We start from the raw sequence: 57,671 nt of genomic DNA on the forward strand, positions 1-57,671 counted from the left end.
GAAGCTTGTGATGCTAGATACCTTCAAGAAGTAGTTTTAAGAAAAAATATTGCTGGTGGGATTATACATACAGAGGTAATTACAGCTTTAGATAATTATGAGTATTTTAATTATTCATATAGATTTAAAAGCAGTAGGAAATAATTGTAAAAATTAATTGATATGTAATAATTAAGGTAATCAAAATCAATTTTAAATATGATAGAATATAAGTGGTAGTAAAAGTTTATTAGCTTTTAATATTACAAATATAGAAAAAGATGAGGGATAGATTAATAATGAATATTGCGTTTTTCCTAACTCCAAAAATTGAAGTGGTTCATGAAAAAGAAAGTGCAACTATGAGAAGAGTTTTAGAAAGAATGGAACATCATAGTTATACAGCAATTCCACTAATAAATGATGAAGGGATTTATGTAGGAACATTAACAGAAGGGGATTTACTTTGGAAATTAAAAAATACTAAGGGATTAACTTTTGAAAATACAAATGAAGTTAAAGTTAAAAGTATTGAAAAAAAGGTAAATCACAAAAGTGTTACTATAAACTCTGATATGGACAGTTTAATATCACTTGCGACATCTCAAAACTTTGTTCCAGTAGTGGATGATGATGGGGTCTTTATAGGGATAATTAAGCGAAGTGATATAATTGAATATTGTTATTCGAAATTAAGTGAAAAAAAACATACTAGTTTAAAATAAAAAAAGCTCCAAGACGTAAGTTTTGGGGCTTTTTTTGAGTGTATTTATTTAAAACATTTAGCTATTGTTTCTGTAATTAATCTTTTATTTCTTAGTTGTATTTCGATGCCTAGAGGCTTATAAAATGACAGTAGTTTTTTGTTATTACTCTCAAAGATTATATTCTGATTTAATTTCTTTTTGCGAAGTTCAAGTTCATAAAATCTATTTAAAGAATCTATTAGCTTTAGGGAGTTGCCAAATAGCTCTTTTTTATTATCTTTAAGATATATCTCTAGGCTTGAAATACTTTTCTCTATTATTATGTCCATGTTTAAAGTATTCCATTCAATAAATTTTCTATCCATATTCTTTGTTAGTGATTTTGAATTTTCGCTTGTGAAAGTAATCTTTGGGTATTCTCTTGAAAGTTCTGACCAAAGAGAGTTATCTTTTCCTTTATCAAAAACTACAAAATAACCATAGTCAAGTTCTGTTCTTATAAGCCTTCCAAAACATTGTTTAAAACTTGTAACAACTCTAGGATTATTTATAGAACTAAAGCTTCTACCATTTCTCATAAGTTTAGAGTAGAGTGGGTCACTTGGGTTTATGATAGGTAGTTTATCCATTAATACGCAGCTAAGTGCATCTCCAGGAATATCAATCCCCTCAAAAAATCCTCTAGAACCCAAAAGTACAGCTCTTTGACTTGTATCTTGAAGTTTTTCTATATCTCTTTTCCCTTGATAAATCTTTATATTATTAGTTGATAGGAATAAGCTTATTTTTTCTTTAAAGTTTTCAAGTCTTCTTTTACTTGTGAAAAGTATAAGTAGATTCCCAGGAACTTTTTGTAGTATATCAAGTGTTGTTTTCACCATGAATTTATTAAAATCTTCATCATAATATCTAGGTGTATCTGATGGAGAGGCTACAACAGTTCGTCTTGGTAAATCAAAGCTGTTATCAACATCCTTAACTTCATTTATAAGTCTATTTTCTACTTTATCTATTGCAAGTGATCTTTTAAATTCATCATATCTACCTTTGTTTTTTAGAGTAGCAGATAGAAAAGCACAACTATGAGTATTATTTAAAAACTTTTCAAAGAAGATAAGTGGTGAATTAAGGTCTTTAATATAAGCTTCAAAGCCTTTTCTATTTTTTGAACAGTAATATCCATAACAATTTGATTTTTCATGGTCTGCTGTATAAATTTCTATAAAGTCTATACATTCTTTAACCCTATCTATTTTTTTTATTAAAACTTCAGCTCTATTTTTAACTTTAGAATCTTCAAGGTTATTTCCTGATATAAAGTTTTTAAGGTCTTTATAAATATCTAAAAGGTCTTCTTTTAAAACTAATAATTCATGTTTAACATCATTAAAGTTTGGATACTCTTGATTAAAAGTTACATCAAGGTCATATTCAAGTGATAATGATTTAAGTGAAACATACGGAATTCGCTCCATTGTATTAAAAGCAGTTTTCATTTTATCACGAAGTTTTTCTCTAAAGTTACTTGAACGATTTTGAGTATGCTTCCAAACATAATTTATATAACCCTTTTTCTTCTCAAAGTCTAAAATTTCAAGTAAAAGTCTTTTAACTCCTCTTGAATTTATAGCACCTGCATAAGCATCAAATATGGAATCACTAAGATTATGTGCTTCATCTATAATTACATTTTTAATTTCATCATCATAACTCCATTTTAAAAGAAGAGAGTGGTTAAGAACTACAATTGAACTATCTTTTAGTTTTTCTACTGTATTTTTATAGAAACACTTCTTATGACAGTTTTTAATATCACAACCATCACTATCAGAACTACAAAAATGTATGAAGTTATCAAGTTTAAATTGTTCTCTGACAAAGTAGTTTATTTCCTCAAAGTCACCATATTGACCAGATTTACTGTATCTATCAAGATATATTAGTGCGAGTTTTTCTGTTGTAGATTTATTTTGGTCATAGATAGTATCCTTTAGAATATCTTCAAGAACTTCTTGGCAGATATAATTTCCTTTACCTTTGATATTTACAAAATCAACTTTATTCTCAAGGTCAAAACTCTTTAAAAGAAAAGGTATATCTTTTTGGGTTAATTGTCTTTGAAGTTCTTTAGTATTTGTAGATATAAATATCTTTTGTCCTGTTTTATATGCTTTAACTATAGATGGGAGCAGATAAGCTATGCTTTTTCCAGTCCCAGTAGGAGCTTCAATTATTGAGATACTACCAGTATCTAAAGTTTTTCTAACATTTTGCATTACATCATACTGCGCCTGTCTAAATTTATATGTAGGGTTTATAGCTTTAAAAGCTTTTATATCTTTTAGTGAATCCTCACAATTCCTTTTAAGTTTTATAGGAGTTATATCTTTTTCTTCAATATCTATAACTTCAACTTCAGGCTTAATTTTCATAAGCTCCTCATTAAGATGATACTTTTCAAGATAAGGAGTAAAAGCCCAATCCCCAATAAGCTGAGTATATTGTGCTGTAAAATCACCTATATTATTTCGCTCAAGAATTTTATTTATTATCTCAATAGTATAAGCTACATTCTCACTAGCCCTATTAATAAAATCTTTTCTAAGAATATTTTTAGCAAATGACTTTAGCGTATATTCTCTATGATAAGGCTCTATAAGTGCTATAAGTTCTACTGAATCTAGAAACTTATTTTTTATAATCATATTACTTTTAAAGAAGGCTACTTCTAAGAATTCTTTTTTGAAGTTAGCGTTATGAGTTATTATAGGAAGATTAGCAATAAAAAGTTTTACTTCATCTAAAACAATATCAAGTTCCTGTGCTTTAGCAAGGTCAATAGCTTCAATACCAGGTAGATTTTCCATAACAGTTTTACTAACTCTAGTTTTATTTTTAATTAGTCTTTGGAAGTATGAAACTTTCTCTTTAGAAAACTTAACACAAGCTAGTTCTAAAATTTCTCCATCTTTTGAACTAAGACTGCTAGTTTTTATATCCATATAAACTACATTATCAAAGTATGAGTTCATAAATTTCTACCTCCCTTTAAAAAATTTGCTAACTAATATTATACCCTAAATTTAAATTTTATAGAACATAAGTTCTTATGAGCATTTGAAAATGAGTAAAATAAATAATATAATTAGAAAAAATGTATTTTAGAGAAAGTAGGAGAAATTATGATAGCAATTATAACACCTGCAAAAGGTATGGATGAAACAAATATAAATTTAAATATAGAAGTGGCAAGACCAAGATTTTTAGATAAGTCAAAGGAAGTTATGGATACTCTAAAAGAATATGAGATTCCAGCACTTACAAATTTAATGAAGATAAATGATAAGCTTGCAGAACTTAATTTTAGAAGAAATCAAGATTGGGAAGTTTATGATGGGAAAAATGAGAAGCCAGCAGTTTTAAGTTTTTCAGGAGAAGTTTATAGAGGTATAGATGCAATAAACTTTACTGATGATGAGCTGAGGTTTTGTGATAAGAAGCTTAGAATTTTATCTGGTATGTATGGTTCACTTAGACCACTTGATGGGATGATACCTTATAGATTAGAGATGGGAACTAAGCTTTCAGTTAATGGAAGTAAGGACCTTTATGATTTTTGGAGTGAAATTTTAACAGATAGTATATTAGAAGAAGTTCATAGTAGTGGGGAAGAAGTTATAGTAAATCTTGCTTCTAATGAGTATGCAAAAGTTTTAAAACTTAAAAAGAGAGTTAAGGTAGTTAATATAGTATTTAAGGAAAGAAAGGGATTAAAGTATAGAACGGTAGTAGTTCATACTAAAAAGGCTAGAGGAATGATGGTCAATTTCATGGTTAAGAATAGAATTGAAGAAGTAGAAGGCTTAAAAGCTTTTGATTATGATAGATATGAGTTTGCACAAGAGTTATCTGATGATGAAAACTTTGTGTTCACAAGAGATGCATTGTAAAAATTAATAAAGTAATAAATTTATTTGAACTATATATCTAATTGTATAATATTACCTTATCATATTATTAACACTTGATGTTAAGGGGGACAATATGGCAAAGGTGAAATTAAAAAAAGGTTTATGGAAAAAAGTTCGAAATGTACTTTTAGGAGTGCTTGGGACAGTAGTAGTTATATATGTAGGAACAGTATGCTATTATAGATTTTCTATGATAAAAGATATAAGAGTTGAAGATGGAAAAGTTGTATATAAGGATTCATATGTATCAAGAGATGAACATATTAAAAAGGAAGTAGAGCTTACACATTTTGATGATGTAAAAGAAGTAAAGGATGTTAAGTTTGAGTTTAATGGAAAAGTTTTAGAGGAAGCAGGTGTTGTAATAGAACAATACCAAAGATATTATTTTTCTTTAGATAAGTTTTTAGATAGTATGGGCATAGAATATTCAAGTGCAGATAATGTTTATGAAATAGAGGGTGTAAGACTTGATTTGGTTAATAAAAACTTCTTAAAGGATGGAACTCTTAATATATTAAGAGGGGATTTAATAGATATGCTTGGAGAAACATACATATCATTAAATGACCTAGAACAAATTTTATCACTTGGAGATAGTTGGGACCATGAGAAAAAGGTAGTTAGCCTGTTTAAGTTAGAAAAGAAAGTAACACCAATAGTTGATAGAAATAAATTATCAGGTAAAGGTGCAATGATTAGACTAGAAGATGTAAGAGCAGGGGATGAATATGTAACTAATCATGGAGTTCAAAGTACAAAGGCAACTGCAGATTATCTTTATGAGAATGGGGTGGTGTTTAATGTAGCTTGGATTCCAAGATTTAAAGACCCTGCAAATAAAATAGATAATGATTTGATGGTAATAAAGAGTATGGCAAATATTCAGTTTGTAAATATGTTAGACTATATGATTTATAGAGGCGGAGTGATTGGACTTCATGGGTATACTCATCAAGCAGGACTTTATAAGTCGGGTATTGGTAGTGATTTAAGTACAGAGTTTAATACAAGTGAAGAGGAAACAAGGAAACTTGTAGAGTCAGCATTTGAAACTGCAAAGTATCTAAAAATTCCAGTTTCATTCTTTGAGAGTGGACATTATCATGCAACTAAAAAGCAGCAGACTATTATAGAAGAATATATAGATGCTTGTTTTGAACCTTACAAAATATATTGGAACTTCCAGACTGTGGTAAGTAAAAGAAATGATTCGACTATATATGTACCAGCACCACTTCTTTATACAGAAGCAAAAGATGGTAGTGATATGGCACAGAAGATAGAAAAGAATATAAATAGAAAAAATATACTAACAGCATTTTATCTTCACCCAATTAAAGAGATGGAGTTCTTTAAGTTTAATAAGGGTGAAAATGGAGTTGTGAAAACTGAGCATCTAGAGAATTCACCACTTCAAAATATAGTGAAAGCTTTAAATGAATCAGGTCATGCAACAATAACAATAAATGATTTGAAGTAGAAGTATTGAGTTATTTAGAATAGTTATGTAAAATAAGTGTAATAGGAGTTTATAGCATATTAAAATTTTAGTTATAAATTTATGATAGTATGTTATAGGCTATTAGATAAAAATATTATGTTGTATGTTACAAGGAGATGTAAACTATGAGCAATGAAAATATGTCAATGGATGAAATAATGAATGACTTTGAATTAAAGAGCTTTAGAAAAGGTGAAATAATTAAAGGGAAAGTTGTTAGTGTTAACAATGATGCAGTCATAGTTAATATAGGACATTTTGCAGACGGAGTAGTTTCAAAAAGTGAAATATCAAGTGATGTTGATTTTGATATGAGTACTATAAATGCAGATGATGAAATCTATGTTATGGTAATTAGCACAGATGATGGGGATGGAAATGTTGCATTATCAAAAAGAAAAGCTGATGCTATAAAAGCATGGGATAAGTTAGAGGATATATTCAAAGAAAATAAAACTTTTGAAATTAAAATTAAAGAAGCTGTAAAAGGTGGATTACTTGCTTATATTGATGGGATAAGAGTATTTATGCCAGCATCACAGTGTGCTGCTAGAAGAATAGAGAATATAGAAACTTTAGTTGGAACAACTCTAGAAGTTAAATTAATAGAGTTTAACAAAGAAGATAGAAAAGTTGTTGTTTCAAGAAGAGTTATAGAAGAAGTTGCAAAGAAAGCTGAAGAAGCAAAAATTTTAAGAACAATACAAGCAGGTGAAAATAGAACGGGTAAAGTAACAAAAATCCTTAAATTTGGAGCATTTGTTAATATTGGTGGAGTTGAAGGCTTAATACACATAAATGACCTTGCTTGGACTAGAGTTAGAGAAGTGGAAGATATATTAACAGTAGGGGATACTGTTGAAGTTTATGTTAAAGAAGTAGATTTAGCTAGGGAGAGACTTTCACTTTCATTAAAAGATTTATGTGAAAATCCATGGACTAAATTTGCTAAAGAGAATAAAATTGGTGAAACAGTAGATGCTAAAATAGTTAGATTTATTCAAGTAGGAGCGATTGCACAGGTTAATGGTGGAGTTGAAGGGCTTGTTCATATCTCACAAATATCAGAAGATAGAATTAATTCAGCTAGTGATGTATTAAAAATGGGTCAAGAAGTTAAAGTTAAAATACTTGCTATTGATATAGAAAAAGAAAAATTGTCACTTAGCATAAAAGAAGCAGTTGATAGATCAGTAGAATACGAACAGTATAATGATGCTGAAGAAGACTTTGGTGGACTTTCAGATTTATTCAAAGATTTTAAATTCTAGGAATAGAATACTGATATAAATATTAAAAAGAGGAGTTAAAATGTAATTTGATTATGTTTTAACTTCTTTTTCTATAAATAAGAAGAAAGTTTAATCTTTAAAAGAATTAGTTCTAAGAAGAAAAGTTTGGTATAATATAAATAAGAAATAAATTTTTTGTAGAATTTCAATGAAATAAAGAATTCTATAAAATAAAGATAGTAGAAAGATATCAGTTGATATTTAAAATATAAAATGAATTTAGGAGTGAATGAAATGAGAGTATTAGAAGAATTACAACCATATGATGTTTTTAAATATTTTGAGGAGATTACACAAATCCCAAGAGGTTCAGGTAATGAGCAGGCAATAAGTGATTATCTTGTTAAGTTTGCTAATGAATTAAATCTTGAAGTTATCCAAGATGAAGCAAATAACATTGTTATAAGAAAAGAAGCATCTAAAGGATATGAAAATGCTAAAGGTGTTATAATTCAAGGACACATGGACATGGTTTGTGAAAAAAATAAAGGAACAGAGCATGACTTTGAAAAAGATCCATTAAAATTAAGAATAGTTGAAGATAATATCTACGCTACAGACACAACTCTTGGAGCTGATAATGGAATCGCTGTTGCTTATGGAATGGCAGTTCTTGCAGGGAATTATGAGCACCCAGCTTTAGAACTTTTAGTTACAACAGATGAAGAAGTTGGAATGAGTGGTGCAATTGCACTTGATGGAAAAAATATTAAGGGACAAATACTTCTTAATGCAGATTCAGAAGTTGAGGGAGAATTACTTGTAAGTTGTGCTGGTGGTGCAAGAAATACATTAGTAATTGATATAGATTGGACACAAACACCTGAAGAGAAAGTTGCTTATGAACTTAGAGTTAAGGGATTAAGAGGTGGACACTCAGGAATGGAAATTAACAAAGCTAGAGGAAATGCTAATAAATTAATGGGTAGACTATTAAATGAAATTTATAAAGTTGTTGATTTTGACATGGCTTTAATAAGTGGTGGTTCAAAAAATAATGCTATACCAAGAGAAGCAGATACTTTAGTTGTTATAGATGAAAAAGATATAGCAATAATGAGTGAAATAGTAGAAAAAGTTGAAAATGAAATAAAAGCAGAACTTAGAGTTCAAGACCCTAATGTTATTGTTGAGATGGTAAAAGAAGAGGCTATGCCACTTGAAATATTCTCAAAAGAAACTAAGAGAAAAGTTATCATGGGACTTCAATTAATGCCTAACGGAGTAGAAGTTATGAGCATGGACATGGATGGACTTGTTCAGACTTCAACAAATCTTGGAGTAGTTACTACAACTAATGAGACAGTATCATTTGATAGTGCTACAAGAAGTTCAGTTAATAGCCAAAAATGGGCATTCCTTGATAAAATTCAAAATGTTGCAGATGTAATTGGAGCAAAACTTGAAGTTTCATCAAGCTATCCATCATGGGAGTATAACCCAGAATCAGAAGTAAGAGAGATTGCTAAAAAGGTTTATAAAGATATGACAGGAGAAGATGCTAAACTTGTAGCTATTCACGCTGGAGTTGAATGTGGACTTTTAAGTGAAAAAGTTGAAGCTGGACTTGATATGATTTCATTTGGTCCTAACATGGCAGATGTTCACACACCAGACGAGCATGTTAGCATAAGTTCAATAAAAAATGTTTGGGAATTCTTAATAGAATTACTTAAAGCTTTAAAATAATAAATATAAAAATCCTCTGTAAGTTTATGCAGAGGATTTTTTTTATTTACTTTACATAATTTTTTGAAATATTTATGATTTTTAGGAATAAATTCAGCATCATTTAAATAAGTATGTTTATATAGAGATATTTTAAGGTGGTGAATTTATGAAGTATACAAGATATGATATGAAACCAAAGAAAAAGAATGATGACTGGAAAACTACAATTATGATGATACTTGCAGTGGTTGTCTTAGCATTACTTATCGGAAGTTTAATATTTTTCCAAATGTTCCCTGTTAATGAAAAAACAAAACTAAAAGATAAGACAACTCAAACAGAAGAGAAAAAACCAACAGAAGATCCAAGTGAAGAGATTGAAGTTCCACCAGTAGTTGCAGAGGAAAAAGAAGAAGATGAAAAAGAGCAAACAGAAAGTGCAAGTACAACAGAAGCTACTACATACACAGTTGTCCAATGTGGATATTTTTCTAAGAAAGAAAGTGCTGATGCAGTAAAAGAAAAAATTGGAGAAAGTGCAAAAATTTTAACTGAGGGTGATAAGTTTAGAGTTGTATGTTATATCGGTAGTGAAGCAGAGGCTAAGAAGTTATTAGATGAATTTACTAAAAAAGAAATTGAGAACACAAAAGTAAGATTCAATCTTCCAGGAGAAACAGTAACAGATAAAGCTATAATAGAAATGGTAAATGGAATTCTTGATATAACAGTAAAGTTAAATGAGGCAGATGTAGCAAGTGTTAAAAGTGACAAATTTAAAACTTGGGCAAGTACATTAACAGAAGTTACAGATGATGCAAAGCTTAGTAATTTTATAGCAATGAAAAAAATGATAAATGAACTTCCAGTTGAAATTACTAGTAAAGAAATTGAAAAGATATATCAGACAATATACAATGTTGTAAGTAGTTATAAATAAAGGGTTAAAATTTTGATAATTCCCCAAAAATTGTTATAGCAATTACCTTTAAATAACATCAACTTGTAATTGAATTTTAATAAATATTTACAGTAGATAGATTATAATTATTGAGAAAACAAAGAACTCTGAAACTTTCAGGGTTCTTTAATTTTGGGTGTGAATCATGTATAATATTTTTGTAAACTTCTATGGTAAAAATAAGTATTAAAATTCTTAGTAAAGAACTTTTTATGCTTGTGCATAAAAATAATAAATGTTAAACTATATAGGATGATAAAGAAAATAGGATTTTAGGTTGATTTTTGTTAGAAAAAGTACTATTTTATATTCAAAGATAGGAGCGGATTTTTAATATGTCTATAATTTTAGCTTCAAAATCTCCAAGAAGAAAAGAGCTTTTGTCAAAGATTGTAAAAGATTTCGAGGTAATAGCATCTGAATTTGATGAATCACTTATCAAATTTACTGGAGATGTAGAATCATATGTGAAAGAATTAGCAATATGTAAGGCGAAAGAAGTGGCACAAAATATTAAAAAGCAAGCTATTGTTATCTCAGCGGATACGATTGTTGTGCTAGAAAATAAAATATTAGGAAAGCCTAAAAATAGAAAAGAAGCTGAATGTATGTTAAGTTCTTTAAGTGGTAATAATCATAGAGTATGCACAGGTTTATGTGTTCTTGATACGACTACTAATAAAATAATACAAAAAGCTGTTTTCACAAAAGTGAAGTTTTCAAAGCTTACTAATAAAGAAATTCAAGAGTACATAGATACAGGAAGTCCAATGGATAAAGCAGGTGCTTATGGAATACAAGATTTCGCTGCAGTATTTGTAGAGGAAATAGAGGGATGTTATTACAATGTAATGGGATTACCTTTAAACGTATTGTATAATATACTCAAAACATTGGATTTTTAATGGTGTAAATATCTAAAAAAGGAAGTTTTTATTTGAAACAAAATTTGAAGATATATGATATGCCAAAAGATGAAAGACCGAGAGAGAAGCTTTTAAATAGAGGAGTTAAAGCATTATCTGATGCTGAATTATTAGCTCTACTATTAAGAACAGGTACAAAAGATGAAAGTGCTTTAAAACTTTCAGAAAGACTATTAGCAGATGTAAATGGTGTAGGTGGGATTTTTAATACACCTATTGAAGTTCTTATGAAAATTAAGGGAATCAAAGAGGCAAAAGCCTCTCAATTAATTGCAGCTTGTGAGCTTTATGATAGAGCCGCTAATGAAAAAAGAGATAGTTTGCAGATTAAATCAGCAAAAGATGTAGTAGATTTGATTGGACATAATTTTTTTAAAGACAACCAAGAGGTTGTTAGATTGTTATGTTTGAATACTAAGAATAATATTATATCAACTAAGGAAGTTTTTAAAGGTAGTTTAAATAGTTCAATAGTACATCCTAGAGAGATTTTTAAAGAAGCAATTAATTTTAGTGCGGCTTCAATAATTTTATGTCATAATCATCCATCAGGCGATCCGACACCTAGTATTGAAGACATAAATATAACAAAAAGAATTAAGTCTTGTGGTGAAATCATAGGGATTGAACTTTTAGATCATGTTATATTAGGAAGAAACAAATTTATAAGTTTAAAAGAAAAAGGAATTATATAATCGAAAGGGGAATAAACATGGGTTTATTTGGATTTGGAATGACTAAAGACTTAGGAATTGACCTAGGAACAGCTAATACTTTAGTTTTTGCTAAAGGAAAAGGTATAGTTTTAAGAGAACCATCAGTTGTTGCTATAAATAATGTAACAAAAAAGGCATTAGCAGTAGGTGCTGAGGCTAAACAAATGATAGGTAGAACACCAGGAAATATAGTAGCTATAAGACCATTAAAAGATGGAGTAATAGCTGACTTTGATGTAACACAAACTTTACTTAAAAACTTTATAGATAAAGTAACAAATAAAGGTGCTTTCACAAGCCCAAGAATAATAGTATGTTTCCCATCAGGGGTTACAGAAGTAGAAAAAAGAGCTATCGAAGAAGCTACAAAGCAAGCAGGAGCTAGAGAAGTAATTCTTATGGAAGAACCTATGGCAGCTGCTATTGGAGCTGGACTTCCAGTTGATGAACCTACAGGAAGCATGATAGTTGATATTGGAGGGGGAACTACTGAGGTTGCAGTTGTTTCGCTTGGCGGAATTGTTACAAGCAAGTCATTAAGAGTTGCTGGAGATGAGTTAGATCAAGCAATCATTAACTATGTAAAAAAAGAGTACAACTTAATGATTGGTGAAAGAACATCAGAGCAAGTTAAGATGCAACTTGGATCAGCTTTCAAAGTTGAAGGTGAAGAAGATGAAGTTATGGAAATCAAAGGTAGAGATTTACTATCTGGTCTTCCAAAAATAGTTGAAATTAATGAAGGTCAAATTAGAGATGCTTTAAAAGAGCCAGTTGCTTTAATAGTAGAGTCAATAAAAACAACATTAGAAAAAACACCACCAGAACTTGCTGCAGATATCATGGATAAAGGAATCATGCTAGCAGGTGGAGGGGCTTCATTAAGAGGGTTAGACCTTTTAATAAACCACGAAACACATATGCCTGTTCACATAGCTGAATCACCATTAGATTGTGTTGCTTTAGGAGCAGGAAAAGCATTAGAAAAGTTCGATCTAATTGCTAAGCAACAAAGAGGCTAAATTTTAGATGAAGTTTTTTAAAAGTAAACTGGCAGTAACGGTTATAGTTCTGTCAGTTACATTTTTAGGTGTAATTATTTATACAGCTAAAACAAATTCAGATTTTATATCTGGGGCACTAGGTGCAGGATTTAACCCTGTCCAAAAAGCAATATACACAGCAGGTGAGAAAATAAAAGGTGGAATAGATTTCTTTGCTAGCTTCTCAGAAGTTAAAGAAGAAAATGATGGTTTAAAGAAGCAAGTAATAGAATTACAAAACCAATTAGTTGGTTATAATACTTATAAAACACAGAATGAACAATTAAAGAAAGAACTTAGTTTTAAAGATCAACATTCAGAATATAATTATGTTGGTGCAAGTATAATTGGTCAATCAGGAGGAAGCTTCTATGAAGGATATATTATTGATAGAGGAGCAGATTCAGGGTTGAAAAAAGATATGATAGTCATTGCAGGTAATGAATTAGTTGGTATTGTAATAGAGGTTCATAGTAATTGGGCTAAAGTTCAAACAATATCAAGCTCAAATACAGCGGTTGCAGCTACAGTGGAGGAAACTAATGAAGTTTCTGGTATTGTTAGAGGTTACAGAGATATTGGTAGCAGAGAACCACTTGCAAAAATTTATAACTTACCAATGAGTTCAGCAATTAAAGCTGGAGATACAATATTAACTTCAGGGCTTGGAGGAGTTTATCCTCAAGGCATTAGAATAGGGGCGGTTACTGCTGTTGAAACTGATAATGTTAAAGTTTCAAAAAGTGCTGTAATTAAACCATTTGCTGATTTTAATACTCTAACACAAGTAGTTATAGTTGTTCCTAAAGATGCATCTAGAGGTGACATAAAATATTAATTCAAAGGGGATAGAGATATGAAAAAAATTATACTTATCCTTATTTGTATACTTTTATTTGTGTTAGATAATAGCGTAATGCCATTTCTTGGAATTGGAGGCGTTTATCCAAGCTTACTATTTGTTTTTGTTATATTAGTTTCAACAATAAATGGTTACTGGGATGCTATTATACTAGGAAGTATTTCGGGTATACTACAGGATATTTACTTCACTCATATATTTGGAATAAATGCACTTATCAATTTAGCACTATGTCTAATAGCTGCATATATAGGTGATACTATAATTAAAAATAGAATAATAATACCGGTAGCAACTGTTGCAGGGCTAACAGCAGTTAAGTTTATTATAATTTTAATTATAGGGAAAGCATTAGCTTTAAGTGTACCAATAGAAAATATATTTATAATGGTTATTTATAATGTAGTGATGGCAGTTGTTATGTATAGTTGGGTATCTAGAATATCAAACAAAAATCTAATGAAGAAAACTTGGAAATTTGGTAAACACAGGTGATTAAATGAAAAGAGTAAACAATAAGAAGAAAAAACCTGTAAATAGATTTAAAGTGTTAACATTAATAGCTCTAATAGTATTTGGAGCTATTTTAGCACGTCTTGTATATTTACAGATTTTTGATTATGACAATTTAAGGGCTAAGGCAAATATAAGATCTACTAGATTTATGCCAGAACAGGCACCTAGAGGAAAAATATATAGTCAAGATGGCGATTTACTTGCCACAAATAAAGAAGCATATATGCTGACATTTACAAAAACATCTGAGGGAATGATAGAATTTTATAATACTATAAATTCTGTATTATCAATACTTAAAGAAAATAATGCTTATGATAAGATTGATGATAATTTTAATTTAAAGATAAATCCACAAGGAAAATTATATTTTGATTTTCCGGTTAGTGAAACAGATAAAAAATTGTGGAATGGTCAAAAGTTAAGATTTATGTATGATAGAAGTCTTGAAGGTGCTGTTGAAAATAAGTTATACCCTAAAAATAATGGTAAATTTACAGATGAACAGATGGCGGAAGTTGGTAAAGTTTTAGCAGCTTATACACCAGATGAAACATTTGATATTTTAGCAAAAGAATATGGACTATACAATATGCTCAATATAGGAAAGACTTTGACACATACAGAGCAGGTAGCTTTTGATAAAAAATATAAGGCTATGAGTCCTAGTAATATAATGAAAGAACTATTAAAAACTTATAGTTTAACAGAAGTTAGAGAATTTATGCTTGTAAAAGATGATATGAAGTTACAAAGTTATTCAGGTTTTAAACCAATTAAAATAGCTTCAAATATAGGCGAAAAAACAGCATATATATTTTATCAAAAATTAAGTTCTTTGCCAGGTATTGAGGTAGAGAAAAAACCGGTTAGATATTACCCATATGGGACACTAGCATCACATGTATTAGGTTACATGGGGGCAATACCAGCAAATCAGGCAAATAAGTATGACCAAAAAGGTTATGATGTTTCAGCAGATTTAGTTGGGGTTTCAGGAATAGAATCTTCTTTTGAAAATATTCTAAGAGGTAGAACTGGTGGAGATATGGTTAAAGTTAATTCAGCAGGTCAAAAAGTCGGAAGTTTATATCAATTAGAAGCTTATCCAGGAAACAATGTACATTTAACTATAGATGCTGATATTCAATATGCAGCTACTAAAATGTTACAAACTCAAATGGATTATATACAAAAAAATGAACCTTATGGAAAGAATGCTAGAATGGGAGCCGTAGTAGCAGTTGATGTTAAAACTGGAGGAATACTTGCATTAGCAAGTTTACCAAACTACAATCCTAATGATTTTGCATCTGGTAAGGTAAGTATGGATGTAGTGAAAAAATACTTTAATCTTGATGTAGCTAAAATAGGGCAAGAGTTTATAAAAATGATGGGTCTAAACAAAACTTTAGATGAAATGTTCCCAGAGAATTCAAGTGGGGGCAGATCAGATAAATATGATGTTCTTCCAAAACCATTATTTAACTATGCAACTATGGGGCTTGTACCACCAGGATCAACATTTAAACCAGTAACAGCCACGGCTGCTTTAGAAACTGGAGTTACAAATGCAAGTTATACAGTAACAGATTCACCAACATTATATTATCATGCTGAACCTAATATATTTGGTAACAATCTTCCAAAAGATAATAATGATCATGGAGTTGTTGATATAGTTAAAGCAATACAAGTTTCTTGTAATAACTATTTCTATAATATGGCAGCTAAATTATACTATCATTTTGGAAAAACTACAGAAGCTTTAGATGTAATTGGTGATTATGCAGCTAAATATGGCCTTGGTACTATGCCAGGGACAGATGAGAAAAAAGGAACTGGAATAGAAATACCTGAAAACTTTGGAAATGCTTATAATTTTGAAGATTTTAAAAGTAGTTCAATATTCTATTCAAAGTGGACTTTAGTTGACTCACTTAAAGCAGGTCATTTTGATGCTGTTAATATTAAATTTGCACCAATAGATATTGGAGTAGAAAAAACTGATACAAAAGAAGCATCAGATGCTAAAGCAGGAGTTAAGAAAGTTATAACAGATCAATTAGATAAAGTAGGGAAATCAGATGTTCAAAGTGCAAAAGCACAAGATGAATTTGAAAAAGCTTTAGAAATTTCAATTAAAAAATTATACACTGTATCACCAACGGTTAAAAGTTCAATTGATAATTGGCTTAAAAATGAACCGAAAGTCACAGTGGATGAGAATATAAATGCCACAGCAAGAGCTATAGATGCTTGGGTTGCATATACAATGTATACTACAATCACAACACCAGCACAGCTTGGGTATGCTGCTATTGGGCAGGGAACAAGTGAGTTTACACCACTTCAAATTGCAGGGTATGTTTCAACTCTTGCTAATGGTGGAACAAGATATAAACTTCATTTATTAGATGAAGTAACAACACCTGCAGGGCAAGTTGTTGAAAAAACTAAGCCTGAAGTAATAGATAAAGTAAATATTTCAAAGCAGAATTTAGACCTTATAAAACAAGGTATGTACAATGTTAATAATAACCCTCATGGAACAGGTTACTATGTATTTGGAGAGCAAGGATTCCCAATACCTAGTGCAGGTAAAACAGGAACAGCTTCACTAACATCAGGGGAACATAATATTGGTAGATCAGCTTGGGGAGTATATATTTCATTTGCACCGGTGGAAAATCCACAAATTGCGGTAGCAGTTGTAATTTATAATGGTATACATGGTTATTTAGGAGCACCAGTAGCAAGAGCTATATATGAAACTTATTTCAGAAATGAAATTAAAACAAAATATCCTAATTACCATCCAAAAACAATGGCAGGAGTCCCATATGATTACACATTAAATCCTCCATTACCTAAAATTACAGATAAAAATGCTAGTCAAAATACTTCAGAGGCAAATAAATAAAATAAAATAAATAAAATAAAATAAATGGTGAGGATGTCATAATACTAGGCATCCTCACTGTTTTATTTTTAGTAAGTAAGAATTATGTCATAACATTGTTTATAAATTTTAAATAATTAAGCATGTGTAAATTATAAAATCAATAAGATAGTGTTATATATTATTAAAATAGTAGATGATTTTAATTAAAATATTAGGTGGGTATTTTAATTATTGATAGAGTTCAAAGGGGAGTTAAAATTAAGAAATGTGTTTTATTTTAGTTAGAATTTAAAGAAGATAGGTGATTAAATGAGATTCAATCGAAATCGAAAGTACATAGATAGATATAGTGTTATTATAGCTATTGCTATATTAGTATTTACGCTTATATTATGTAGACTGATTTATCTACAAGTTTTTGAACATCAGAGTTTCGAATCTAAAGCGGATATAAGATCAACTAGATTTATGCCAGAGCCGGCTCCAAGAGGGAATATTTATAGTTCTAATGGAGACTTATTAGCTACAAATAAAGAAGAGTATACGCTTGAGTTTACAGAAACACAGACAGGAATGCAGGACTTTTATAGTACAATAAATTCTGTTTTTAATATTTTAAAGCAGAATAAGGAGTTTTCTAAACTTCAGGATAAGTTCCCGATAGAAATAAACTCACAAGGAGGATTATATTTTAAATTCCCAGTGAGTGAAAGTTCTAATCAAAAAGTTTGGGATTCTTTGAAGTTAAGATTTATGTATAATAGAGCGCTAGAAGCTCCAATACAAAATGAATTATTCCCCAAAAATAATGGAACATTTAGCGAAAGTCAAACTGCGCAGGTAAATAAAATACTAGCAACTTATACAGCGACAGAAGCGTTTGATGATTTAGTAAAACAATATGGATTATATAATATGCTTAATATGGGAAAAACTTTGACTGCGGCAGAGCAACAGACTTTTGAGCAGACTGAGCAGAAGATGTCAGGAGAAGCTATAACAAAGCAATTATTAGAAAAATATTCTTTAACTGAAATAAGAAACTTTATGTTAGTTAAAGATACAATGAAACTTCAAAGTTATTCAGGATTTAAGCCTGTTATAATAGCAAATACTATAGGTAAGACTTTAGCATTTGTATTTGACCAACAGCAAGGGCAATTACCAGGAATAAGTGTAGTAGAAACTCCGGTAAGATATTATCCTTACGGAACACTTGCTTCACATATTATTGGGTATATAGGTAAAATACCTTCAAAAGAAGCTTCAGAATATGAGCAAAAAGGATATAATGTTTCAAGTGACCTTATAGGGGTTGCAGGACTTGAATCAGCTTACCAAAATGTATTAAGAGGAACTACTGGCGGTTCTATGGTCAAAGTTAATGCAGCAGGGCAAAAGATAGGTAATATGTATACATTGCAAGCAACACCAGGAGATAATGTATATACAACTATTAACTCAAATTTAGAGTATACTGCTACAAAAGCATTAGAAACTCAAATGCAATATCTTCAGCATCAAGCACAATATGGTGAAGATGCTAAAATGGGAGCAGTTGTAGCTGTGGACCCTAATAATGGTAATATTCTTGCTATGGCAAGTTTACCAGGGTATAATCCAAATGATTTTGCTACAGGAAAAATAAGTCAAAAAGTATTTAACCAATACTTCAACCCTGATGTTGCAAAACTTGGACAACAATTTATTAATGAGGCAGGGCTACACAAAACATTAAATCAAATGTTCCCAATACAACCTAATGGAGGAAGAGAAGATTTATATAGTGTACTTCCAAAACCTTTATTTAACTATGCAACTATGGGGCTTGTACCTCCAGGATCAACATTTAAAATTGCTACTGCTACTGCAGCTTTAGAAACTGGGGTAACAAATGCTACTTATACTATTTCAGATTCTGGTGGTCCAAACTCAACTTATTATGATGCAAAACCAAATATATTTGGTGCAGATCTTCCAAAAGACTGGGAGAATAATGGAGTAGATAATTTATGGAAATCTATAGAGGTCTCAAGTGATACTTACTTCTTCAATATGGCAGCTAAAATGTATTATAAATATAATCAATCTGTATCAGGTCTTAATGTCTTAGCAGAATATGCAGCTAAATATGGACTTGGAACAATGCCAGGAAGTAGTCAGACAAAAGGAACTGGAATACCACTTCCAGAAAATTTTGGTAATACTTATAACTTTAGTGATTTTAAGAAAAATTCAATATTCTATTCAAGATGGACGCTTGTTAAGAATTTACAAAAAGGACAATTCCCAGCTGTAAATTTAGCATTCGCACCTTTAAATATTGAAAATACTTCAAGTGATTCAAAAGAGTTAGTAACAGCTAAAACAAATGTTATGAATGTTATAACGAATCAATTAGAAGAGATTGGATTTGCAAATATAAGAAGTAATGCAAATCAAGTTGCTTTTGTAAATAATCTTACAAAAGAATTAGATGCTTTTTATAAAGTTTCACCAAAAGCACAAGCTTCAGTGGCAGCTATGATTAGACATAATCCAAAACTTACAGTAGAGGATGATTTAAAAGCTACTGCGCAAGCTGTAAATGACTGGATAGTATATACAATGTATACTACTATTACAACACCAGCACAGCTTGGATATGCAGCTATTGGACAGGGATTAAGTGAGTTTACTCCGGTTCAAATAGCGGGTTATGTTTCAACAATAGCGAATGGTGGGACAAGATATAAATTAAATCTTGTAAATAAAATAACTTCACCTACAGGACAAGTTATTGAACAAACTAAACCAACAGTTTTAGATAAAGTTAATTTACCACAATCTGATTATGATATGATTAAAAGAGGTATGTGGGCAGTTAACAATCAAATCAAAGGAACTGCAGATGTTGATTTTGGTTATGGGTTTAGAGATTTCCCAATTCCAACAGCTGGTAAAACAGGTACAGCATCATTGATGGCGAATGAGCATACTGTTGGTAGAGCAGCTTGGGGGGTATATATATCATATGCACCAGTAAAAAACCCTCAAATTGCAATTGCAGTAATTATATACAATGGTCTTCATGGAGATATTGGAGCACCGGTAGCAAGAGCTATGTATGAAACATACTTTAGAGATCAAATCAAAAAGACAGATCCTAAATATAAAGCTTATACTAATGGAGCATACCCAATATTCTGGAATGATGGAGCACAATATACTTATAGTTTAAATCCACCATTACCAAGCATTACTGATAATACTCAAGTACAATCAACAAGTACTACAATTAACAGTGATCCTATTAAAGGTAATAATACTTCAGCAGTTGGAACTAAAACTGCTTCAGCTATGAAAGGGCTTTCAAAGAGTGGAAATGATTAAAAAATATATATAAATATATATAAATATTAAGAGACTATCAAGTTTTGGTAACAAAACTTGGTAGTCTTTTAACTTTCTGTGTATTTTTTTAAACAAAAGAGAAATATTGAAAAAGTACATATATAATATAGGTAATGAATTAGTTGTAGCTATAAAAGTTAGGGGGATGAAATATTGGCAATCAATAAGAAGAAAAATAATTTAACAAGGTTCACTATACTAAAGGGAATCGTTGCAGGATTATTTACAATAATAGTTTTTAGACTTACATATCTTCAAGTGTTTAGATATGAAGATTTTAGAGAAAAGGCAGATACAAGATCTATGAGATTTGTAGCAGAGAAAGCACCAAGAGGTAATATTTATGATGTAAACGGAACAATTTTAGCTACAAACAAACAGACATATATAGCTACATTTACAGAAACTGAAGCTTCAAAAGAAGCATTTTATAGAAGTATGGAAATATTTTTAAATATCATGAATGAAAATGATGAAGAGATCATTGATAAATTTGATTTAAATATTGATGATGCTGGTAACATAATATTTGATTTTGGATTTGAGAATGAAGCAAATAATAAAGCGGCAGAATTAAGATTCAAAAAAGATAAAGGTATATTTGATGAAATACAAAATGAGCTTTACCCTAAACAGAATACAGACCTTACAGATGCACAGATAGAGGAGATAGAAACAGAATTATTTAAAATAACATCAGAACAAATGTTTTATTATTTAATTAATAAGTATGAAATGGAAGAACTTTTAACAGAATATAAAGATAGAAGTCTTGATTTATCAAGTACTGAGGATAAAAGCCTTAGAAAATCTATTAAAGAAAGATATAATAATGCGGATGAAGGTTTTTATGCGAAAATAGCAAGAGGAAAAAGAGTAACAATAGATTTAGTAAAAGAAAAGACTCTTGCACAAATTAGACAGTTTATGGTTATTAAAGATGCGGTAGAAATGCAGAGTTTTTCAGGGTTTAAGCCAGTTACAATATCACCAACAGTTAGTAAGGATACAGCTTTTATTTTATATCAAAAGTTAAATAGTTTAGTTGGTATTGATGTGGCACTTGAGCCGATAAGACATTATCCATATAATGAGCTTGGAGCAAATTTTCTTGGATATATGGGAGCAATACCAGGTGCTAATCAAGAAAAATATGAAGCAAGAGGATATGATTTATCGACAGATCTTATAGGTATGGCAGGAATAGAATCAGCTTATGAGACTGTGTTAAAAGGGACTAAAGGTGGTAGAACTGTTAAAGTTAATGCTGAGGGAAGACCAAGAGAAGATCTTTATAGTATGCAAACTACACCTGGAAATAATATTCACTTAACTATTGATAAAGATATACAATATTCAGCAGAGGAGATGCTAAAAACACAAATAGAATATTTACAGGCTACACCCAAAGGTAAAAATGCTTCAAGGGGTGCTGCTGTTGCAATCAATGTAAATTCAGGAGATGTTTTAGCTATGGCAAGTTATCCAAGTTATGACCCTAATATATTTGCAACAGGTAAAATTGATGGAGGTGTAGCTGAAAATCTTATTGCTCCAGATTTAGATACTTTTGGTGCAGAATATATAAGAAGATCAGGCATTAGTAAATCAATAGATGAGTTATTCCCAAAAGATTCAGAGGGAAATAGACAAGACCCTAATGATATTTATCCAAAACCAATGTTTAACTATGCGACTATGGGACTACTGCCGCCTGGGTCAACATTTAAGCCTATAACAGCTTTAGTAGCTTTAGAAGAAGGTGTTATGAATGCTGGAAGCACAATAAGTGATGGAGCAGTTTTAAACTCAGCAAAACAATTTATAAAGTATGAAAGTTTAATAGCAACACCTAAAGATAATGCTTTCCATGGAACTGTTAGTGTTAAAGAAGCATTAGCACAATCATGTAATGCATATTTCTATGAGGTTGCAGTTCAACTTTATTATAAGTATAGTGGTTCAGTCGATGCATTTAATAATATTGCAAAGTATTCATGGCAGTTAGGTCTTGGAATTGACCCAAGTGATAAAAATGCAGTAGAGGGTACTGGTATTGAAATTGCAGAGCGAACAGGAAGTGTTTATAATTTTGACGGTTCAAAAGATAAGTTTAAAACTTTTTCAATGTGGGAACTTGTTGCAGGTCTTGAAAAAGGAAATTTAAATAGTGGAGGACAAACTTTCACATCAGTAGATATAGAAAGAAATGAGCAAGATTCGAAATCATTAAAAGAAGCAAAAGATGAGCTTAAAAAACTTGTTCAGGATGAAATTAATAAAATTACTTCATTGAAAGAAACTGGTTTAGAAAAAGAATTTAAGGTTAATATAGAAACTATATTGAAAAAAATATATGATAATTCACCTAAATATCAAGAGAATATTAAAAAAAGAAGTTCAGATTTAAAGCAACATTTTGATGTTGTTTCAACTGAAATATGGCATTGGATTCAATTTAATATCAAATACCAAGTTGTTAATGCAGGTAATATGGCAAGTGCATCTATAGGGCAAGGAGATACAACAGTGACACCTCTTCAGATGGTAAGTGCCATAGCTACTATAGCTAATGGTGGGACAAGATATGATATTAATATGGTAGATAAAATTACAACTTCAACAGGTGATGTTATAAAAGAAATAGAGCCTACAATTTTAAATCAAATGGAGTTTAGTGATAGTACTTTAGCTTTAATTAAAGAAGGAATGCGAATGACAAACCATTCTTCAATTGGAACAGGAAGAAGAACATTTTTAAATGCAAACTTCCCAATAGAAACTGCTGGTAAAACAGGGACAGTTACACTTAGAGATGATCAGGAAGCGTATGGAAGACAGCCATATGGTACGTATGTAGCTTTTGCTCCAGTAGACAAGCCTGAAATTGCGGTGTTTGTTACTATTTATGATGGGATAAGTGGTGGTAATACATCTATTGTTGCAAGAGCTATTTTTGAAACTTATTTTAGAGAGAAAATTAAAGAAATAGCACCAGGATATAAAGCAATTGGTACTAATGGAGATGAATACACATATTCATTACAACCAGAAAATATAAAAGCTAGTAATCAAAGTCTAGAAGATGGAGATGAAGAAGTTGATTTTATTGAACAGGCAGAAAATGAAGTAATAGAAGAAGGGCAAGAAATTATAGAGGTTAAACCTGAAGAGGGAGAAACGGTAGAAAATATAGTAAATAACAATTAGTTTTAATTAAAAAACAAGTTTAACACCGCTAAAATTTTAGATTTTAGTGGTGTTTTGTTGAGCAGGTATTATTTTAGAAAAGCTTATTATATTTTTTAATAATTATGAAAATAAAGAAAAAATATAGTGTTTTTAGGTGGAAAATAAGAAAAAATGGAAATAACAAGGTAATATAGGACAAAATGTATTGAATATTTGAAATATGTTAAAATAAAGACTTTAATAAGTCGATAATACCTTATATAATAAATATATGCGTTAAAATCAAAAGAAGTTTGGTTTTAACTTCGATTAAATTTGTATGCTTGGTTGGAGGGTATAGTTGTTATGCAAAAGAGTATAATGATAAAAGGGAATAAAGATGGTATAAATGCTATTATAAATATGGATAAATTTGCAGATTTTGAGGAGATGTTAGAAGCGCTTATTGAAAAACTAAGCGTAGGAAAACGCTTCTATAAAGGTGCGACGCTTACTATAACAACTGACTTAAAGCATATAAACGACAGACAAATGTCAAAGCTTAAAGATTCTTTATTTGATGAGATAATGATAAAAGATTGTATGTTTGTAGATAAAGAAGAAAAAGAAAGTAAGTTGTTTCAAGGAGTGTATGAGGGAAGAACAAAATTTTTAAGAAAATCGGTTAGAGGTGGACAGAGTATTAACTATCAGGGGAACATTGTAATAATAGGTGATGTAAATCATGGTGCAGAAGTGATTGCAGATGGTAATATAGCTGTCTTTGGAAATATAAAGGGTAGAGTATTTGCTGGGGATAATGGTAATCAAAAAGCTATAATAACAGCATTTTCACTTGAACCAGAAGTATTATCAATAGCTAGAGTGATGACAATATCACCGGATGATTTTGAGAAACCAAGCTACCCAGAGGTAGCAAAAATGAAGGATGGCGAAATAATTGTTGAGCCATATCTTCCAAATAAATATACATACAAAAAATAGTGGAGGTAATTTTAATATGGGAGAATCTATAGTAATAACATCTGGAAAAGGTGGAGTTGGAAAAACAACTACAACGGCTAATATTGGTACGGCGTTGGCAGCTTTGGGAAAAAAAGTAGTAGTGATTGATGGTGATACAGGATTAAGGAATTTAGATGTTTTAATGGGTCTTGAGAATAGAATAGTTTATACAATTATGGATATTTTAGAAAATAAATGTAGAACAAAGCAAGCATTAATTAAAGATAAGAGGTTCCCAAATCTGTGTCTTTTACCAACAGCTCAAACAAGAGATAAGGATGATATAAGTGCAGATCAAATGTTAAGGCTTATAACAGAACTTAAAGAAGAGTTTGATTATGTTTTAATAGATTGTCCTGCTGGAATTGAACAAGGTTTTGAAAATGCAGTAATAGGGGCTGATAAAGCTGTTGTTATTGTAAATCCAGAAATAACTTCTGTAAGAGATGCAGATAGGGTTATTGGAAAACTTGATGCAAAAGGTCTTGAAGATCATAAAGTTATAATAAATAGATTGAATCCGGAAATGACACGAAGAGGTGATATGCTTGATATACCTGATATATTAGAGGTTTTATCAGTTGAACTTCAAGGGGTTGTTCCAGATGATAAAGGTGTTACAGTATCAACAAATAAGGGTGAACCAATAGTTTTAAATAAAGATTCTTTAGCTGGAAAAGCATTTACTAATATAGCAAGAAGAATTACAGGGGAAAAAGTTCCTTTCTTAGAATTGAAGGTTGAGCCAGAAGGTTTCTTTAGTTCATTAAAAAAATTATTTAAGAAGAAGTAAGGGGGAATGGCAGCTTTGTTTAAATTTTTTACTAGTAGGCCTTCACCAAAGCAGGTAGCAAAGGATAGGTTAAAACTTATACTGATACACGATAGAGGTGAACTGTCACCAGAAACATTAGAAAAGATAAAGCACGAAATATTTGAGGTATTAGCAAAATATGTTGACATTAATGATAGTGATGTTGAAATAGCAGTTACTAAGTCAGAAGATATTGAGGGAACAACACCCTCTCTAATAGCTAATATTCCTATAAAAAACTTAAGAGGAAGATAGGATCACCTTTTAAAAAAAACTTGTAAAAACTAAAGAATCAATGTATATTATCAAGTAGGATTCTTTAAGAAGATAAAGACAAGGTTTGGAGGGTTATCTATGTTTAGAAAATTAAAACTAGATCCAAGATTATGGAGAGAGATGAATAAAACAGTCCTTTTCACTGCCCTATTAATAGCTTGCTTTGGAATATTCAACATTTACCTTGCTACATATAATCAGTGGGGATTCGAATATGCATTAAAACAAGGAGTATTTTTTGGAATATCACTTATTGTTATGTATATTATACTTGTTTGGGATTACACAGTAATATACGATTATGTTGAAATATTTTATTGGTTCTCTATATTCTTGTTATTTATAACAAGATTTATAGGAACAGTTGTTAATGGAGCTAGAGGATGGATTGAACTTGGACCTGTAAGTATTCAACCATCGGAAATAGCAAAAATTGCCATGATAATGATGATTGGTAAGCAGTTGCAAAAAACAGATGGGAATATAAATGGTTTGAAAAACTTTATAAGATCTACAATATACGCAGGTATACCAATGGCACTTATAATAGTTCAACCAGATATGGGTATGACCTTAGTTTGTTTCTTTATGGTTCTAGGAATCTACTTCTGCATGGGCTTAAACATGAAGGTAATACTTGGTGGTTTTGCAGTAATGGCAGTAACAGTAGCATTAGTATGGAACTCAGGTTTCATTAAACAGTATCAAAAATCAAGACTTGTAGGATTTATGCATCCCGAACGGGATGAGCTGGGAATTAATCTTCAGCTTAACCAATCTATGATTGGTATAGGTTCAGGAGGGTTCTTTGGAATTGGACCTGAAATGAATGTAAAAGGTGGAGGATATGCAGCAGAATTTGTTCCAGAGAGACAAACAGACTTCATATTTACTGTAATAGGTGAGCACTGGGGAACAATGGGAGCAATAGTACTGCTTGTATTATACTTCTTATTAATTTCAGGAATAATAGATACTGCAAGAAAATCAAAAGATGTATTCGGACGGGTAATTTGTGTGGGAATAGCCTCCTATTTTATATTCGCTATATTACAAAATATAGGAATGACTATAGGGCTTATGCCTATAACCGGAATTACCCTGCCAATGGTAAGTTATGGAGGAAGTTCGCTTCTTACAACACTTATGACCCTTGGTTTGGTTCTGAATATTAGTATGAGAAAAAATAGATTAAATTTCTAGAAGATAGAGGGATGTCCAATGTGGACATCCTTTTTTCTTTTGCCTAGAGTTAAAGGTCATCACTTGTAGAGTATAGTTCTATTACTATAAATATTTAAATATATATAATTAAAGAAAATATGTACGCAAATAAAAAAAGATAAACAGGTGATGGTTAAATGGGTAAATATGATAAAGTATATGAGGATTATTATAAAAAAATAAATTTAGGTAAAAATAACTTTGATGAAAATTCAGAGTTTAGTAATGAGGATGTTTATAATGAAAAAAAAGTTAGAAAAAAAAGAATTAACCCAGTAGAAGAAATTATAAAAATTGCAGTTATTACAACTACAATTCCAGTATTATTTTTTGGAGGAATATTTATGTGTAAACAATTTTTAGGTGATGAGGGAAAGCAAATATACAATCACATAATAAAAGTTATTTCAACTGATGGGTACTATAAAGATAAGATTGTAGGAGTTATAGATAAAGACAAGGATAGTGAGGGTGAAGAATTAGTTCAAAATGAAATTGATGAAACATTAAAGATTAGAGATGCTAAAGCAGAAGAAATTGTTAGTGCACAACCGACTTCATTTGTTTTAGATGATGAAAATGTAGAAAGAGTTAAAAGTGATAAAAGTTATAGTGAGTTTGTAACAGCATTAGATGGTATAGCTATAAAGGCTAAAAGTGAAGAAGGGTTAGTACTTTCTTGTAAATTTAAGATAATAGCAAGTTCAGAGTCTGGAATTATTGAGGAGGTAGGAGAAAATGCAGAAGGGTTCTTTTTAAAGATAGATCATGGGGCAGGTGTGAAAACTTTGTATTATAATTTACCAAAAATTAATTATGTAAAGAATCAAGCAATTAAAAAAGGTGATAAAATTGTAGAGGTAAAAGAAGCGCGAGATATTGTTTTTAAAATTGAAGAAAATAATAACTTTGTGACACCAAGGAAATATTTAGACTTTATTAAGTAGAGGTGAGGGGTATAAAAATAAGTAAATGGATTATACCACAATTTTTAGTGTTTTTCTTACTAGACTTAGAGGGGAAATTAATATTAACTTTTTTATGTATAATACTTCATGAGTTTTCGCATTATCTTGTTGCAAAAAAACTTGGTAGTAGTATTGTGAATTTTAAGGTGCATCCTTTAGGGGCAACTCTTGAGATTGAAGATTATGAAGGATTAGAAATAAATGATGAAATATTTATTTGTTTAGCAGGACCAATATTTAATATTTTGACAGCTATAATAGCTCTAATATTAGATTGTATATATCAATGTAATTTATTTAAGAACATATATGAGGTTAATTTTGTTTTAGGTTTTATGAATCTTGTGCCAGCACATCCTTTAGATGGAGCAAAGATATTAAGGGCAGTACTAAGTAAATTCTATATGTACAAAACAGCTCATAAAATTGGACTAGCAGTAAGCCTTGTGATCTCAACTATAGTTGCAATTACAGGTGCACTTATGTTATTTGTAAATCTAGCGAGTATAAACTTATTTATAGTTGGAATTTTTATGATTTATACAAGCTATACTACAAAAGAAAGGACCATGTATATAGTTTTAGACCAGATAATAAGCAAAACAAAAAGGTTTAAAGAAAAGAAAGTTATAGAGAATAAGGATATTTCTGTTTATTATAAAGAAGATTTACTTTCACTTTTAAGTATGGTTGAGAGGGATAAGTTTAATACTTTTTATATACTAAATGAGAAGATGGAATATCTTTATGAACTTCGGGAAAATGAGGTTGTTGAGATACTGAAATCTGAGGGGAATATAGGGTTAGAAGAGTACTATGACAAGGTTATGAAATAGCTTTTTAATTGGTAAAAATAAATTTTTGTGATACAATTAAATGAATTATAGAAGAAGTATATAAAGTATGCTTCTTTTTTTCTTTTAAACTTAGTTTGCAGGAGGACATTAATGGTTAGAATAACAGATGACATTTTATGTAAAGTGGAAAAACCATCAAGATATATAGGTGGAGAATTAAATGAAGTAATTAAAAATCCAGAGGATGTAGCTATGCGTTATGCATTCTGCTTCCCAGATGTTTACGAAGTTGGTATGTCACACCTTGGTTCAAGAATTTTATATCATACTTTAAATGAAAGAGAAGATACATATTGTGAGAGAGTATATGCTCCATGGCCAGATATGGAAATGAGAATGAGAAGGAACAATATACCTCTTTATGCAATCGAGTCTAAGGATTCATTAGATAAGTTTAATTTCTTAGGTTTTACTCTTCAATATGAGATGAGTTATACAAATATACTTAACATGCTTGATATGGGTGGAATTCCAATAAGAGCTTCAAAGAGAAAGAATGATGATGCTATTATAATGGGTGGTGGCCCTTGTGCTTACAATCCAGAGCCAATTTATGATGTGTTTGATATTATTCAACTTGGTGAGGGTGAAGAGGCTATAAATGACCTGCTTGACCTTTATATGAGCATGAAAGATAACTTTAATAGAGAAGATTATTTAAGAAAGGCTTCACAAATACAAGGGATTTATGTTCCTTCACTTTATGAGGTTGATTATAATGAAGACGGAACAATTAAAGAATTCAAACCTAAATATGATGATGTTCCAGCAAGAGTTAAAAAGAGAATAGTAACGGATTTAGATAAAGTACCATTTCCAGATAAGTTAGTAGTTCCATATAGTGAAATAGTACATGATAGAGTAGTTTTAGAATTGTTTAGAGGGTGTACAAATGGTTGTAGATTCTGTCAGGCAGGAATGATTTATAGACCTGTTAGAGAGAAAACAAGAGCTACACTAATAAAACAAGCTAGAACTATGCTTAAAGCTACGGGGTATAATGACATTTCACTTGTATCACTTAGTACATGTGATTATTCAGATATTCAAGCACTTGTAACAGAACTTATTGCAGAACATAGTGATACTAAAACAAGTATAGGATTGCCATCAATTAGGGTTGATGCTTTTTCTGTGGACCTTTTAAGAGAGATACAAAAAGTTAAGAAAACAGGTTTAACTTTTGCACCAGAAGCAGGTTCTCAAAGAATGAGAGATGTTATAAATAAGGGGTTAACAGAAGAAAAAATATTAGAAGCAGCTAGAAATGCGTTTGAGTATGGTTGGAGTACATTAAAACTTTATTTTATACTTGGAGTACCTTATGAAAATATTGAGGATGCAGAGGCTGTTGGGAAACTTACAGAGAAGATTGCAGCACAGTTCTATGGATTAGATAAGGAAAAGAGAAATAAAGGATTAAAAATTAATTTAAGTACATCTATACTTATACCAAAACCTTTTACACCATTCCAATGGGCTCCTATGGAGAGAAAAGAAATGGTTATTGATAAGATTAAAGCTGTAAAAGGTGCTCTTAAAACTAAGGCTATAAAATATAATTATCATTCACAAACTACATCACTAATAGAAGCTATATTTGCTAGAGGTGATAGAAGAATCTGTGATGTTTTATTTAGAGCATATGAAAAAGGTGCTAAATTTGATGGATGGAGTGAATTCTTTAGTTATAAATTATGGATAGAAGTTATAGAAGAACTTGGAATAGATATTGATTTTTATGTATTTAGAGATAGAACATATGAAGAGATATTACCTTGGGACTTTATAGATATTGGAGTTAATAGAAGTTATTTAATTAAAGAGAATGAAAAAGCTAAGACAGCAAGCTTAACAAAGAATTGTAGAGAAGGCTGTACTGGCTGTGGAATAAATGTAAACTTTAAAGAAGGGAAGTGTTTCGAGGGTGCGATACTTAATTAAATTTACTAAAGGTGAAGGTTTAAAGTTTATCTCACACCTTGACTTACTTAGAACAGTTCAAAAGATAGGTAGAAGAGCAGAACTTCCTGTAGAATATTCAGAGGGATTTAACCCTCATATGGCATTTGTCATAGCATTACCACTTTCTGTTGGAGTTTATTCAGATGGTGATTATGCTGATTTATATCTTCATGAAGATTTAGAGTGTGATTATGTATTAGAGAAACTTAATGAGAATTCAGCAAGAGATATTAAGTTTTTAGAGGCATCTAAGAGTCCTGTTATAATGGATGTTAGAAGATTACCTCCGGCAATGGCTCTTTTAGATGCAGCAACTTATATTACAAAAATAAGGTATGAAGATACAAAAGATATTGATGAAGATATGAGATTATTAGATGAGATGCTAGAGTATAATACTATGAAAAAGACAAAAAGAAGTGAGAAACTTACAGATATAAAACCATTTATAAAAGAATTTTCATACAGAATAGAGGATAAAACTTTAGTTATAGATACGCTTATCTGTTGTGGAAGTAGAGAAACACTTTCACCATCACTATTAGCTGATTTTGTAAGGAAGAATACAAGGAATGCAGTAGAAGATGCTTTTATTGATATAAAAAGAACAGAGATGCTTGGATATAAAGACGAGGTATTAGTACCTTTATATAAATATATAGAATAGAAGGCGAAATGATGAGAGAAATATTTATAGAACGAAGAGAAAATATATTAAGAGTAGCTATAAAAGATAATAGAGAACTTACAGAGTGCTACATAGAAGAAGAAAGTAATGAACCTATAGCAGGTGAGTTATATAAAGGTAAAGTTAAAAGACTTGTGCCAAGTATTAATGCAGCGTTTATAGATATTGGGTATGAAAAAGATGCTTATATGTCTTTAGATAAAAAAATGTGTGATACTTTAAAAGTAGGAACAGAACTTGTAGTAGAAATTTTAAAAGAAGAGATTGGTAAAAAAGCAGCTAAAGTTACAAGTGCATATTCAATTGCTGGTAATTATTTAGTTATAGAAACTAAGCATAAGGCTTTAAGTGTATCTAGAAAGATAAAAAATAGAGGCTTTGAAAAAGAGATTAAATCATTATTAGAAAAACCAGATGAAATTGGGTTAACTATAAGAACTAAGGCTGAAAAAGCTGGGATATATGAAATTCAAAAAGAGTTTAAAGAACTTTATGAAGTTTATAAAACTGTAGTTCAAAAGTGCAAATATGAATTAAAGCAAGGAAAGCTTTATGATAATAATAGCCTTATGAATAGAATTGAAAAAGATTTTATAACTGAGGAAACAACAAAAATAGTTTTGGATAATAAAGATGATTTTGAACTTATGAAAGCAACGTTTGGTGAGAGTGAAATTAAGTTAGAATTACATAATGAAGTAATTACATTATTTGCATATCATGGAATTGAGAAGGCCATACTTAGTTTAAGAAATAATAAAGTTAATTTAAAATGTGGTGGAAATATAGTTATAGAAAAAACGGAAGCAATGTATACAATTGATATTAACTCAGCAAAGAATAATGGGTCAAATTCAAATGATAATACAATAGCTGATATAACTAATATAGAAGCTGCAAAAGAGATAGTAAAGCAAATAAAACTTAGAAATATTAGCGGAATAATTGTTATAGATTTTATAGAGAGTTACAATGATTTAGCTAAAGAAAAGGTTGTTAATATACTAAGAAAAGAGCTTGGAAAAGATAAACTAAAATCACAAGTATATGATTTTACAGAGTTAGGACTTGTTCAAATAGCTAGAGCTAGAAGAGGTAAAAGTATATATGATTTTATAGAGGAAGACTGTTATAGATGCAAAGGGCAAGGTATGGTATTAAAATTATCATATATATATCTTCTTTTAAAAAATGAGATTTTAAGATGGGATTTAGAAAATAATATCAAAGATTTCCATATAACTTTAAATAAAATATATGAAAAGGATGTTAGGGGCGATATCTTTAGATTCTTAAAGGAAATTAAAGCTTTAGACCTTAATATTTATCTTACTTTTGAAGAGTTTGAGGAGTTTTATAAAATTGAACCTTTAATATTTAAAAATCAAATTGAAAATGTTAAAGATTTCTTGGTAAAGAATATCGAAAAATATTAGAATTTGCTTTACAAGGGGTAGCAATTGTGATAGAATTTCTCTTGTAAACCGCTCACGAATAGGTGCTAAAACAAGTTCGCTTGTTACCTTAAGTGGCGAGACCGTTATGAGGAGGTGTTATTATGTACGCAGTAATTACTACAGGTGGAAAGCAATACAGAGTTCAAGAGGGAGACGTATTATTCGTTGAAAAACTTGAGGCTGAAGTAGAAACAACAGTTGAATTAACTGAGGTTCTTGCAGTTGCTAAAGATGGTGAGATCAAAGTTGGTACACCAGTTGTTGAGGGCGCTAAAGTTGTGGCTAAAGTATTAGCTCAAGGAAAAGCGAAAAAAGTAGTGGTATTCAAATTCAAGCCTAAAAAGGACTATAGAAGAAAGAATGGACACAGACAACCTTACACAAAATTAGTTATTGAAAAGATCGAAGCTTAATTTTATGATTAAGATTAGAATTGAAGAAAAAAGAAATAACATAATTTCTTTCACTATAAAAAATCATGCTCTTGTTGAAAGAGATATGATTTTGGCTGGAGAGGCTTATGACATGGTATGCAATTCTGTATCTGTGTTATCTCAAAGCGCCATCATTGGTTTAGATGAGGTGTTAAAGCTAAATGTAAACTATGAAGTTAGTGATGGTTATTTAAAGGTTGATTTAAATGGATTCAGTGATGATGAAGTAAATCAAGCTCAAGTGTTGTTAAAGACATTTGAAAAGAGCTTAGAGAGTGTAATTCTAAGCATTGAGCAAAGTTTTGGATATAAGAAACGTTGTGAATATATAGATTATAAAAAAGAGGAGGTGTAATATAATGTTAATCATGAACCTTCAATTATTCGCTCACAAAAAGGGAATGGGTAGTACAAAGAACGGTAGAGATTCTGAGTCAAAAAGACTTGGTGTTAAATGTGCAGACGGTCAATTCGTTTTAGGCGGAAACATCTTAGTAAGACAAAGAGGAACTAAAATCCACCCAGGTAATAACGTAGGTAGAGGTGGCGACGATACTTTATTCACTAAAGTAGACGGAGTTGTTAAATACGAAAGACTTGGCAGAGATAGAAAGAAAGTTTCAGTATACCCTGTAATTATAGAGATAGCTGAATAATTTTTATTCTTAAAATAAAAAGCACCCTAGCACTAGGGTGCTTTTTTAGAATTTTATTATAGATTAAACTAGATATAGGTTTTAAATGATATATATAGGAGATAATACAAATAAAGAGAATTTTTATTCTCAAAATTTAAGTATAAGTCAATATATATCGATAAAATACAAATGGAAGAGAGGGTGAGTAAATGTTTATAGATAAATCCAATATAATGGTTAGATCAGGTAATGGTGGGAATGGATCAATTTCATTCAGAAGAGAGAAGTACATACCGCTAGGAGGTCCTGATGGTGGAGATGGTGGAGCTGGTGGAGATGTTACGATCAAAGTTAATTCACAAATTACAACACTATTAGATTTTAAATACAATAGAAGATTCATAGCAGAAGATGGAAAGAACGGTCAAGGTTCAAAATGTTATGGAAGAGATGGAAAAGATTTAGTTATTGAAGTACCTATGGGAACAATAATTAGAGAAACAGAGTCAAATAAAATCATCACAGATCTTGCACATGATGGCGATAAAATAGTTATATGTGCTGGTGGTAGAGGTGGAAGAGGGAATGTTAAGTTCTGTACTTCTACAAGACAGGCACCAGGATTCTCAGAGCCAGGTATGCCTTGTGAAGAGATGGAAATAACTCTTGAGCTTAAGCTTTTAGCTGACGTTGGACTTTTAGGATTCCCGAACGTTGGAAAATCAACATTATTAAGTGTTGTTACTAAAGCTAAACCAAAAATTGCTAACTATCACTTTACAACACTTAAACCAAATCTTGGAGTTGTTGCTACTAAAGGAATAACACCATTTGTTATGGCTGATATCCCAGGTATTATAGAGGGAGCATCAGAAGGTGTTGGACTTGGATTTGAATTCTTAAGACATATCGAAAGAACTAGACTTTTAGTTCATATAGTTGATATATCAGGAGTTGAAGGTAGAGATCCAGTTGCAGATTTCAAAAAAATCAATGAAGAACTTAGAAATTATAGTGTGAAACTTTGGGATAGACCTCAAATAGTAGTTGCTAATAAATCAGATATGTTATTTGATGATGAAGTATACTTAAACTTTGAGAAAGAAGTTAGAGCTATGGGATTTGAAAGTGTATTCAAAATGTCAGCTGCTACTAACCAAGGTGTAGAGGAAGTTATGAAAGAGATGGCAAGAGTTCTTGCTACTATACCAGTTAAAGACCTTTACATTGAAGAAGATGAAAGATATATACCAAAACATAAGAAATTCACATATGAAATTACTAAACTTAATGAGAATGGACAAATCGTTTATTCACTTGAGGGAAGTTTCGTAGATAGATTATTAATGTCAAGTTATATCAATGACCCAGATTCATTAAGACATCTTCATAGAGTTCTTACTGAAAAAGGTGTATTTACTGAATTAAGAGAATTAGGAATTGAGGATGAAGATATCGTAAGACTTAAAGATTACGAATTCGAATACTTAATGTAACATAAGGAGGGAAAAGTTAATGATAACAACTAAACAAAGAGCGTTCTTAAGAGGAATGGCTAATAGAATGGACTGCATATTCCAAGTTGGAAAAAATGGAGTTGAAGAGAATTTCTTGAAGCAAGTAGAAGAAATTCTTGAAAAAAGAGAGCTAATCAAGATAAAAGTTCTTGAAAATAGTGGTTTAACAGCTAGAGAAGTTTCAGATATGATATGTGAAGCTATTGGTTGTGAAGGAATTCAAGCTATCGGAAGTAAGCTTGTAATTTACAAAGAATCATCAAAGAATCCAGTTATTGAACTACCGGTTCAAGGTAGAAGATAATAATTATAGAGATAACCATACTTTAGGTAAGCTAGAGTGTGGTTTTTTTATTTGTTTCACATTATGTAAAGAAATTGATATAATTAATAAAGATTAAATTGTTAATTATATTTATGAGGTGAATAATATGTTAGAGGCAAATTTAAAAGTTTATTTAAAAAAAAATTTAAGTGAGAAAAGATATAGACATACTTTAGGAGTTTGTGAGACTGCTATGAGCCTTGCAAAAAAATATGGGGTAGATGTAGAAAAAGCCAAGATTGCAGCGCTCGGACATGATTTAGCAAAAGAGTTAGTTGTAGAGAGACAGAAAGAAATTTTAAGGAAACATAATTTTGAAATTGGTGAGATAGAAGAAGCATCACCACAAATTCTTCATGGATTTGTTGGGTCAATTCTTTTAAAGAAACTTTTTAAGGTTGAGGATAAAGAAATTTTAAGTGCAATAGATTTTCATAGTACAGGTAAGAGAGAAATGTCTGTTTTAGAGAAAATTATATATATTGCAGATTATATAGAACCAAATAGAGTATATGATGGTGTAGAAGAGCTTAGAGAGATTACTTACAAGGATTTAGATAGTGGAGTTTTAAAAGGGCTTAATAATACTATAAAGATTGTTGTAGAGCGAGATAGGGTTATACATCCACTTACTTTTGAGGCAAGAAATTATTTAGTCATGGAAATGATGAAAAAGTAGGAGAGTTTTTTATGAGTATGTTAACTAAAATTGTTGAGAATGAGCATGATAAAGCTAAAATAAAAGTATACCTAAAAGATGTTATGGATTTATCAAGTAGATTTATAAAAAAAGCAGGAAAAGAACATAGAGTAAAAGTTAATGGTAAAGTTGTTTTTATGAATTTTATTCTTACTGATGGTGATAAAATAGAAGTGAATTTAGAAAGAGAAGAATCACAAGATATAGATGCAGAGGATATTCCGGTAGAAGTAGTTTATGAGGATGCTGATATTTTAGTTTTAAATAAAAAGCCATTTATGGTGGTTCATCCAACAAAGAATTGTAATACAGGGACACTTGCTAATGGTATTATGAATTATTTTAAAAATACTAACCAAAAATGTATAGTAAGACTTGTTAGTAGACTTGATATGAATACTTCAGGCCTTATAATTATAGGGAAAAATCAGTTTGCGCATATGAGATTATCAGATGAAATGAAAACTGAGAGATTTGAAAAAAGATACCTTGCACTTGTTCATGGAAATTTAGAGCAAAAAGAAGGTACTATAAATAAGCCTATATATAGAGTTGGTGGAGATGTAATAGCGAGAGTTATTGATGAGAGAGGTAAGGATAGTGTTACTCATTATAAGGTTGTAGAAAGTTTTGATGGGGCAGACCTTGTTGAATGTCTTTTAGAAACTGGTAGAACACATCAAATTAGAGTACACCTTCAAAGTCTTGGACACCCTATATATGGTGATGAATTATATGGAAGTGAGTTCTATGAAGATGATAAAGAATTTATCAACAGACAGGCACTTCATGCTTATGGACTAGATTTCTATAGTCCTAGAAGTGAGGAAAAACTATTACTTAGAGCAGATTTACCTTATGATTTTAATGAAGCAATTGAAAAATTAAAGAAGTAGATTATAAAATACGTAGAGTTATTCTGCGTATTTTTTTATTATTAAGAAAAAGTATATATGGTGTTTAATAATTAAAGATATTATTTTATTAGATATAAATTTTAGGGGGATGACTAATGAAAAATAAAAAGATATTAGCTTTAATTATACCAGCAATGATGATGGCAGGGGGAGTGATTGGCTGTGGTTCTGAAGCAAAAGAGAGTGGGAAAGAACAGTCGGTTAGTAATATAGTATATTTAGAAGATCAAATAAAGAATAGTGAAAATATAAGTTTAATAGCTTTAAAAGATGGAGAGCAGTTAGAACTTGGAGAGTATACAAAAGGTTATAGATATTATAATAGTGAGAAAGATGAACATATAGTACTTCAGGAGTCAGAAAATGGGGAGCATAATGTTATAAGTATAAATAATAAGGGTGAGAGAACAAGTATTACAAGTGTAACAATGGCAGGGGGATTGATGCAGTATTCACAAAATGGGTTCTTGTATTATGTAGATTCACAAGAACATTTAATACAGCTTAATTTAGAGAGTAAAGAAAAGGTCAGTTTAGGAAAGCAATTTGAAGGAACAGCTGGGGCTGGAATATATGGTGAGTATTATATTTATATTGAAAATAATACTAAGTTAGTGGCTTTAAAAGAAAAGACAAATGAAAAAATAGAAATTAGTAGTACTAATGGAGTAATACAGATTTCTAATGATATTGTAGGAACTACAAGTCTAGATAAAGAAATAATTTATTTTAATACTAAAACTGGGGAAATTAAAAAAGATAAAATAGATACAGAAAAAGAGATTAACTTAATAGATATAAATGATGATACGGCTGTTTATTATGAGGCTAAAGGAGATGTAGCTCAAGTGCGGTTAGAAGTGAAGAAAAAGAAAATAGGAAAAGATGCTCAGACTACAAAAAGTTTAACAGGAAAGCTTAGTAGGGATAATGGTGTAATTACTTTTGACGTTGTAGAAGGCGAGAAAGAAATTACAAAAGCATTTAAAACAAAAGGGGATAAGTTAGAGATTTTAACGCTTGGAGAGAATGTCAAGGGTAAGGCTAGTACTGCTTATGAGGATATATATTATGGGAATGATAGAGGAGTATACAAGGCAGGAAGTAATGGAGGAGAGCTTATATTTGAAAGTTTAGGTGGAGAATTTGATATTTTTGAGCAAGGTGGAAAAATTGTATATATTGAAACTTTAAATAGAGTTCAAAATCCATTACAGAGCAGAGAAACTACTTATAGAGTATATATTGATGGAAAAGTTATTGAAGAGGATGTAGAGTGGATTTCAGAGTCTGGTGATGAATTTATATTTAGAGATAAAGATGGAGTATTCAAAACTTTAATTGATGGGGAAGTTAAGGTTATTAGTATTGATTCTAAATATGAAGGTGTGTCTAATAAGGATGATTTTAGTCCAAGCTTTGGTGAGAAAGATTTAGGATTTGATTATTATAATGGTTTTAATATAAATTCTATTGATGGTTTTTGGAAGTCTGAAAATGAAGGTATAACTAGCTATTATTTAATTCAAGAGGAAGTAATAAGAGAAATAAAAGTTACTGGTAATAAATATGAGTTAGATAATTTCGTTTTATATGATAATGAATTAGAAAATACAGACGAGAATAAATTTAAGGCAGTTATGACTAATATAATATCTGAGGAAGGTAAAGAAGTTATCATAGAAAGACTTAGTGCATCAGAGATTAAAATTGGTGAGAAAGTACTTAAAAGAAGTTCGAAAACAGAATCTGATGAAGTTATAAAAAGTTATATGGACAAAGGACTTAAAGAAGATTTTGCTAATAGATTATTTAGCGAAGGAGAAGCAGTAGTAAGTGATGCTATAGATTTAAATGGAAAAACTTATTATATGATAACTTCTTTAGGAGAAGATGATCATGGTTCAAATACATATTATCTTCGAGAAGATGGTGAAGTGTTTAAAGATTTTGAGTTTGCAGTAGATAAAAAAGTTATAAATGATAGAGAGGGAAGTTTATTTAACTTTGTAATTAACTAAACAAAAAAACAGGGTAAGCTTTAACTAGCCTACCCTGTTTTTTACCAATGTAGTTTATTTTTATTTTTACTTCTAAAAATTATTTTCTTAGCTCTTTTTCTGTATCTACGATGTGTGATTTTATCTTTTATGATAAACATTGCAATTAATGTAGCAAAAATTCCAAGTCCTATAAACATTATATTAGATTTAAAGAAATCAAAAGCTCCTTTTGTAGGAGTATATTCCATTGATACACCACTAAGCAGTGGGATATTAGCTACAATTTGATTATCAACTAAAATATCAGTTGAAAGTATTTTGTCGCCTTCTTTAAAAGTGGTTTTAGTTAAATCTTTTTGTTCAAGTTTTAAATTAGGTTTTACTCCAGTTTCTAAAAGTGTTTTTGTACCTCTAGTAAGTGTATCCTCATTCTTTTTTAATAGGAAGAAGACATCATCACTTGTATATAAAGGTACTTTAGTTTTATTTACAGTTATATCAGTAACAAGGTCACCTTTGCTATAAAGTTTTACTAAATCAGAACTTTCAAATCCATAGTCAAATAAAGCTCTTGTATCCTCAAAGTTATGGAATTTATTTTCTGATTTTAATAATACAGTGATAAGCATTTGACCATCTCTCTTAGCAGCAGCTACATAGCAGCTTCTAGCAAGGTCTGTATAACCAGTTTTTGCAGCAACTAAATCTGCATAATAGTTTGAGTTATTAGGATTATACATTGTAGTTGAGTTATTAACCCACTTAGTTTCTCCATCAACTCTGCTTTTTGGCATTTCATAACTTAAAACCTGACTAATTCTTATAAAGTCTTCATGTTTTAGAGCTTCTCTCAAAACTAAAGATAGATCATATGCTGTTGTATAGTGGTCATCATCAGGAAGTCCACTAGCATTCATAAAATTAGTATCTTTAGCACCAAGTTCTTTAGCTCTCTTTGTCATAAGTTTTCCAAATTCTTCTTCTGTTCCAGAAATATGCTCAGCAAAAGCCATAGCAGTATCATTTGAAGATTGTAAAAGCAATGCATGTAGTAAACTTTCTACTGAGTACATATCGCCTTCTTTTAAAGCTACTGAGCTTCCTTCTGCGAAAGGTGGATTTTCTCCTACTGTGACAATATCAGTAAGTTCTAAATTTTCAAGAACTAATAATGCTGTCATGACCTTAGTTGTTGATGCTGGTGGAAATCTTTTATCAGAATTTTTATCAGATAAAATTTGACCAGTTTGTGCATCAATAAGAACCATACCTTCTGATCTTACTGTAGATGATATATCTGTTGCAAATGCATTTACGCTTGTAAAGCTAAAAAGCATTATAGAAGATAGTAACACCTTAAAAAAGTTTTTCATAAAATGTTCCCCCTAAAAATAGAATCTTTTCACCTAAAAATTAAAATATTTTAGATAATAATTTTTATGATTGCGATTTAATATATATTAAAACAATTTAATTATCAAATTATGTAAATAATTAAAAATTATACACAAAAATGATAAAAATATCTATAAAATACTGAAAACTTGTCAATAATTTAAATGAATATTAATAGATTTTCAAATGAGGGGTGGAAAAAGTTATTATGACTAAAAAAGAGAGAATAATTGGTTGTGTTGTTGGCTTAGTTTTGTTGGTTTCTGTAGGGGTTTTTATAAATTCATTTAAAGAAGCAGAAGTTATTTCCGAAAAAGAAGTATTATCAATGTTTAAGGAAGAAGAATTAAATGGAGAAGAAAAAAGTAAAACATCAACTGATATTATGGACAATAAAAATGATAATAATACAAAACAACTGGAAGAGAAAAAAAATATAGTTGTAGAGGTTAAAGGAGAGGTGAAAAATCCTAATGTATACTCTTTAAAAGAAGGTAGTAGAGTAAATGAACTTATAGAAAAAGCAGGTGGATTAACAGGGGAAGCTAATACAGATAATTTAAATAGGGCTAGTCTTGTTAGTGATGGACAATGTATTATTGTTGGAAATAGAAATAGTATAGAAGAAGAAAAAATAGAAATAGTAGGTATGCAAGGAAGTAGTGAAGCTCAAAATAATGAAGGTATTATAAGTGAGGGGGGCATTGTAAACATAAATAGTGGAACTTTAGAACAACTTCAAACTTTAACTGGAATTGGTGAGGCAAAAGCTAGTGCGATAATAGATTATAGGGAAAGTTCTGGAGGTTTTAAAACTATTGAAGATATAACTAAAGTATCTGGGATTGGAGATAAGACTTTTGAGAAAATAAGAGATAGACTTGCAGTTTAGTTTAATAATGATTATGTGATATAATCTTAATATAATACGAAAGAAAAGTAGGTGAGAGTAATGGTAGAAGAAAAAATAAAATTAACTTCATTAGCAAGAACAGGTGGTTGAGCAGCTAAAATAGGGCCGGAGGCTCTTTCAGGTATTTTAGCACAACTTCCAAAGATGCATGATGAAAATTTAATAGTTGGAATAGACACATCTGATGATGCAGCGGTTTATAGATTAACTGACGACCTTGCTACAATTCAGACATTAGATTTCTTTACTCCTATGGTAGATGACCCTTATACATTTGGGCAGATTGCTGCTGCAAATGCTTTAAGTGATGTTTATGCTATGGGTGGAAAGGCAATAGTTGCACTTAATATAGTTGGTTTTCCAAGTTCTCTTGATATGAATATACTTGGTGAAATTTTAAAAGGTGGAGCTAATAAGGTTATTGAAGCTGGAGCTGTTATTGTTGGTGGACATACAGTAGATGATAAAGAGCCAAAGTATGGTTTATCAGTTACTGGGACAGTGCACCCTGATAAAGTTCTTAAAAATTATGGTGGAAAAACAGGTGAGATAATAATCTTAACTAAGCCAGTTGGTACTGGGATAATAAGTACAGCATTAAAAGGTGGCGCAGCTAGTGATAGTGCTTATAAAAAGGCAGTTGATATTATGACTTATCTTAATAAATATGCAGCTGATATTATTACAAAGTATGAGATATCATCATGTACTGATATTACTGGCTTTGGATTAATAGGTCATATATATGAAATGGCGAAGCCTTCAAATAAGACTTTTAGATTATTTAAGGAGAGTATTCCATATATAGAAGAGGCTAAAGAACTTGCAAAGCAAGGGTTTGTGCCAGGTGGTTCTTATAGAAATAGAGAATATGTTAAGGATGAATATGAACTTATTGATGTAGAGCCTTGGCTAAGAGATATTTTATTTGATCCGCAAACTTCTGGAGGACTTGCATTTACATGCAGGGCTGAGGATTATATGGATATTATGGCAGAACTTGAAAAGTTACCTATGAAAAGTGCTGTTATAGGAACTGTTGAGGACTTTAAAGGAACTTCTATTATTGTTGAATAATAGGAGGAATTATAATGAAAGAATTATTAAGGGGTCTACCAAAGGTAGACCCTATTTTAGAAAGTAAAATAGGAAAAGAACTTACAAAGGAATTTACTAGAGAAAGGGTTAAACTTGCTTTAAGAGATTCCTTATCTTTTTATAGAGATAAAATTTTGAAAAAAGAGATTATAAATATAGTAGATGAAAAAGAGATTATTGATAAAGCAAAGAGTATTCTTAAAGATGATTTTAAGAGTAGTTTAAAAAGAGTTATAAATGCTACAGGAATAGTAATTCATACTAATCTTGGGCGTTCAGTTTTATCAAAAAAATCTGTAGATGCAGTATGTGAGGTGGCAAAAAATTATTCTAACCTTGAATATAATTTAAAAGAAGGGCAGAGAGGGTCAAGATATTCTCATATTGAGGGGATATTAAATAAACTCATAGGTACAGAGGCCGCTCTTGTTGTTAATAATAATGCGGCAGCAGTTATGCTTATTTTAAATGAAATTGCTAGAGGTAAAGAGGCAGTTATATCAAGGGGAGAGCTTGTTGAAATAGGTGGTTCTTTTAGAATTCCAGATGTTATGGAATATTCTGGAGCTATTCTAAAAGAAGTAGGTGCAACTAATAGAACACATACAAAAGATTATGAAAATGCTATAAATGAAAATACAGGAGTTCTTTTAAAGGTTCACAGTTCAAATTATAAAATTATTGGTTTTACTAAGGAAGTAACATCAAAAGAATTAGCACAGATAGGAAAAGAAAATAACATTATAACTTATGAAGATTTAGGTAGTGGAGTTTTAATTAACTTACCTAATATATTAAATGGAGAAAAAACTGTAAAAGATTCTGTTGAGGCAGGGATTGATATAGTTAGTTTTTCAGGAGATAAAATGCTTGGAGGCCCACAGGCAGGAATTATTGTTGGAAAGAAAACTTATATAGATAAACTTAAAAATAATCCACTTACAAGAGCTTTAAGAGTTGATAAATTTACTCTTGCAGCACTTGAAGCTACACTTTTAGAGTATTTAAAAGAGGAAACTGTTATAGAAAATATCCCAACTTTAGGTATGATAACAGAGAGTTTAGATAGTTTAAAGGTCCGAGCAGAAGGCTTTATAGAGAGTCTAAGTAAGATGAATAAATATAAGTTTAATATAAAAGAAGATGTTTCTTTTGTAGGTGGAGGTTCTATGCCAGAGCAAGAACTTAAAACTTATGTTATAGAGATAGATTCAAAGCTAAGTTCAAATGAACTTGAAAAAAGACTTAGAGATTATAAAATTCCAGTGATAGTTAGAATAAGTAAAGATAAAGTACTTCTTGATATTAGAACAATAAGAAAAGAAGAATATAGTATTATTGTTGATGCTTTAGAGGAAGTAGGTGTGATATAGATGAAACATATAATAATAGGAACAGCAGGTCATATAGACCATGGGAAAACTGCACTTGTAAAAGCTCTTACAGGGGTTGATACAGATACAATGGAAGAAGAAAAAAAAAGGGGGATAACTATAAATAATGGTTATACTTACTTTAAATTAAATGATGATACTCTTGCTGGAATTATAGATGTCCCAGGCCATGAAAAATTTATAAAGAATATGGTTGCAGGGGTTTCTTCAATAGATATTGTAATGCTTGTTATAGCTAGTGATGAGGGGATTATGCCACAGACTAGAGAGCATATGGAGATTTTAAATCTTTTAAATATCAAAAAAGGAATAGTTGTTTTAACTAAAAGTGATTTGGTTGATAGTGAGTGGTCTGATTTTATGAAAGAAGAAGTTAGAGATTTTTTATCTAATACTTTTATGAAGGATTCTCCTATAATATCTGTATCATCAAAAACTGGTGATGGAGTTAAAGATTTATGTGAGGCAATTAACAACGAAGTTAATATAGTAGAAGAAAAAGACAAGGGTGAAATATTTAGACTTCCAATAGATAGAGTATTTAAGGTAAAAGGATTTGGAACTGTGGTTACAGGTTCTGTCCTTGGAGGAAGCGTGAAAATAGGTGATGAACTTGAACTTTTAGCAGATGTAGATGAAATTATAAATGTAAAAGTTAGAGGGATACAAATTCATGGAAAAGATACAGATATTGCAATAGCAGGTGAGAGAGCAGCTATAAATATTGTCTATGACAGTAAAAAAGAAGTTGAGAGAGGCATGTTTTTATCTGAAATAGGAAAACAAGAGATTTCTTATATGACAGATTTAAAATTAAAAGTACTTGATTCATATAATGGAAAGCTTGAAAATAGACAAAGAGTTAGAGTATATCATTATGCAAAAGAAGTTATGGGAAGAGTTGTATTACTTGATACACAAGAACTTTTAGCAGGTGAAGAGGGATTTGTACAACTTAGACTTGAAGAAGAAATATCAGCTAAGGTTGGAGATAGAATTGTTATAAGAACATATTCACCTATGCACACTATAGCTGGCGGAACTGTGCTTGATGCAAAACCTATAAAAGCAAAAAGATTTAGAGAAGAATATATAGAAACTTTAAAAATGAAAGAAAGTGGAGATAGTAAAACTCAAATTGAAAATATAATACAGGAAAAAAGTAAAGAGTTTATAAATTCAAAAGAGATAGCAAGTACACTTAATATTTCAGAAGAAGAAGTTAAGGAAGCAATTGAAGTACTTATAGAAGATAAAAAAATTGTAAAGATTTCTAAAGATATAGTATTCCATAATAGATATATTTTAAAACTTGAAAATAATCTTGATAGAATTTATAAAGAATTTTATGAGCAAAATCCATTGAAGCTTGGAATAAATAAAGATGCTTTAAGGAATAAACTTATAGAGAAAAAAATTAAAAATGATATATTTGATTTAATCTTAGAAGTTTTAAAAGATAGAGATTCAATTGAAATTAAAGGGACTATGATTTGTCCAAGGGGATATAAAATAAAATTAAGTAAAGAACAAGATGAGATAAGAAACTTTATTTTAGATGAGTATGAAAACTATAAATTTGCAGCACCTAGATTTGAAGATATAATCAAAAGTCAAAAGAATAAAAAAGATTGTAAACTTGTATTATCAATGTTTATAGAAGATGGAACATTAATATACTTAGAAGATAACTTATATGTTTTATCAAAGTTTTATGATGTGGAAAAAGGTAGAGTTATAGAGTTTATAAAAGAAAATGGAATAATAACACTTTCTGATTTAAAAGAGATAATAGATACATCAAGAAGATATTTAGTTGCATTTCTAGAAAAGTTAGATAAAGAAAAAGTGACTAAAAGAGATGGTGAGGGAAGAGTTTTAGCATAGGAGAGAAGTTATGAGTAAAGTAGTTAGAAGAGGATATATACCAACAGATGTAAAAGAGTTTAGTGAAGAAGCAGTTATAAAATTCCAAATAGCTTATATATTGATTTTAGTTTTGAATAATAATTAAAAACTCTTTACTTCCAATAAATAACAAATTACAATGAACTTATAAATATGTTTAAGGGGTGAGCTAGAATGATTTTATTAGGTGTGAGAGGGAAAGTTAATAGAGTATATTTAAAAGTTAAAAATACGAGTGATCAAAAAATAGAAAAAATATTATTTACTACTGAAGATGCTGAAAACACTGCAAAGATAAAAAGGCTAAAGGTTAATGATGAAAAGAAAACATCAATTTCAAACTTTAAAGAGATTAAAAATCTAAAAATGAGTATTGAAGGTTGTGAAAAATCATATATTCTTAAAGAAAAAATAGAGGCAGCACAACCAGAAACAGTTTTGATTACAATTAAAAGTTTTAATGAGAAAGAATGCAATTATACGATAGAAAAAGTATTTATATAGAATATAAAAAAGTTATGATGTTATATCATAGCTTTTTCTTTTGTGCAAAATACAGTTAGTAATGTGCAACTTAGAGGATTTTAGTTGTCAAAGAAGAATTAGAATAATAAGATAGGAATATAGAAAGAGATTAAAACTAAAAGGTGAAAAGGATTAAGAATAGGAGGGGGTAAAGATGAGTAGTGTTATTAGTGTAGATAAATTAAATAAAAATTATAATGGTTCAAGAGGGGTAAAAGATGTTTCATTTCATATTAAAAAAGGAGAAATTGTTGGGTTTATAGGACCTAATGGGGCAGGTAAATCAACTACTATAAAAATTCTTCTTAATATGATTTTTAAGGATAGTGGAGAAGCTAAGATTTTTGGGAAAGATTGTGAAGTAAACTCAAAAGAGATAAAAGAAAGAGTTGGATATGTTCCAAGTGAAGTTAGATTTTATGAAAGTGTAAAAGTTAAAGATATAATTGCATATGCAAAAAGTTTTTATAAAAATATAGATAATGAAAGAGTAGATTATATTTGTAGTAAACTTGAGATTGATATGAATAAAAAGATGAAAGAATTATCACTTGGGAACAAAAAGAAGATAGCTATAGTACAAGCTTTGATAGCATCACCAGAACTTATTATCTTAGATGAGCCTACTAATGGACTTGACCCTTTAGTGCAAAAAAATCTTTTTGAAATTATCTTAGAAGAAAGTAAAAAAGGAAAAACTATATTTTTATCAAGTCATAATCTAACAGAGGTTCAAAGTTATTGTGATAAAGCTATAATCATAAAAGAAGGTGAAATTATAGATATAAAAGATATGAGTAGCCTAAAAGAGATGAAAAAGAAAAAGATAACAGTTATTAGTGATGACATTAAAAGTGAAAATTTAAAAGAGTTTTCAAAAAATATAAAAGTTACAGGAAATAAGTTTGAGTTTAATTATAGTGATGATATGAATAAACTTTTACTAAAGCTTACAAAGTATAAAATAATAGATTTAAGTATATGTGAAGAGGAATTGTTAGATAGTTTTATGCACTATTATGAGGGGGATAAATAGATGAATGTTATAAAGTTTGAACTTAAAAAGAATATGAAATCTATAATGATTTGGTCAGTAGTTACATCACTTGTACTAACTTTATTTATGTCTATGTTTCCTACAATGGAAAGCATGGATATGATGGATATAATGATGGCAAAAATGGATGCATTACCACCTGTAATGCTAGAAATGTTTAATATTTCAACAACAATGGATTTTACTAATATAGTTGATTATTTTGCTTATTCATTTCAGTATATATTAATGGCTATATGTATTTATGGTGCTATGATTGGAACTTCAGCTTTAAGCAAAGAAGAGAGTGAGGGGACTATTGAATTTTTATATTCAAAGCCAATAACAAGAACTTCAATAGTTTTAAAGAAATTTATGGTAAGTATAATCTCATTATTTATAGTTATTACTATAATAGGAATTGTTAGTTTTGGATTTGTAGCAGCTTTTACAAGTGGTGAAGCAAATCAGTTAGATACTTTTATGCAGATAAAAGAGATACTTGTAGGTTCATTTATAGTAGCATTTATATTTATGAGTGTAGGATTTTTAATATCAGTTTTACTTAAAGATAATAAATCACCTATACAGATAGGACTTGGAATATTCTTTGCAAGCTATATACTTGGAATAGTTGCAAAGTTTAATGAAAAATTTGAATTTGTAAAATACTTTTCTCCATATGATAAATTTGCACCATCAGAAATAGTAGCAAATGGTTTGGATTTTGGATATTTAGGAATAAGTATTTTATTTATAATAGTGAGTATGGGATTAACATTTATTTTATATAAGAAAAGAGATTTTAGAGTTTAAATTAGAATAAAAGCATATAAAAAATGGAACTGTATGAGAAAATACAGTTCCGTTTTATTTGTTTTAAATTAGTTATTTAGATAGCTGTCCAAAGAGCAGGAACATTTGAAGGCTCCCATCCATTAAGTGCTGAGTGAGGTTGTAAGCACTTATAAGTTTTACCACTATAAGTTGCAATATCACCTTTTTTATAGTCTGCACCAGCTTTCCAAGCTTGAACTTCAGGGTCTGGGTTTCCACCACCACCCTCAGAATCTATAGTTACTTTTACTGATATTTTATCTGAATTTGTTGAATTAGTATCATTTGTAAGAGTCACATAGTACTCAAAGTTTCCACTTTCAGTTTTCTTTAAATCATGTTTTATAGTAGCAGCCGCTGCTGTAACTTTTCCAGATTTTATAGATTTACCATTTTCGAATATTTCATATTTAGTAGCTTTACTATCTTTTGGGATAGATGTAGTTACTGAATAATTACCATCTTTACTATCAGCTGTAGAAGCTGTGATTGTAGCTTTTTTAGGGCTTTCAGGTGTTGGAGGAGGAGTTATATCACCCTCACCAATTCCTTTACCTGTAAGTTTGATATTAGTAGGTTTAATATCACCAATACCACCATCACAAGCACCACCAAAACTTATTGAACCTTTAGCAGGGATACTTCCATTCCAAGAATTTGGTTTAACTGTGTAAACACTATCTTTTGATGTGAAGTTTACATCCCAAGCACTTTGGATTTTCTTAGCAAATTCAAATGATAATGACCAATCTGTTATAGGCTCTGAACCATTATTAAATATTGTCATTTGATAATTTCCACCACTATGCCAATCTTGAGTTACTTCAAACTCAACTTTATAGCCATCATTTTCAGTAGGAGGGTCAATAGGTGGCTCAACAATTTCTTCAGTTACAGAAACTTTGATAGTTGAGCTACAAGTTTCACCATTTTTATTTGAAAGTTTTATAAAGTAATTATAATCTCCAATAGTTTTTTTTGTGAAATCTTTTTTGATAACTTTTTGAGCTGAATTTGCTTCTATATTACCAAAATCAATTAAATCTTCATTTTCAAATATCTCATAACCAAGTGCAAGTGAATTTGCTGGTATAGTAGCAGTTACACTATAATCACCAGTTTGAGTCTCATTTGTAGAGGCTATTATAGAAGGTTTTCTAGGTTTATCTAAATCAGGTGTCGGAGGGTTAATTGACCCATCTAATGGAAGTGGATTTTTAAAGTAATGTTGAGCTTTAGTTATCCACCAATAATCATCAGTAGGAGGAGAACCAACGGCATCTGTACTAGCTCCAACTCCAGCTCCAAATAGCATAGAGATTACTCCAGCATCCTTAGCTTCTTCCATATGTCCACCCCAAGTAATCATATCTCCTTCGGCTGTGATTTTAGAATCATTAGCTTCATTTGTAGAGAAGTACTCAGTTCTTTTATCTCCACCAGCTTTGAAAGTATCTCCAAAGAAGAATGTTGGTGCAGAATCTTCATAATGAGAAACTGCATTTGATAAATCATCAAAGTTTCCACCATCATAAGAGTCTGGTGTTTGAGTAGAATTAAGATGTCCTACAGGAAGTTGCCAAAGAACTACAGGTTGCTCTGTTACTTCATGTAAAGTCTTAGTATATAAAAGATAGTTATTCCAAATATCAGCATTCCAAAGCCATCTTGAATCTTTTGGATTCTCAGGTGCACCAGCTTCATAAGCTCCATCAAGACCATATTTATCTATAGAGATAAATTCTGTTCCATAAGAGTTTATACCAGCAGCATCATAATATTCAGCAGTCGTAGTGGCAGCATCTTTAATAAATTCTCTACCTTCATCCCAACCAGCATATTCAGTTTTATGAAGTAATCCTTGACCTGGAACTCCAGGCTGATTATATGACCAGATATTAAACTGCCAGCCATTATAAGCTTGAGGATAATATTTTTCAACTGTGTAGTTTATAGCTTCAACAAGACCTTTAACATTATTTTCAAAGTCAGGGTCTTTGCCTTTTTCAAGAACACCAGAAGTATAAGCAGCCTCAACAACAGCACTTATTTCATTTGGTTGTTTACCTGATTGTTGCATCATGTATCCAAGGAAATCTGGCTCAAATATCATACCAACAGTTTCATCACCAGCATATTCAATACAAATATCTAAAAGGAATTTTAAATCTTTGAAATAAGCTTCCATATACTTTGTATCATTTATATGAGCAAGGTCAGTAGCATAATCTTCTGATGAGTCAGGGATATTATAGTAAACGAAGAATGGTATCATTCCAAGTTTTAAACTTTCAGTAATATATCTTTTAGCTCTAGCACCATCTTCAGTTGTCCAGCTTCTCCAACCAGAGAAAGGACCACCATTAATGTAGATATATCTTATATCCATTCTTTTATTAGTATCATCAGTATCAATATCTCTCCAAAAGTTTAAGTCATTATCTGTATCTTCTGAAACTTGTCCAATTGATAGATAGTCAGGCATTCCAGGAAGTGTTTTATCCTCTTCAAGAACTCTACATCCTACATGTCTAACCTCACCACTTGTTTCTTCAACAATTTTAAATCCAGCTCTACCACCATCAACACCTTCGATTTTAAGAGTAGTACCGTTTACAATTGAAGCCTTAGCAACTGATGTGTTACTTGATATTACAGAGAATTTAGGATTTTCAACATCAATATGAATAAGGTCATATTCTGTTGTACCTTGCTCTACTGTGAATTGACTTTGAGTTTTTTCATCATCAACTATATCAATAACAATATCACTCATTTCAGCAGAACCAACTCTAAGTGAAATAGGCTCGCTCATTGTTGAACCAAATTCATTTATAAGCTCTAATTGGTAGTAATAAGTACCAGGAAGTTTTCTACCTGATATTTGAACTTCACCATGTTGTGGGTTTGGACTTGCATCAACAAGCTTACCGGAAGCAACCTCAACAAAGTCATTTTTAACTCCAATTCTTTCATATAGTTTATAGCTAGAGCCGTTATTTCCATACCACATACTAAAACTGATAGTATATTCACCATCAGCATCATTACCATATTGGTTATGTTGTAGAATAGCCGCTCCAGGAGCACCGCTAGCAGTTTTAGGATTAGCAAAAGCTAACATGCTAGGTGCAAGTGATAGTACAAATGTTAAACAAATAAATAAACTTGTAGTTCTTTTAAGTTTGTTAAACATTTTTCTCATAAAAAGTCCCCCTTTATTAAAAAATATAATACATTTTTATGTTCTCACAATTGGGATAAAATGTAAAATAATTTCAAGATACAAATAATAACAAAATGAGCGTTATTAGAACTAGAGTCTACAGTGTTTTAGAAATTTAGAAGATAAAGATAAATAAGACTATCAAATTTATTCAAACAAACATAACATAGTTAAGGTTTACATAAAATGGAAAATAATATAATATTAAAATGAGAGTTTATATATAGGGAGAGGATTTTATGAAGAAAATTTTAGTCTTATCATTATGTGCAGTTTTAGCAGGAAGTTTATTAGTAGGGTGTGGAAGTAGTAATGAGAAAGTAGCAGAACAGAATAAAGAACAAGTAGAAAGTGAAAAAGAAGAAAGAAAAGAAGTAGAAGCAAAAGAAATAAATGTAGCAGAAGTTGATATAAAAGGATTAACAGAATCAGAATTTAAAGGAGCTACTAAATTAGGAGATATAACAACAGCAGCAGAATCTCATCAAAAAAGACTTGCTAACGGAAGTGCACTAATGTTAGAAAACTTTGAAAATAGTTCAACTGGTGGATATAAAAATGGTGCAATAAGTGAAGAAACTAATTATGTAGTAGATTTTCTTAATAAAAATGAAGAATCAAGTTTGAAAAATATATCTACTGAATTTGCAGTTAATACAACAAGTGAAGATTTTGGAAGTAAGATAATAATAGGATTTAATATTAATAGTGAAAAAGGATTAGTTATAAGTGATGAAGAAATGAAAGTTATAAGAGCAGTACTGCCAGAGCTTGAGAAAGAAGATATTAAAAAGCACATGTCAGATATAATTACAGAATCAGAAAATGGACCTGATAGTTATAGTTATGATTATGTAGTACCAGCACCACAGGCGCTATTTATGGATACGGTTGTAAGTGAAGGACCTATTGAGGACTTAGTAATAAATATAACATTCTGGACAAATTATAATTACGTATAGATAGTAAAAAAGGTTGCTACCAAATCAATGATAGCAACCTTTTATTTTATTTAGATTTTTGACCAAAGTGAAGGAACATTAGATGGCTCCCAACCAATTAATGATGAGTGAGGTTGAAGACATTTATATTCTACATTTTTGTAGCTTACAACATCACCAATTTTATAACTCACATTTGGTTTCCATGCACTTGATAAATCGGGGTCTGGAGTTTCTCCACCACCAATATTTACAGTTACAGTTACTTTGTTTGAATTAGTAGAACCATGTTTATTAGTAAGTTTTACATAATAATCATAGCTACCTTTTTCAGTTTTTGTTAAATCAACTTTTATAGTAGAAGTTGAGATAGCACCTGATTTTATAACTTTACCATTCTCGAATATCTCAAAGCTATCAGCTTTATGATTTTCTGGAAGAGTAGCAGTTACAGAATACTTTCCATCTTCACTTACAGAAGTTGAACTTTTCATTGTAGATTTAAGTGGCTTTTCTGGGCTTGGAGGAGTGATATCACCAATTCCATCACCTGTTAATTTAATATTTTCAGGCTTTTTATCAGTAAGTCCACTTTTAGAAGCACCACCAAAACTTACAGAGCTACCAGCTGGGATTGAAGAATTCCAAGATTTTGGCTTAACTGAGTATTTACCATCTTTGATAGTCATATCAACATCCCAAGAACCTTGGATATTATCTGCAAAATCAAAAGTTAATTCCCAGTTTTTAATTTCTGTTGTCCCAGTATTAGAGACAGTCATAACATAGTTAGCACCACTTCCCCAGTCTTGAGTGATTTCAAAATCTACTTCATAAGAAGCATCATCTGGATCAATAGGTGGGTCAATAGGTGGATCTATAGGTGGGTCAACAATTTCATCTTTAACAACTGTTACAGTCACTTTATTACTTGTACTTTGACCATCTTTATTAGTTAATTTAATATAGTACTCATAAGCACCTACAGGCTTTTTAGTAAAGTCTGTTTCAATAACTTTTTTATCAGAAGTCACAGGTCCTTTATCTATAACTTTTCCATTTTCAAATAATTCAAAGCTATCAGCATGTGAATTAGCTGTGATAGTTGAAGTTATTTTATAATCTCCTGTTACTGTTTGAGCAACTGAAGAAGTTATAGAAGGTTTTCTTGGTGGGATTTTATCTGGTTTTGGAGTATCCCCATCAAGTGGTAGTGGATTTTTAAGGTATCTTTGAGCCTTAGTTATCCACCAATAATCATCAGCAGGAGGTGAACCTACAGCATCAGTACTAGCACCAACACCAGCTCCAAATAGCATAGAAATTACTCCAGCATCTTTAGCTTCTTGCATATGATCTCCCCAGGTAATAACATCAGCGTTAGCTGTTATTTTTGGGTCATTAGCTTCACTTTTACCAAAGTAGTCAGTTCTATTTCCACCACCAGCATCAAAAGTATCTCCAAAGAAGAATGTTGGAGCAGAATCTTCATAGTGTCCAACTTCATTTGATAAAGGAGGGAACTTACCATTATTATATGGATTTGGTTCCTGTGAATCATTAAGACGACCTACAGGTAACTGCCATAAAATAACTGGCTGTTCTGTAACTTCGTGTAATGTGTTTGTATATAAAAGATAGTTATCCCATATATCTGCATTCCAAAGCCACTTTGAACTTTTGGGATCCTCAGCAGCACCGCCCTCATAAGCTCCATCAAGACCATATTTATCTATAGAGATAAATTCTGTTCCATATGAATTTATTCCAGCAGATTTATAGTAATCAGCAGTGATTTGAGCAGCATTTTTAATATACTCTCTACCAGGCTCCCAACCTATAAATTCTGTTTTGTGAAGAAGACCTTGAGATGGTATACCAGGTTCTTCATATGACCAGATATTAAACTGCCACCCATTGTAAGCTTGTGGATAATATTTTTCTACTGTGTAGTTTATAGCTTCAACAAGACCTTTAACATTGTTTTCAAATTGTGGGTCTTTACCTTTTTCAAGAACACCTGAGCTATAAGCAGCATCAACAAGAGCACTTATTTCATCTGGTTGTTTACCAGATTGTTGCATCATATATCCAAGGAAATCAGGTTCAAATATCATACCAACAGTTTCATCACCAGCATATTCAATACAAATATCAAGGAAGAATTTTAAATCTTTAAAGTAAGCTTCCATATAATCTTTGCTATTGATGTGCTCTAAATCTACTAAGTAATCCTCGGCATCATCAGGAATATTATAATAAACGAAGAAAGGTATCATACCAAGTTTTAAGCTTTCTTTGATATAAGTTTTAGCTCTAGCACCATCTTCACTAGTCCATGTTCTCCATCCAGAGAAAGGACCACCATTAATGTAGATATATCTTATATCCATTCTTTTATTAGTATCATCTGAATCAATATCTCTCCAAAATTCAAGGTCACCCTCTCTATCTTCAGAAACTTGTCCAAGTGATAAGTAATCAGGCATACCAGGAAGTGTCTTATCCTCATTTAGGACTCTAGCACCGATATGTCTTGTTTCTCCAGTAGTTTCTTCTGTGATTTTAAGACCTGTTCTACCACCAGAAACACCTTCGATTTTAAGAGTATCACCATTAATAATAGTAGCATTTGCAACTGTAGTATTGCTTGAAACAACTGAGAACTTAGGATTCTTTGCATCTACATGAATTAACTTGTATTGTGCAACTCCTTGTTCAATAGTAAATTGATTTTGAGTTTGCTCATCATCAATTATATCTATTACTATTTTGCTCATTTCAGTCATTCCGACTTTAAGAGAAATAGTATCACTAGTTGTTTTACCAAATTCATTGCTAAACTCCATATAATAGTAATAAGTTCCAGGTAATGATCTACCTGAGATTGGTACTTGTACATGTTGTGGACTTGGAGTTCCATCAACAAGTTCTCCAGAAGCGATAGGTGTAAAATCATTTTTTATTCCTATTCTTTCATAAAGAGTGTACTTAGTAGCATTATTTCCATAATACATACTAGAACTTATATTGAAATTACCATCAACATCATTACCATATTGGTCGTGTTGAATAGTTGGTTTTCCAGGAGCACCAGATGCTGCCTTTGTATCATTTGCAAGCGCTGTAAAATTAGGAGTAAGCGCAAGTGCAAACATAGTACAAATTAAGAAGCTAGTAGCTCTTTTGATTTTATTAAACGTTTTATTCATAAAAAAATCCCCCTTATAAAAACATTTACATCCTTATAATCTCATTAATGACAAAAAAAGTAAAATAAAACCATGAAACAAATTATGACAGGATGATAGGCGGGTTTACAAGATAAAGTTAAGTTAACTTAATAAAGGATTAAAGGTGAATTTTGCTAAAGATTTGACAGATTTTATATTTTAAAATATTATAAGAGTATAAATGAATATTGCTAGGGGCGCCTTATGGCTGAGAAATTCTAATTATTGAATTGACCCTTGAACCTGATTTGGTTAATACCAGCGTAGGAAAGCATTAAAATTTAAAAAAATCTTATAACTAAGTACTTTCAACATAGTTATAATTTCTATTGTTAAGTTTAACACTATCCTTTAATTAGGATAGTGTTTTTTTTATATAAAATTAAAAGATAATTAAATGGCATAGCTAATTTAATATTTAGGGGAGTGTGTAAAAATGATAGATACTTACAAAATACCAACACTTACAATAGCAGGTTCTGATTGCTCTGGTGGGGCAGGAATACAGGCAGATTTAAAAAGTTTTAGTGCTAATAAAACTTATGGAATGAGTGTTATAACTGCAATTACAGCTCAAAATACTATGGGAGTTTTTGATGTTGCAGAAATAGATGTTGAAATGATTAAATCACAAATAAAATCAATATTTGAGGATATAGTACCAGAGGCTACAAAGATAGGAATGGTTTCTAGTGAGGTTATCATAAAAGAAATTGCTAGAAGTTTAGAATTTTATAAGGTTAAAAATTTAGTTGTTGACCCAGTTATGATTTCAAAAAGTGGTTTTTCTCTTTTAAAGCCAGAGGCTAAAAAGGCTTTAAAAGAATATTTAGTTCCACTTGCATATGTGATAACTCCAAATGTGCCAGAGGCAGAGGAACTTACAGATATGAAGATTGAAACTTTAGAAGATATGAAAGTTGCGGGAGAGAAGATATTAAAACTTGGAGCAAAGTATGTGTTAGTTAAGGGTGGACATCTTGAGGGTGATTCAATAGATTTATTAATTGGTGAGGGAGTAGAAGAATACTTCCCAGCTAAAAGACTTGATAGAAAAAATACTCATGGGACAGGCTGTACATTATCAGCTACTATTTGTTCTAATTTAGCTAAGGGACAAGATATAAAAGAGGCTATTAAAAATGCTAAGATTTATATTACAGAGGCAATTGCAAATAGTTTTGATATAGGAAATGGGATAGGACCAGTGCATCATTTTTACAATGTTAAGTTTAAATAAGTAAGGGGAGATATAATATGTTTAGTTTAATTAGTGAAGTTAAAAATAAAACACCTTTAGTAGTTCAGTTTACTAATGAAGTTACAATAAATGATTGTGCAAATGTTACTCTTGCTATAGGGGCTAGTCCTATAATGTCATCATACTTAGAGGATGTTGAGGATATAGTTAAAATAGCGAGTAGTATTGTTATAAATATAGGAACTATAAATAGAGAATCAGAGAAAGTCTTTAAAGAGGTGGCAAGGTTTGCAAAGATTTATAATAAGAAAATTGTTTTAGACCCTGTAGGAGTTTTTGCCAGTCCTAAAAGATTTGCATATGTAAAAGAACTTTTAGAAATTAATAATTTTACTGTTATTAAGGGGAATCTTGCAGAGATAAAAGCTATTGGAGGAATGGAGTCGAGGGGGCAAGGTGTAGATTCTTTAGATAATGATATTAATATAGAAGAGATTAAAAAATTAAGTAAAAAACTTAATACTATTTTAGCCATTAC

Annotated in this window: 46 protein-coding genes and 1 riboswitch (2 of these 47 cut by a window edge); of the genes, 42 read left to right on the forward strand and 4 right to left on the reverse strand. The window is 30.5% G+C overall.

Annotated features, from left to right (window positions below):
- Both Q0V24_RS01700 and Q0V24_RS01705 read left to right on the forward strand, forming a co-directional pair.
- Nucleotides 1–144: the final stretch of a 3'-5' exonuclease gene (locus tag Q0V24_RS01700; protein WP_297518032.1), read on the forward strand. 759 nt of this gene lie to the left of the window's left edge; the window shows 144 of its 903 coding nt (coding positions 760–903); its start codon lies off the left edge, out of view; it ends in the stop codon at nucleotides 142–144.
- 134 nt (nucleotides 145–278) lie between these two features.
- The gene (locus Q0V24_RS01705; RefSeq protein WP_297518036.1) at nucleotides 279–704 is read left to right on the forward strand and encodes a CBS domain-containing protein; all 426 of its coding nucleotides are present in this window, start codon (nucleotides 279–281) and stop codon (nucleotides 702–704) included.
- Between the two features lie 44 nt (nucleotides 705–748).
- On the opposite strand, the gene Q0V24_RS01710 is transcribed toward Q0V24_RS01705, so the two are convergent.
- Nucleotides 749–3,718, reverse strand: a complete 2,970-nt coding sequence (locus Q0V24_RS01710; RefSeq protein ID WP_297518039.1) for a helicase C-terminal domain-containing protein — start codon at nucleotides 3,716–3,718, stop codon at nucleotides 749–751.
- Nucleotides 3,719–3,868: 150 nt separating this feature from the next.
- Between Q0V24_RS01710 and yaaA the strand changes: the two genes are divergently transcribed.
- The 30 genes from yaaA (at nucleotide 3,869) to Q0V24_RS01860 (ending at nucleotide 39,444) form a co-directional block, all read left to right on the forward strand.
- The gene (gene yaaA / locus Q0V24_RS01715) at nucleotides 3,869–4,636 is read left to right on the forward strand and encodes a peroxide stress protein YaaA (protein ID WP_297518042.1); all 768 of its coding nucleotides are present in this window, start codon (nucleotides 3,869–3,871) and stop codon (nucleotides 4,634–4,636) included.
- 94 nt (nucleotides 4,637–4,730) lie between these two features.
- Nucleotides 4,731–6,140, forward strand: a complete 1,410-nt coding sequence (locus Q0V24_RS01720) for a DUF2334 domain-containing protein (RefSeq protein WP_297518045.1) — start codon at nucleotides 4,731–4,733, stop codon at nucleotides 6,138–6,140.
- Between the two features lie 146 nt (nucleotides 6,141–6,286).
- On the forward strand, nucleotides 6,287–7,432 hold the full coding sequence (rpsA, locus tag Q0V24_RS01725; protein ID WP_297518046.1) for a 30S ribosomal protein S1: 1,146 nt from the start codon (nucleotides 6,287–6,289) through the stop codon (nucleotides 7,430–7,432).
- A 255-nt stretch (nucleotides 7,433–7,687) separates the two neighbouring features.
- On the forward strand, nucleotides 7,688–9,142 hold the full coding sequence (locus Q0V24_RS01730) for an aminoacyl-histidine dipeptidase (RefSeq protein WP_297518049.1): 1,455 nt from the start codon (nucleotides 7,688–7,690) through the stop codon (nucleotides 9,140–9,142).
- A 148-nt stretch (nucleotides 9,143–9,290) separates the two neighbouring features.
- A complete protein-coding gene (locus tag Q0V24_RS01735) occupies nucleotides 9,291–10,064 on the forward strand; it encodes a hypothetical protein (protein WP_297518052.1) in 774 nt (257 codons plus the stop codon).
- A 356-nt stretch (nucleotides 10,065–10,420) separates the two neighbouring features.
- Complete coding sequence (locus Q0V24_RS01740) at nucleotides 10,421–10,990, forward strand: Maf-like protein (RefSeq protein ID WP_297518055.1); 570 nt, start codon at nucleotides 10,421–10,423, stop codon at nucleotides 10,988–10,990.
- 32 nt (nucleotides 10,991–11,022) lie between these two features.
- Entirely contained in the window at nucleotides 11,023–11,706 is a 684-nt protein-coding gene (gene radC / locus Q0V24_RS01745; RefSeq protein ID WP_297518058.1) for a DNA repair protein RadC, read from the forward strand.
- Nucleotides 11,707–11,723: 17 nt separating this feature from the next.
- Nucleotides 11,724–12,749 carry a rod shape-determining protein gene (locus Q0V24_RS01750; protein WP_297518061.1) on the forward strand — a complete coding sequence of 342 codons (1,026 nt, stop codon included), beginning with the start codon at nucleotides 11,724–11,726 and terminating at the stop codon, nucleotides 12,747–12,749.
- 7 nt (nucleotides 12,750–12,756) lie between these two features.
- On the forward strand, nucleotides 12,757–13,608 hold the full coding sequence (mreC, locus tag Q0V24_RS01755; protein WP_297518063.1) for a rod shape-determining protein MreC: 852 nt from the start codon (nucleotides 12,757–12,759) through the stop codon (nucleotides 13,606–13,608).
- A gap of 18 nt (nucleotides 13,609–13,626) precedes the next feature.
- Nucleotides 13,627–14,127, forward strand: coding sequence for a rod shape-determining protein MreD (gene mreD / locus Q0V24_RS01760; protein ID WP_297518066.1), 501 nt, complete (start codon nucleotides 13,627–13,629; stop codon nucleotides 14,125–14,127).
- Nucleotides 14,128–14,131: 4 nt separating this feature from the next.
- Nucleotides 14,132–17,071, forward strand: coding sequence for a penicillin-binding protein 2 (locus Q0V24_RS01765; protein WP_297518068.1), 2,940 nt, complete (start codon nucleotides 14,132–14,134; stop codon nucleotides 17,069–17,071).
- A 291-nt stretch (nucleotides 17,072–17,362) separates the two neighbouring features.
- Nucleotides 17,363–20,425: a penicillin-binding transpeptidase domain-containing protein gene (locus tag Q0V24_RS01770; protein ID WP_297518071.1), complete on the forward strand. Its 3,063-nt coding sequence runs from the start codon at nucleotides 17,363–17,365 to the stop codon at nucleotides 20,423–20,425.
- A 174-nt stretch (nucleotides 20,426–20,599) separates the two neighbouring features.
- Complete coding sequence (locus tag Q0V24_RS01775; RefSeq protein ID WP_297518074.1) at nucleotides 20,600–23,656, forward strand: penicillin-binding transpeptidase domain-containing protein; 3,057 nt, start codon at nucleotides 20,600–20,602, stop codon at nucleotides 23,654–23,656.
- 327 nt (nucleotides 23,657–23,983) lie between these two features.
- Complete coding sequence (gene minC / locus Q0V24_RS01780; RefSeq protein WP_297518077.1) at nucleotides 23,984–24,622, forward strand: septum site-determining protein MinC; 639 nt, start codon at nucleotides 23,984–23,986, stop codon at nucleotides 24,620–24,622.
- A 16-nt stretch (nucleotides 24,623–24,638) separates the two neighbouring features.
- Nucleotides 24,639–25,436: a septum site-determining protein MinD gene (minD, locus tag Q0V24_RS01785; protein ID WP_297518080.1), complete on the forward strand. Its 798-nt coding sequence runs from the start codon at nucleotides 24,639–24,641 to the stop codon at nucleotides 25,434–25,436.
- A 6-nt stretch (nucleotides 25,437–25,442) separates the two neighbouring features.
- Nucleotides 25,443–25,712: a cell division topological specificity factor MinE gene (gene minE, locus Q0V24_RS01790; RefSeq protein WP_297518083.1), complete on the forward strand. Its 270-nt coding sequence runs from the start codon at nucleotides 25,443–25,445 to the stop codon at nucleotides 25,710–25,712.
- Between the two features lie 99 nt (nucleotides 25,713–25,811).
- A complete protein-coding gene (rodA, locus tag Q0V24_RS01795) occupies nucleotides 25,812–26,936 on the forward strand; it encodes a rod shape-determining protein RodA (RefSeq protein ID WP_297518086.1) in 1,125 nt (374 codons plus the stop codon).
- Between the two features lie 158 nt (nucleotides 26,937–27,094).
- Complete coding sequence (locus Q0V24_RS01800) at nucleotides 27,095–27,904, forward strand: M23 family metallopeptidase (RefSeq protein WP_297518089.1); 810 nt, start codon at nucleotides 27,095–27,097, stop codon at nucleotides 27,902–27,904.
- A gap of 47 nt (nucleotides 27,905–27,951) precedes the next feature.
- Entirely contained in the window at nucleotides 27,952–28,761 is an 810-nt protein-coding gene (locus tag Q0V24_RS01805) for a site-2 protease family protein (protein WP_297518092.1), read from the forward strand.
- A gap of 111 nt (nucleotides 28,762–28,872) precedes the next feature.
- Nucleotides 28,873–30,726 carry a TIGR03960 family B12-binding radical SAM protein gene (locus tag Q0V24_RS01810; RefSeq protein ID WP_297518095.1) on the forward strand — a complete coding sequence of 618 codons (1,854 nt, stop codon included), beginning with the start codon at nucleotides 28,873–28,875 and terminating at the stop codon, nucleotides 30,724–30,726.
- Nucleotides 30,710–31,414, forward strand: a complete 705-nt coding sequence (locus Q0V24_RS01815) for a TIGR03936 family radical SAM-associated protein (RefSeq protein ID WP_297518096.1) — start codon at nucleotides 30,710–30,712, stop codon at nucleotides 31,412–31,414. Before Q0V24_RS01810 ends, Q0V24_RS01815 begins: the two co-directional genes overlap by 17 nt.
- An 8-nt stretch (nucleotides 31,415–31,422) precedes the next feature.
- On the forward strand, nucleotides 31,423–32,871 hold the full coding sequence (locus Q0V24_RS01820) for a ribonuclease E/G (protein WP_297518099.1): 1,449 nt from the start codon (nucleotides 31,423–31,425) through the stop codon (nucleotides 32,869–32,871).
- 122 nt (nucleotides 32,872–32,993) lie between these two features.
- Nucleotides 32,994–33,305: a 50S ribosomal protein L21 gene (gene rplU / locus Q0V24_RS01825; RefSeq protein WP_297518102.1), complete on the forward strand. Its 312-nt coding sequence runs from the start codon at nucleotides 32,994–32,996 to the stop codon at nucleotides 33,303–33,305.
- Between the two features lie 4 nt (nucleotides 33,306–33,309).
- Complete coding sequence (locus Q0V24_RS01830) at nucleotides 33,310–33,681, forward strand: ribosomal-processing cysteine protease Prp (RefSeq protein WP_297518105.1); 372 nt, start codon at nucleotides 33,310–33,312, stop codon at nucleotides 33,679–33,681.
- A 4-nt stretch (nucleotides 33,682–33,685) separates the two neighbouring features.
- On the forward strand, nucleotides 33,686–33,982 hold the full coding sequence (gene rpmA / locus Q0V24_RS01835; RefSeq protein WP_297518108.1) for a 50S ribosomal protein L27: 297 nt from the start codon (nucleotides 33,686–33,688) through the stop codon (nucleotides 33,980–33,982).
- Nucleotides 33,983–34,173: 191 nt separating this feature from the next.
- Entirely contained in the window at nucleotides 34,174–35,460 is a 1,287-nt protein-coding gene (gene obgE / locus Q0V24_RS01840) for a GTPase ObgE (protein ID WP_297518111.1), read from the forward strand.
- 19 nt (nucleotides 35,461–35,479) lie between these two features.
- Nucleotides 35,480–35,785: a ribosome assembly RNA-binding protein YhbY gene (yhbY, locus tag Q0V24_RS01845; protein WP_297518114.1), complete on the forward strand. Its 306-nt coding sequence runs from the start codon at nucleotides 35,480–35,482 to the stop codon at nucleotides 35,783–35,785.
- A gap of 127 nt (nucleotides 35,786–35,912) precedes the next feature.
- Nucleotides 35,913–36,485: a bis(5'-nucleosyl)-tetraphosphatase (symmetrical) YqeK gene (yqeK, locus tag Q0V24_RS01850; RefSeq protein ID WP_297518117.1), complete on the forward strand. Its 573-nt coding sequence runs from the start codon at nucleotides 35,913–35,915 to the stop codon at nucleotides 36,483–36,485.
- Nucleotides 36,486–36,496: 11 nt separating this feature from the next.
- On the forward strand, nucleotides 36,497–37,402 hold the full coding sequence (locus Q0V24_RS01855) for an RluA family pseudouridine synthase (RefSeq protein WP_297518121.1): 906 nt from the start codon (nucleotides 36,497–36,499) through the stop codon (nucleotides 37,400–37,402).
- Between the two features lie 116 nt (nucleotides 37,403–37,518).
- Entirely contained in the window at nucleotides 37,519–39,444 is a 1,926-nt protein-coding gene (locus Q0V24_RS01860; RefSeq protein WP_297518124.1) for a hypothetical protein, read from the forward strand.
- Nucleotides 39,445–39,485: 41 nt separating this feature from the next.
- On the opposite strand, the gene Q0V24_RS01865 is transcribed toward Q0V24_RS01860, so the two are convergent.
- A complete protein-coding gene (locus Q0V24_RS01865; RefSeq protein ID WP_297518127.1) occupies nucleotides 39,486–40,799 on the reverse strand; it encodes a serine hydrolase in 1,314 nt (437 codons plus the stop codon).
- Between the two features lie 230 nt (nucleotides 40,800–41,029).
- On the opposite strand from Q0V24_RS01865, the gene Q0V24_RS01870 reads away from it, so the two are divergent.
- The 7 genes from Q0V24_RS01870 (at nucleotide 41,030) to Q0V24_RS01900 (ending at nucleotide 48,511) form a co-directional block, all read left to right on the forward strand.
- Nucleotides 41,030–41,713: a helix-hairpin-helix domain-containing protein gene (locus Q0V24_RS01870; protein ID WP_297518130.1), complete on the forward strand. Its 684-nt coding sequence runs from the start codon at nucleotides 41,030–41,032 to the stop codon at nucleotides 41,711–41,713.
- Nucleotides 41,714–41,773: 60 nt separating this feature from the next.
- Nucleotides 41,774–42,811, forward strand: coding sequence for a selenide, water dikinase SelD (selD, locus tag Q0V24_RS01875; RefSeq protein WP_297518133.1), 1,038 nt, complete (start codon nucleotides 41,774–41,776; stop codon nucleotides 42,809–42,811).
- Between the two features lie 8 nt (nucleotides 42,812–42,819).
- Nucleotides 42,820–44,205: an L-seryl-tRNA(Sec) selenium transferase gene (gene selA / locus Q0V24_RS01880; protein ID WP_297518199.1), complete on the forward strand. Its 1,386-nt coding sequence runs from the start codon at nucleotides 42,820–42,822 to the stop codon at nucleotides 44,203–44,205.
- A complete protein-coding gene (selB, locus tag Q0V24_RS01885; protein ID WP_297518135.1) occupies nucleotides 44,206–46,113 on the forward strand; it encodes a selenocysteine-specific translation elongation factor in 1,908 nt (635 codons plus the stop codon). It begins immediately after the preceding gene.
- Nucleotides 46,114–46,308: 195 nt separating this feature from the next.
- Nucleotides 46,309–46,638, forward strand: a complete 330-nt coding sequence (locus tag Q0V24_RS01890; protein WP_297518138.1) for a hypothetical protein — start codon at nucleotides 46,309–46,311, stop codon at nucleotides 46,636–46,638.
- A gap of 175 nt (nucleotides 46,639–46,813) precedes the next feature.
- Nucleotides 46,814–47,695 (forward strand): ABC transporter ATP-binding protein, encoded by an 882-nt coding sequence (locus tag Q0V24_RS01895; protein WP_297518140.1) that lies wholly within the window; start codon nucleotides 46,814–46,816, stop codon nucleotides 47,693–47,695.
- On the forward strand, nucleotides 47,696–48,511 hold the full coding sequence (locus tag Q0V24_RS01900; protein ID WP_297518143.1) for an ABC transporter permease subunit: 816 nt from the start codon (nucleotides 47,696–47,698) through the stop codon (nucleotides 48,509–48,511).
- Between the two features lie 76 nt (nucleotides 48,512–48,587).
- Here Q0V24_RS01900 and Q0V24_RS01905 read toward each other — a convergent pair whose 3' ends face one another.
- Entirely contained in the window at nucleotides 48,588–51,737 is a 3,150-nt protein-coding gene (locus Q0V24_RS01905; RefSeq protein ID WP_297518146.1) for a carbohydrate-binding protein, read from the reverse strand.
- Nucleotides 51,738–51,997: 260 nt separating this feature from the next.
- Here Q0V24_RS01905 and Q0V24_RS01910 point away from each other — a divergent pair, with 260 nt between their 5' ends.
- The gene (locus tag Q0V24_RS01910; protein ID WP_297518148.1) at nucleotides 51,998–52,720 is read left to right on the forward strand and encodes a hypothetical protein; all 723 of its coding nucleotides are present in this window, start codon (nucleotides 51,998–52,000) and stop codon (nucleotides 52,718–52,720) included.
- A 50-nt stretch (nucleotides 52,721–52,770) separates the two neighbouring features.
- On the opposite strand, the gene Q0V24_RS01915 is transcribed toward Q0V24_RS01910, so the two are convergent.
- The gene (locus tag Q0V24_RS01915; protein ID WP_297518151.1) at nucleotides 52,771–55,911 is read right to left on the reverse strand and encodes a cellulose binding domain-containing protein; all 3,141 of its coding nucleotides are present in this window, start codon (nucleotides 55,909–55,911) and stop codon (nucleotides 52,771–52,773) included.
- Nucleotides 55,912–56,115: 204 nt separating this feature from the next.
- A riboswitch (TPP riboswitch) is annotated at nucleotides 56,116–56,219 on the forward strand.
- A gap of 149 nt (nucleotides 56,220–56,368) precedes the next feature.
- Between Q0V24_RS01915 and thiD the strand changes: the two genes are divergently transcribed.
- Nucleotides 56,369–57,172: a bifunctional hydroxymethylpyrimidine kinase/phosphomethylpyrimidine kinase gene (thiD, locus tag Q0V24_RS01920; protein ID WP_297518154.1), complete on the forward strand. Its 804-nt coding sequence runs from the start codon at nucleotides 56,369–56,371 to the stop codon at nucleotides 57,170–57,172.
- 17 nt (nucleotides 57,173–57,189) lie between these two features.
- Nucleotides 57,190–57,671, forward strand: the 5' portion of a protein-coding gene (gene thiM / locus Q0V24_RS01925; protein WP_297518157.1) for a hydroxyethylthiazole kinase. It continues 301 nt past the right edge of the window; only the first 482 of its 783 coding nucleotides appear in the window; the start codon lies at nucleotides 57,190–57,192; its stop codon lies beyond the right edge, outside the window.

The organism is uncultured Clostridium sp. (genome assembly GCF_947039605.1).
Taxonomy (GTDB): Bacteria; Bacillota; Clostridia; order Clostridiales; family Clostridiaceae; genus Sarcina.

Coding starts and splice junctions, on each gene's coding strand:
- Q0V24_RS01705 (WP_297518036.1), top strand. CDS start 279: ATGAATATTGCGTTTTTCCTAACTCCAAAAATTGAAGTGGTTCATGAA.
- Q0V24_RS01710 (WP_297518039.1), bottom strand. CDS start 3,718: ATGAACTCATACTTTGATAATGTAGTTTATATGGATATAAAAACTAGC.
- yaaA (WP_297518042.1), top strand. CDS start 3,869: ATGATAGCAATTATAACACCTGCAAAAGGTATGGATGAAACAAATATA.
- Q0V24_RS01720 (WP_297518045.1), top strand. CDS start 4,731: ATGGCAAAGGTGAAATTAAAAAAAGGTTTATGGAAAAAAGTTCGAAAT.
- rpsA (WP_297518046.1), top strand. CDS start 6,287: ATGAGCAATGAAAATATGTCAATGGATGAAATAATGAATGACTTTGAA.
- Q0V24_RS01730 (WP_297518049.1), top strand. CDS start 7,688: ATGAGAGTATTAGAAGAATTACAACCATATGATGTTTTTAAATATTTT.
- Q0V24_RS01735 (WP_297518052.1), top strand. CDS start 9,291: ATGAAGTATACAAGATATGATATGAAACCAAAGAAAAAGAATGATGAC.
- Q0V24_RS01740 (WP_297518055.1), top strand. CDS start 10,421: ATGTCTATAATTTTAGCTTCAAAATCTCCAAGAAGAAAAGAGCTTTTG.
- Q0V24_RS01750 (WP_297518061.1), top strand. CDS start 11,724: ATGGGTTTATTTGGATTTGGAATGACTAAAGACTTAGGAATTGACCTA.
- mreC (WP_297518063.1), top strand. CDS start 12,757: ATGAAGTTTTTTAAAAGTAAACTGGCAGTAACGGTTATAGTTCTGTCA.
- mreD (WP_297518066.1), top strand. CDS start 13,627: ATGAAAAAAATTATACTTATCCTTATTTGTATACTTTTATTTGTGTTA.
- Q0V24_RS01765 (WP_297518068.1), top strand. CDS start 14,132: ATGAAAAGAGTAAACAATAAGAAGAAAAAACCTGTAAATAGATTTAAA.
- Q0V24_RS01770 (WP_297518071.1), top strand. CDS start 17,363: ATGAGATTCAATCGAAATCGAAAGTACATAGATAGATATAGTGTTATT.
- minC (WP_297518077.1), top strand. CDS start 23,984: ATGCAAAAGAGTATAATGATAAAAGGGAATAAAGATGGTATAAATGCT.
- minD (WP_297518080.1), top strand. CDS start 24,639: ATGGGAGAATCTATAGTAATAACATCTGGAAAAGGTGGAGTTGGAAAA.
- minE (WP_297518083.1), top strand. CDS start 25,443: ATGGCAGCTTTGTTTAAATTTTTTACTAGTAGGCCTTCACCAAAGCAG.
- rodA (WP_297518086.1), top strand. CDS start 25,812: ATGTTTAGAAAATTAAAACTAGATCCAAGATTATGGAGAGAGATGAAT.
- Q0V24_RS01800 (WP_297518089.1), top strand. CDS start 27,095: ATGGGTAAATATGATAAAGTATATGAGGATTATTATAAAAAAATAAAT.
- Q0V24_RS01810 (WP_297518095.1), top strand. CDS start 28,873: ATGGTTAGAATAACAGATGACATTTTATGTAAAGTGGAAAAACCATCA.
- Q0V24_RS01820 (WP_297518099.1), top strand. CDS start 31,423: ATGATGAGAGAAATATTTATAGAACGAAGAGAAAATATATTAAGAGTA.
- rplU (WP_297518102.1), top strand. CDS start 32,994: ATGTACGCAGTAATTACTACAGGTGGAAAGCAATACAGAGTTCAAGAG.
- Q0V24_RS01830 (WP_297518105.1), top strand. CDS start 33,310: ATGATTAAGATTAGAATTGAAGAAAAAAGAAATAACATAATTTCTTTC.
- rpmA (WP_297518108.1), top strand. CDS start 33,686: ATGTTAATCATGAACCTTCAATTATTCGCTCACAAAAAGGGAATGGGT.
- obgE (WP_297518111.1), top strand. CDS start 34,174: ATGTTTATAGATAAATCCAATATAATGGTTAGATCAGGTAATGGTGGG.
- yhbY (WP_297518114.1), top strand. CDS start 35,480: ATGATAACAACTAAACAAAGAGCGTTCTTAAGAGGAATGGCTAATAGA.
- yqeK (WP_297518117.1), top strand. CDS start 35,913: ATGTTAGAGGCAAATTTAAAAGTTTATTTAAAAAAAAATTTAAGTGAG.
- Q0V24_RS01855 (WP_297518121.1), top strand. CDS start 36,497: ATGAGTATGTTAACTAAAATTGTTGAGAATGAGCATGATAAAGCTAAA.
- Q0V24_RS01860 (WP_297518124.1), top strand. CDS start 37,519: ATGAAAAATAAAAAGATATTAGCTTTAATTATACCAGCAATGATGATG.
- Q0V24_RS01865 (WP_297518127.1), bottom strand. CDS start 40,799: ATGAAAAACTTTTTTAAGGTGTTACTATCTTCTATAATGCTTTTTAGC.
- Q0V24_RS01870 (WP_297518130.1), top strand. CDS start 41,030: ATGACTAAAAAAGAGAGAATAATTGGTTGTGTTGTTGGCTTAGTTTTG.
- selB (WP_297518135.1), top strand. CDS start 44,206: ATGAAACATATAATAATAGGAACAGCAGGTCATATAGACCATGGGAAA.
- Q0V24_RS01890 (WP_297518138.1), top strand. CDS start 46,309: ATGATTTTATTAGGTGTGAGAGGGAAAGTTAATAGAGTATATTTAAAA.
- Q0V24_RS01895 (WP_297518140.1), top strand. CDS start 46,814: ATGAGTAGTGTTATTAGTGTAGATAAATTAAATAAAAATTATAATGGT.
- Q0V24_RS01900 (WP_297518143.1), top strand. CDS start 47,696: ATGAATGTTATAAAGTTTGAACTTAAAAAGAATATGAAATCTATAATG.
- Q0V24_RS01905 (WP_297518146.1), bottom strand. CDS start 51,737: ATGAGAAAAATGTTTAACAAACTTAAAAGAACTACAAGTTTATTTATT.
- Q0V24_RS01910 (WP_297518148.1), top strand. CDS start 51,998: ATGAAGAAAATTTTAGTCTTATCATTATGTGCAGTTTTAGCAGGAAGT.
- Q0V24_RS01915 (WP_297518151.1), bottom strand. CDS start 55,911: ATGAATAAAACGTTTAATAAAATCAAAAGAGCTACTAGCTTCTTAATT.
- thiD (WP_297518154.1), top strand. CDS start 56,369: ATGATAGATACTTACAAAATACCAACACTTACAATAGCAGGTTCTGAT.